At 48.5% G+C, this 57,671-nt stretch carries 52 protein-coding genes (2 of these 52 cut by a window edge); 19 read left to right on the top strand and 33 right to left on the bottom strand.

Features of this window, described 5'->3' with window-relative positions; translation table 11 throughout:
* From HWI92_RS22465 to HWI92_RS22445, 5 genes are all read right to left on the bottom strand, one after another.
* Nucleotides 1-225, bottom strand: the beginning of a protein-coding gene (locus HWI92_RS22465; protein ID WP_229248485.1) for a sulfatase family protein. The gene continues 1,299 nt to the left of window position 1, outside the view; 225 of the gene's 1,524 nt are visible here — the first part of the coding sequence; the start codon lies at nt 223-225; its stop codon lies off the left edge, out of view.
* A 37-nt stretch (nt 226-262) separates the two neighbouring features.
* Nucleotides 263-1,429, bottom strand: a complete 1,167-nt coding sequence (locus HWI92_RS22460) for a cellulase family glycosylhydrolase (protein WP_204659482.1) — start codon at nt 1,427-1,429, stop codon at nt 263-265.
* Between the two features lie 153 nt (nt 1,430-1,582).
* On the bottom strand, nt 1,583-2,653 hold the full coding sequence (locus tag HWI92_RS22455) for an aminotransferase class V-fold PLP-dependent enzyme (RefSeq protein WP_204659480.1): 1,071 nt from the start codon (nt 2,651-2,653) through the stop codon (nt 1,583-1,585).
* A gap of 98 nt (nt 2,654-2,751) precedes the next feature.
* On the bottom strand, nt 2,752-4,659 hold the full coding sequence (serA, locus tag HWI92_RS22450) for a phosphoglycerate dehydrogenase (RefSeq protein WP_204659478.1): 1,908 nt from the start codon (nt 4,657-4,659) through the stop codon (nt 2,752-2,754).
* Between the two features lie 142 nt (nt 4,660-4,801).
* The gene (locus HWI92_RS22445; protein ID WP_204659476.1) at nt 4,802-5,779 is read right to left on the bottom strand and encodes a YheT family hydrolase; all 978 of its coding nucleotides are present in this window, start codon (nt 5,777-5,779) and stop codon (nt 4,802-4,804) included.
* Nucleotides 5,780-5,890: 111 nt separating this feature from the next.
* Here HWI92_RS22445 and HWI92_RS22440 point away from each other — a divergent pair, with 111 nt between their 5' ends.
* On the top strand, nt 5,891-6,082 hold the full coding sequence (locus HWI92_RS22440) for a cold-shock protein (RefSeq protein WP_204659474.1): 192 nt from the start codon (nt 5,891-5,893) through the stop codon (nt 6,080-6,082).
* Between the two features lie 52 nt (nt 6,083-6,134).
* Here HWI92_RS22440 and HWI92_RS22435 read toward each other — a convergent pair whose 3' ends face one another.
* The 11 genes from HWI92_RS22435 to HWI92_RS22385 form a co-directional block, all read right to left on the bottom strand.
* The gene (locus HWI92_RS22435) at nt 6,135-7,064 is read right to left on the bottom strand and encodes a polysaccharide deacetylase family protein (RefSeq protein ID WP_204659472.1); all 930 of its coding nucleotides are present in this window, start codon (nt 7,062-7,064) and stop codon (nt 6,135-6,137) included.
* A gap of 2 nt (nt 7,065-7,066) precedes the next feature.
* Nucleotides 7,067-8,089, bottom strand: coding sequence for an aldo/keto reductase (locus tag HWI92_RS22430; RefSeq protein ID WP_204659470.1), 1,023 nt, complete (start codon nt 8,087-8,089; stop codon nt 7,067-7,069).
* Between the two features lie 46 nt (nt 8,090-8,135).
* Nucleotides 8,136-8,516 (bottom strand): co-chaperone GroES, encoded by a 381-nt coding sequence (locus tag HWI92_RS22425; RefSeq protein ID WP_204659468.1) that lies wholly within the window; start codon nt 8,514-8,516, stop codon nt 8,136-8,138.
* Between the two features lie 97 nt (nt 8,517-8,613).
* On the bottom strand, nt 8,614-10,083 hold the full coding sequence (locus HWI92_RS22420; protein WP_204659466.1) for an MBOAT family O-acyltransferase: 1,470 nt from the start codon (nt 10,081-10,083) through the stop codon (nt 8,614-8,616).
* Nucleotides 10,073-11,032 (bottom strand): glycosyltransferase family 2 protein, encoded by a 960-nt coding sequence (locus tag HWI92_RS22415; protein WP_204659464.1) that lies wholly within the window; start codon nt 11,030-11,032, stop codon nt 10,073-10,075. The genes HWI92_RS22420 and HWI92_RS22415 overlap by 11 nt, the downstream gene beginning before the upstream one ends.
* A gap of 78 nt (nt 11,033-11,110) precedes the next feature.
* Nucleotides 11,111-12,802 carry a glycosyltransferase family protein gene (locus HWI92_RS22410; protein ID WP_229248483.1) on the bottom strand — a complete coding sequence of 564 codons (1,692 nt, stop codon included), beginning with the start codon at nt 12,800-12,802 and terminating at the stop codon, nt 11,111-11,113.
* Nucleotides 12,792-14,222 carry a DUF6056 family protein gene (locus HWI92_RS22405; RefSeq protein WP_204659462.1) on the bottom strand — a complete coding sequence of 477 codons (1,431 nt, stop codon included), beginning with the start codon at nt 14,220-14,222 and terminating at the stop codon, nt 12,792-12,794. Before HWI92_RS22405 ends, HWI92_RS22410 begins: the two co-directional genes overlap by 11 nt.
* Entirely contained in the window at nt 14,215-15,165 is a 951-nt protein-coding gene (locus HWI92_RS22400; RefSeq protein WP_204659460.1) for a glycosyltransferase family 2 protein, read from the bottom strand. The genes HWI92_RS22405 and HWI92_RS22400 overlap by 8 nt, the downstream gene beginning before the upstream one ends.
* Before the next feature lie 97 nt (nt 15,166-15,262).
* Nucleotides 15,263-16,183 carry a DMT family transporter gene (locus tag HWI92_RS22395; RefSeq protein ID WP_204659458.1) on the bottom strand — a complete coding sequence of 307 codons (921 nt, stop codon included), beginning with the start codon at nt 16,181-16,183 and terminating at the stop codon, nt 15,263-15,265.
* Between the two features lie 2 nt (nt 16,184-16,185).
* A complete protein-coding gene (locus HWI92_RS22390; protein ID WP_229248481.1) occupies nt 16,186-17,268 on the bottom strand; it encodes an LptF/LptG family permease in 1,083 nt (360 codons plus the stop codon).
* A 12-nt stretch (nt 17,269-17,280) separates the two neighbouring features.
* Complete coding sequence (locus HWI92_RS22385) at nt 17,281-17,943, bottom strand: metal-dependent transcriptional regulator (protein ID WP_204659456.1); 663 nt, start codon at nt 17,941-17,943, stop codon at nt 17,281-17,283.
* Between the two features lie 154 nt (nt 17,944-18,097).
* Here HWI92_RS22385 and HWI92_RS22380 point away from each other — a divergent pair, with 154 nt between their 5' ends.
* Nucleotides 18,098-19,444: an Nramp family divalent metal transporter gene (locus tag HWI92_RS22380; protein WP_204659454.1), complete on the top strand. Its 1,347-nt coding sequence runs from the start codon at nt 18,098-18,100 to the stop codon at nt 19,442-19,444.
* Between the two features lie 17 nt (nt 19,445-19,461).
* On the opposite strand, the gene HWI92_RS22375 is transcribed toward HWI92_RS22380, so the two are convergent.
* Nucleotides 19,462-21,282: a sialate O-acetylesterase gene (locus HWI92_RS22375; RefSeq protein ID WP_204659452.1), complete on the bottom strand. Its 1,821-nt coding sequence runs from the start codon at nt 21,280-21,282 to the stop codon at nt 19,462-19,464.
* A gap of 72 nt (nt 21,283-21,354) precedes the next feature.
* A complete protein-coding gene (locus tag HWI92_RS22370) occupies nt 21,355-22,794 on the bottom strand; it encodes an SGNH/GDSL hydrolase family protein (protein ID WP_204659450.1) in 1,440 nt (479 codons plus the stop codon).
* A gap of 390 nt (nt 22,795-23,184) precedes the next feature.
* On the opposite strand from HWI92_RS22370, the gene HWI92_RS22365 reads away from it, so the two are divergent.
* Entirely contained in the window at nt 23,185-25,131 is a 1,947-nt protein-coding gene (locus tag HWI92_RS22365) for a KUP/HAK/KT family potassium transporter (protein WP_204659448.1), read from the top strand.
* Between the two features lie 30 nt (nt 25,132-25,161).
* Here the strand turns inward: HWI92_RS22365 and HWI92_RS22360 are convergent, their stop codons facing one another.
* The 7 genes from HWI92_RS22360 to HWI92_RS22330 all read right to left on the bottom strand — a co-directional run bounded on the left by HWI92_RS22360 (nt 25,162) and on the right by HWI92_RS22330 (nt 31,899).
* The gene (locus tag HWI92_RS22360; RefSeq protein WP_229248479.1) at nt 25,162-25,677 is read right to left on the bottom strand and encodes a phosphoribosyltransferase family protein; all 516 of its coding nucleotides are present in this window, start codon (nt 25,675-25,677) and stop codon (nt 25,162-25,164) included.
* Nucleotides 25,678-25,724: 47 nt separating this feature from the next.
* Nucleotides 25,725-26,420, bottom strand: coding sequence for a glutamine amidotransferase-related protein (locus HWI92_RS22355; protein WP_204659446.1), 696 nt, complete (start codon nt 26,418-26,420; stop codon nt 25,725-25,727).
* A complete protein-coding gene (locus tag HWI92_RS22350; RefSeq protein ID WP_204659444.1) occupies nt 26,421-27,809 on the bottom strand; it encodes an aldehyde dehydrogenase family protein in 1,389 nt (462 codons plus the stop codon).
* 171 nt (nt 27,810-27,980) lie between these two features.
* A complete protein-coding gene (locus tag HWI92_RS22345) occupies nt 27,981-28,754 on the bottom strand; it encodes a glucose 1-dehydrogenase (protein WP_204659442.1) in 774 nt (257 codons plus the stop codon).
* 106 nt (nt 28,755-28,860) lie between these two features.
* Nucleotides 28,861-30,237, bottom strand: a complete 1,377-nt coding sequence (locus HWI92_RS22340; protein WP_204659440.1) for a glutamine synthetase family protein — start codon at nt 30,235-30,237, stop codon at nt 28,861-28,863.
* 22 nt (nt 30,238-30,259) lie between these two features.
* Nucleotides 30,260-30,886 carry a DUF4230 domain-containing protein gene (locus tag HWI92_RS22335; RefSeq protein WP_204659438.1) on the bottom strand — a complete coding sequence of 209 codons (627 nt, stop codon included), beginning with the start codon at nt 30,884-30,886 and terminating at the stop codon, nt 30,260-30,262.
* Nucleotides 30,883-31,899 (bottom strand): bile acid:sodium symporter family protein, encoded by a 1,017-nt coding sequence (locus HWI92_RS22330; RefSeq protein WP_204664778.1) that lies wholly within the window; start codon nt 31,897-31,899, stop codon nt 30,883-30,885. Before HWI92_RS22330 ends, HWI92_RS22335 begins: the two co-directional genes overlap by 4 nt.
* Before the next feature lie 166 nt (nt 31,900-32,065).
* Here HWI92_RS22330 and HWI92_RS22325 point away from each other — a divergent pair, with 166 nt between their 5' ends.
* Nucleotides 32,066-32,893: a glycoside hydrolase family 16 protein gene (locus HWI92_RS22325; protein WP_204659436.1), complete on the top strand. Its 828-nt coding sequence runs from the start codon at nt 32,066-32,068 to the stop codon at nt 32,891-32,893.
* Nucleotides 32,894-32,908: 15 nt separating this feature from the next.
* Here HWI92_RS22325 and can read toward each other — a convergent pair whose 3' ends face one another.
* Nucleotides 32,909-33,538, bottom strand: coding sequence for a carbonate dehydratase (gene can / locus HWI92_RS22320; RefSeq protein ID WP_204659434.1), 630 nt, complete (start codon nt 33,536-33,538; stop codon nt 32,909-32,911).
* Between the two features lie 213 nt (nt 33,539-33,751).
* Between can and ileS the strand changes: the two genes are divergently transcribed.
* Nucleotides 33,752-37,195 carry an isoleucine--tRNA ligase gene (gene ileS, locus HWI92_RS22315; protein ID WP_204659432.1) on the top strand — a complete coding sequence of 1,148 codons (3,444 nt, stop codon included), beginning with the start codon at nt 33,752-33,754 and terminating at the stop codon, nt 37,193-37,195.
* Nucleotides 37,196-37,262: 67 nt separating this feature from the next.
* Here ileS and HWI92_RS22310 read toward each other — a convergent pair whose 3' ends face one another.
* Nucleotides 37,263-38,012, bottom strand: a complete 750-nt coding sequence (locus HWI92_RS22310) for a DeoR/GlpR family DNA-binding transcription regulator (protein ID WP_204659430.1) — start codon at nt 38,010-38,012, stop codon at nt 37,263-37,265.
* A 105-nt stretch (nt 38,013-38,117) separates the two neighbouring features.
* Between HWI92_RS22310 and HWI92_RS22305 the strand changes: the two genes are divergently transcribed.
* From HWI92_RS22305 to HWI92_RS22295, 3 genes are all read left to right on the top strand, one after another.
* Nucleotides 38,118-38,678 (top strand): 5' nucleotidase, NT5C type, encoded by a 561-nt coding sequence (locus HWI92_RS22305; RefSeq protein ID WP_204659428.1) that lies wholly within the window; start codon nt 38,118-38,120, stop codon nt 38,676-38,678.
* Nucleotides 38,679-38,742: 64 nt separating this feature from the next.
* Nucleotides 38,743-38,931 carry a hypothetical protein gene (locus HWI92_RS22300; protein ID WP_204659426.1) on the top strand — a complete coding sequence of 63 codons (189 nt, stop codon included), beginning with the start codon at nt 38,743-38,745 and terminating at the stop codon, nt 38,929-38,931.
* On the top strand, nt 38,924-39,241 hold the full coding sequence (locus tag HWI92_RS22295; RefSeq protein WP_204659424.1) for a type II toxin-antitoxin system RelE/ParE family toxin: 318 nt from the start codon (nt 38,924-38,926) through the stop codon (nt 39,239-39,241). The genes HWI92_RS22300 and HWI92_RS22295 overlap by 8 nt, the downstream gene beginning before the upstream one ends.
* Before the next feature lies 1 nt (nt 39,242).
* On the opposite strand, the gene uvrB is transcribed toward HWI92_RS22295, so the two are convergent.
* Nucleotides 39,243-41,261 carry an excinuclease ABC subunit UvrB gene (gene uvrB, locus HWI92_RS22290; protein WP_204659422.1) on the bottom strand — a complete coding sequence of 673 codons (2,019 nt, stop codon included), beginning with the start codon at nt 41,259-41,261 and terminating at the stop codon, nt 39,243-39,245.
* A gap of 76 nt (nt 41,262-41,337) precedes the next feature.
* The gene (locus HWI92_RS22285) at nt 41,338-42,192 is read right to left on the bottom strand and encodes a cupin-like domain-containing protein (RefSeq protein WP_204659420.1); all 855 of its coding nucleotides are present in this window, start codon (nt 42,190-42,192) and stop codon (nt 41,338-41,340) included.
* A gap of 267 nt (nt 42,193-42,459) precedes the next feature.
* Between HWI92_RS22285 and HWI92_RS22280 the strand changes: the two genes are divergently transcribed.
* The 5 genes from HWI92_RS22280 to HWI92_RS22260 all read left to right on the top strand — a co-directional run bounded on the left by HWI92_RS22280 (nt 42,460) and on the right by HWI92_RS22260 (nt 46,525).
* Complete coding sequence (locus HWI92_RS22280) at nt 42,460-42,843, top strand: VOC family protein (protein ID WP_204659418.1); 384 nt, start codon at nt 42,460-42,462, stop codon at nt 42,841-42,843.
* A 12-nt stretch (nt 42,844-42,855) separates the two neighbouring features.
* Entirely contained in the window at nt 42,856-43,194 is a 339-nt protein-coding gene (locus tag HWI92_RS22275) for an avidin-fold protein (RefSeq protein ID WP_204659416.1), read from the top strand.
* A 4-nt stretch (nt 43,195-43,198) separates the two neighbouring features.
* Complete coding sequence (locus HWI92_RS22270) at nt 43,199-43,738, top strand: YceI family protein (RefSeq protein WP_229248477.1); 540 nt, start codon at nt 43,199-43,201, stop codon at nt 43,736-43,738.
* A gap of 94 nt (nt 43,739-43,832) precedes the next feature.
* Nucleotides 43,833-45,902 carry a TonB-dependent receptor plug domain-containing protein gene (locus tag HWI92_RS22265; RefSeq protein ID WP_204659414.1) on the top strand — a complete coding sequence of 690 codons (2,070 nt, stop codon included), beginning with the start codon at nt 43,833-43,835 and terminating at the stop codon, nt 45,900-45,902.
* A gap of 32 nt (nt 45,903-45,934) precedes the next feature.
* Nucleotides 45,935-46,525, top strand: coding sequence for an HmuY family protein (locus HWI92_RS22260; RefSeq protein WP_204659412.1), 591 nt, complete (start codon nt 45,935-45,937; stop codon nt 46,523-46,525).
* A 128-nt stretch (nt 46,526-46,653) separates the two neighbouring features.
* Here HWI92_RS22260 and HWI92_RS22255 read toward each other — a convergent pair whose 3' ends face one another.
* Complete coding sequence (locus HWI92_RS22255; RefSeq protein ID WP_204659410.1) at nt 46,654-47,694, bottom strand: GNAT family N-acetyltransferase; 1,041 nt, start codon at nt 47,692-47,694, stop codon at nt 46,654-46,656.
* A 396-nt stretch (nt 47,695-48,090) separates the two neighbouring features.
* Between HWI92_RS22255 and HWI92_RS22250 the strand changes: the two genes are divergently transcribed.
* From HWI92_RS22250 to HWI92_RS22235, 4 genes are all read left to right on the top strand, one after another.
* Nucleotides 48,091-48,474, top strand: a complete 384-nt coding sequence (locus HWI92_RS22250) for a hypothetical protein (protein ID WP_229248475.1) — start codon at nt 48,091-48,093, stop codon at nt 48,472-48,474.
* Between the two features lie 165 nt (nt 48,475-48,639).
* A complete protein-coding gene (locus HWI92_RS22245) occupies nt 48,640-49,791 on the top strand; it encodes an efflux RND transporter periplasmic adaptor subunit (protein ID WP_204659406.1) in 1,152 nt (383 codons plus the stop codon).
* A 29-nt stretch (nt 49,792-49,820) separates the two neighbouring features.
* Nucleotides 49,821-52,976 carry an efflux RND transporter permease subunit gene (locus HWI92_RS22240; protein WP_204659404.1) on the top strand — a complete coding sequence of 1,052 codons (3,156 nt, stop codon included), beginning with the start codon at nt 49,821-49,823 and terminating at the stop codon, nt 52,974-52,976.
* 51 nt (nt 52,977-53,027) lie between these two features.
* Nucleotides 53,028-54,470: an efflux transporter outer membrane subunit gene (locus HWI92_RS22235; RefSeq protein WP_204659402.1), complete on the top strand. Its 1,443-nt coding sequence runs from the start codon at nt 53,028-53,030 to the stop codon at nt 54,468-54,470.
* A 34-nt stretch (nt 54,471-54,504) separates the two neighbouring features.
* Here HWI92_RS22235 and HWI92_RS22230 read toward each other — a convergent pair whose 3' ends face one another.
* Complete coding sequence (locus HWI92_RS22230) at nt 54,505-55,485, bottom strand: thioredoxin domain-containing protein (protein WP_204659400.1); 981 nt, start codon at nt 55,483-55,485, stop codon at nt 54,505-54,507.
* A 21-nt stretch (nt 55,486-55,506) separates the two neighbouring features.
* Nucleotides 55,507-56,463 (bottom strand): hypothetical protein, encoded by a 957-nt coding sequence (locus HWI92_RS22225; RefSeq protein WP_204659398.1) that lies wholly within the window; start codon nt 56,461-56,463, stop codon nt 55,507-55,509.
* A 173-nt stretch (nt 56,464-56,636) separates the two neighbouring features.
* Between HWI92_RS22225 and HWI92_RS22220 the strand changes: the two genes are divergently transcribed.
* Both HWI92_RS22220 and HWI92_RS22215 read left to right on the top strand, forming a co-directional pair.
* The gene (locus HWI92_RS22220) at nt 56,637-56,876 is read left to right on the top strand and encodes a helix-turn-helix domain-containing protein (protein ID WP_204659396.1); all 240 of its coding nucleotides are present in this window, start codon (nt 56,637-56,639) and stop codon (nt 56,874-56,876) included.
* A gap of 308 nt (nt 56,877-57,184) precedes the next feature.
* A complete protein-coding gene (locus HWI92_RS22215; RefSeq protein WP_204659394.1) occupies nt 57,185-57,418 on the top strand; it encodes a hypothetical protein in 234 nt (77 codons plus the stop codon).
* A 46-nt stretch (nt 57,419-57,464) separates the two neighbouring features.
* On the opposite strand, the gene HWI92_RS22210 is transcribed toward HWI92_RS22215, so the two are convergent.
* Nucleotides 57,465-57,671, bottom strand: partial view of a carboxy terminal-processing peptidase gene (locus HWI92_RS22210; RefSeq protein ID WP_204659392.1) — the final stretch only. Its footprint extends 1,917 nt past the window's final position; 207 of the gene's 2,124 nt are visible here — the last part of the coding sequence; the start codon falls outside the window, past its right edge; the stop codon is at nt 57,465-57,467.

Below are 57,671 nucleotides of genomic sequence, written 5' to 3'. Positions count from 1 at the left end.
TGGCGTACAGGTAGCCGAGCTTGCATGCGCATTGGTAAACCGGATACCTTCTTTAGCAAGGCGGTCGAGATGCGGCGTCAGGACTTTTGTAGCCCCGTATACACTCAGGTCACCAAAGCCTACATCATCAGCATAAATGAAAATAACATTTGGCCTCTGAGGTTTGGAACGGAAGGAAAGGAATACCGTTGCAGCCAGCAAAAAGGCAATAGGCCATATCTTCAAACCCCTCATCGGTCAGCAAAATTTACCAAAACCAGAATCATTTGGAAGCCGTCAGGTTTTTGATCAGGTCTGTCTCTGCTTTCCGGTACGGTGTGCCGTCTTTACGGAAAATATCATGAAACCACAGTTCCGGCTCTTTGGTATATGTTTTTTTCCAGCTGTCCCAGGGATAGATCGTTTGTGACTTGCCACTCACAAGTCCCCAGTTAATTGCACCTACGTTGTATTTTTTAGCAACTGGAAGTGACCCTCCGAAAAAGCTTCCGTTTCCTCTGGACATATACTCCGTACAAATAATCGGGCGGCCGTATTGCTGCAGTTGTTTGATACACTTCTCAAACTTGTCGGCACTTTCGTAGTTGTGAAAGGTGATAATATCCGACTGGTCAACCATTACTTTCTCGATCGGCTTCAGAGTATTGTACGAAGTCCAGTCGCCAGCCCAGATTCCGGCGGTAAGCGGCTGCTCAGGGTTCTGGGTTCTTGCCCAGGCAAAGGCCTTGGTCATCAATGGAAGTACATAATCCACTTTATCGGGCAGCTCCACCTTACCATAGGAGCTGGTATTTGGGTTATCAGGCTCGTTCCAGATATCCCATGCAAGGATACGACCATCTTTGGCAAATGCTCCCACTGTACCTTTTACATATCTTTCCAGTCGCGGATGCTGCGTGCTGTCCTTTAATGCTTTCAGCCCCGGACTTTGTACCCAGCCCGAGTTATGCACGCCCGGCTTGGGATCGCGCTGTTTGCCCAGCTCGGGAAAGGGATCCCAGCAGGAGTCGAAAAGAACAAGTACGGGCTTGATATGGTGTTTTTCGGAGATTTTGAGAAATGTATCCAGCCGCTTTACAAAACCCGCTGAATCTTGCTGAAAAAGCAGGTCGTGGAGGTACACACGCATTGTATTCATGCCGATGTTCTCGGCCCATCCCAGCTCTTTATCAATGGTAGCAGTATCAAAAGATTCCGCCTGGAACATTTCAAGCTGGTTGATAGCGGTACTTGGCAGGAAATCCGCTCCTACCGGCCACTTCTGGCCCTCATACCATTTGTTGGCTTCTTCCTTTGTCCATATTTCCCGGCCCGTACCGGAAGCTGCAGTTTCTTCCTTTTTCTCTTCCCCACTTTCCTCCTTTTTGGCGCAACCCGTCCATAACATTCCGGCGAGCAGTGCCCATGCTGTTGTTTTTAGTAGCTTCATTGTAAATCAGATTAAACATGCGTATTCGCTTTAAAGCGGCAAACTGGACATTTCTATTGAAATTATGCACAAACGTCTGCCGGTTTATCACAAAAAAGACCAGGCTGACCTATCAGTCAACCTGGTTTTGCATTTGTATGAAAACAAAAAAATTTAAGCTTTAATCGCCGACAGCAATGCTTCTACCTGTTCACGGGATGTGGCAGGAAAGTTGGCGATACGAAGTTGTGAAGCTTTAAACTGCCCATACCCGCTCCCGATGACCATTCCGGCAGATTTAACTTTTTGGATGATATCAGCGGACGGGATTTCAGTATCAGCCACAACTACAGTCTGAGAGCGGTAAGGTTTTTCTTTTACAAAGGGAGAAAAACCGGGTGTTTTTTCAAGAAACTTATAAATCAGCGCAGCTTTCTGCTCCGTTTCTTTTCGGATATTCTGCACACCCAGTAGGTTGAATTCTTCTGCAATTTTTCCAAGCAGAAAAATTCCCATCACATTGGGTGTAGCTGGCGTTTCATTATTCTGCGCATTTTTCCAAAGAGTAGGCAGGTCATTGTGCGCACCGATCGAATACTGGTTCCGGATCTGCTCTGCCTTGACGAGGCATTTTTCATTAACAATCCAAACCCCCAGTCCCGCAGGCAGGCCGAATGCTTTCTGCACCGAGAAAAATGCGGTATCGATCAGGTTAAAATCAAGGTCGGGATATGGAGCCGAGGACACGATATCCACCGCAATAAACTTGTCGGGATACTTTTGTTTCAGCTTATGGATCTCTGCCACCGGCATCTGGACGCCCGAGCTTGTTTCATTGTGCGTAACACACATCAGCTCGGCATACTCCGGAACTTCAATCTCTGCTGCATTAAACCCCTGCCCCATCGGTTTTTCAAACTTGTGGGCATACTTGTTCAATGCATTGGAGTAGTCAAAAAACTTCTTTGAAAATGATCCGTTAACCAGGTGAAAGCTTTCCAGCTCCACGCAGCTGAACAAAATGCGCTCCCAGGCTTCGGAAGCCGAGCCAAGAAACAAGATTGCATGGGAGTCGGGTACATTGAGCAGTACACGTAGCTGATCAACCGTAAACTTGTGCAGATCGCGGTATTGCTGGCTCCGGTGCGAAAGAGACCCCAGCTGTCCGCTTACAAAGGTTTGTAAATGCTTTTCAAAACTTGGATACAGGTGGGCAGGGCCGGGGGTAAAATACGTTAATGGCATATTCGTATATTTTCAATTAGTGAATTAGTGAATGAGCGAATGAGTGAGTTTTTTGTCCTATTCACTCATTCACTAACTCACTAATTCACTCATTCATTTCAATAGAGCATTCTGAATCTGATTGTACCTTCCAGCTCCCTCACTTCCTGGATAAACTCTTCGGTATAACCTTTTGCAATGTCCACGATCACGTAACCAATATGTTCATTGGTTTTCAGGTACTGACCGGTGATGTTAATGTTGTTTTTGCCAAATATATGGTTCAGCTTGGCTAGAACGCCGGGTACATTGGCATGGATGTGCAGCAGCCTGTGCGAATCTTTCAGTTTGGGCAGCTGTACCTCGGGAAAGTTGACACTTCCGTAAGAGCTTCCATTATTCATGAATTCGAGCAGCTTGGCCGGAACAAAGTGCCCGATATTTTCCTGCGCCTCCTCGGTACTTCCGCCAATGTGGGGCGTGAGGATTACATTGGGCAGGCCGCGCAGCTCGCTCTCAAACATTTCATCGTTTGTTTTGGGCTCTTTCGGGAATACATCCACACCCGCACCTGCTACCTTGCCGCTTTTCACAGCGTCGGCCAGTGCCTGGATGTCCACCACATGTCCCCGTGAAAGGTTCAGGAAAATAACGCCGTTTTTCATCAGGTCAAACTCACGCTTGCCGATCATATTGGTGTTTTCCTTGCGTCCGTCCACGTGCAGACTTACTACATCGGCAATCGCAAGCAACTCTTCGAGTGAGCTTACCTTGCGGGCATTTCCGATGGACAGTTTTTCCACTGCATCATAAAAATACACCTCCATACCCAATGCCTCAGCCACGACTGAAAGCTGGGTACCAATGCTTCCGTAGCCCACCATACCCAGCTTTTTGCCGCGTACTTCAAAGCTGCCGTTGGCCGATTTATCCCAGATACCCTGGTGCATGCTATTGCTTTTACCCACAATATTCCTGATCAGCAGGATCATCTCGCCTACAGCCAGCTCGACCACCGAGCGCGTATTGCTGTAAGGTGCATTGAACACCGCAATCCCGCGTTTGGCAGCCTCTTCCAGGTCGATCTGGTTGGTACCAATGCAGAATGCACCGATGGCCATCAGCCGGTTGGCACTTTCCAGGACCTTTTTGGTGATATTGGTTTTGGAACGGATACCGATGATCGACACATCCCGGATCCGCTCGCAGAGCTCGTCTTCATCGAGTGCACCTTTCACAAACTCCACATTGAAACCTTCATCTTCAAAGGCCCTCAGTGCAGCCGGGTGTACATTTTCAAGCAGCAGTACCTTAATCCTGCTTTTGGGATAGGACTGGCTTCTGCTGAATTTATTATCGAACAAAAAATCGTCGAATGATGTGGCTACATGGTCGGCAACTGCGATCACCCTCGGGCGCTCTACATTTTCTGTAAATGCATAAAACCGGTTGGCCAGGCCTGATGCCTTCAGTTCATAATCTGTATAACCATCCCCGATGGCATATACGTCCCCGGAAAGGTTCAGCTGGGAAAGCACCTTGATTTTACCGCCATCTGTAGAGAGCGCATTCGTTTCGTCAATGCCGGTGATGTTGCCTTCGTCATCAAAAACAAATTCATTGGCATAAACATGATCCGCACGAATGCCCAGCTCTGTTGCCACAGGCACAATAAATTCCTTGAAACCGCTGGAAACAATGTAGATGTAATCCGAGTTTTCGGTAAGGAAAGCCCTGTTTCTTTTGAAAGAATCGGAAATCTTGGTGCGCAGCACCTGTACCAGCTCCTCAATGTGGGAGCGGCTGGCTTTGAGCAGCGCGATACGCTGGCGCAATCCGTCTGCAAACGACATTTCCCCGTTCATCCCCTTGTTCGTCAGATCCGAAATCTTCCCTACCACCGAGTCGCGCTCAGGGTGGCCTTTGAGGGCGATAGCCGCCAGTTCATCCAGCCCTTCCACCTTGGTGAAGGTGCTGTCAAAATCAATGATAATAAATGGTGGTGGATTGAGAGTTAAAGTGGACATTGAAGCAGGGAATAACTGAATAATAACCAGATTGACAGGCTTTGTAACTTGCCCTTTGTTTTGCAACAAGGCACAAAATTACAAATCCGTTTAGATATGACACTAACAAAATAACACCGGGATCAGTTTTGTTGTCATACAGCTAGGTGCCATGCTGCAGGAACTGCAGTGCCCGCTTTTCCGACCAGTAAAACGCATCATCCATCCTGGCCGGCCTGAAACCGCAATGTCCGCCGTCGCGGGTGGCAAGCATCTGAACCTTCGTGTGACTTCGGATCACATCCAGCGGGAGACTTTCAAAAGGTACAATCGGATCATTTTTTGCATTGATAATCATCGTAGGAACAGAAATAGGTTCCAGGAAATGCATGGAGCTGCACTGCTCGTAATAATCGTCTGCGCTGTCGAAGCCGTGAATGGGAGCCGTATAAATATGGTCGAAATCATAGAGCGTTTTCACCAGCTTGTGTGCCTTCACATCTATTTGTTCAGGAAAATGTGCGGCTTTGCTCAGCACCTTCGGTTTGAGTGACTGTAAAAACCGATGCATGTAAATCTGGTTCCGGGGCGCTATGATCGCCAAGCTGCATGCCCTCAGGTCCATGGGTACACTGAAAACAAGCGCACTTTTAATGCGGCGATCAATGCCGCTGCCGGCTTCACCCAGGTATTTGAGGGTAAGATTTCCCCCCAGACTGAATCCCATGAGATGAATGTGCCTGTAACCCTTGCCCAGGGCACAGGCGATCACAGCCGCCAGGTCGTGCGTAGCACCGCTGTGGTAAAAACCGGCGGTCTGGTTCATCTCTCCGCCGCAGCTCCGGAAGTTCCAGGCCAGGCAATCGAAGCCGTGCGCGTGGAGCAGCTTGACCATACCCAGTATATATTGCCGGTCGCTGCTTCCTTCGAGTCCGTGGGACAGAATTACCAGGGGCTTGTCGCCCGGGCTACCTGTATTAGTCCAATCCAGGTTCAGGAAATCACCGTCAGCGGTTACAATTTTTTCACGGTTGTAACTTACGCCCTCTACTTTTCTGAACAATGCAGGGTAAATACTTTGAAAATGCCCATTGGGCAACCAGAAAGGCGATATGCGCTCTTTTAAAAACGTTAAAGACATGGCGCGGCGGTCATGAAAAATGAGGCGAAAAATTTTAACAGTTGCAATTTTACTTTTGGAAATATGCTTTTTCTATCTACATTTGGTTTCTAAAATATAAGATCAATACTAATGGCAGAAGGTACAGTTAAGTTTTTCAATGATTCCAAAGGATTTGGTTTCATTCAACCATCCACTGGTGAGAAGGACATTTTCGTTCACGTTTCGGGTCTTCAGGACGACATCCGTGAAAATGACAAAGTGTCGTACGATGTAGAAAATGGAAGAAAAGGCCCAAACGCAGTTAACGTTCGAGTTATCTAAGTTAAGTCATAAAACATTTCGGAAAGCATGCCCAAAAGCATGCTTTCTTTTTTTATCTCAACTTACCCATTGCTTCAAAAGCCCTCTGCGTTTCCGCATCCTCCGGCTCAGCACGCAATAATCTTTTCCGCTCGGAAGGATCCTGTACCCAGCGGTAAATCCACGAAAATCCCGCATTTCCCGCATAATAGTCGACGGACTTATACAGCGGGTCTTCCAATGCCTCTTCCAGACTAATCATTTTGTATTGCTGCTGTTTCAGTTTCTGCACGATCACAGCGAGATAATCCGTGTTCAGCCTGTTGTCATGACAAAGGTAAATCTGCCTTACCGGGCGGCCATGCAGCACGGTACTCAGACTATCAAAGTAGGCAAATGCTTTCAGGGTCCGGTTTACATACCGTTCAGCCACCTGTCTGGCCTCGGCAGGTTTACCGTTTTTTAATGCATGTTCATAGAGCTGTGTATAAAGCCAGTCTTCACTTTCGACGGTAAACGGCGTGGAGATATACCCGTGTTTCTGCAGGAACTGCTCCATATGCACATGAGCCGCACTGTCTTTACCCAAAGCATTGAATGGAAACCTGAAGTACCGCATCGCCTTTCCGGTTTTTGCCAGCATCTTACCCGTCAGCCCGGCACCTTTCAACACATCTTTTTCGAATACATCCGCTCCTACCTCCCCGTAATTGAAATGTGAGTAACTATGGTTGCCCACTGTGGTATATGGCTTTAAAATCCAGCTTTTCAGGAGCTGGATATTGCCTTTTTCATCACCGGTCTGTTTTAGATTGACCTCATTGATGAATATACCGACAGGTACCTGCAGGCTGTCTAGCCGCCGCTGCAGAACAGAAACATTTCCATCCTCTTTGTACAAATGCACATTGGGCACATCGTCAATGGTGATGGAAACGCTCCGCTGCTGGGCGGTGGCATTTGAAAGGAAAAGAACAGACAGTATAAAAACCAGCTTTCTCATGATCAGCCGGGAATACGGTCTCTGCCCTGGCGTTCAAACATCCAGGCCGGGTACTCCGCTTTCAGGGCGCTTACTTCATTCAGCTTTGCAAGTTCTTCGGCCGTAAGCACCACGTTTGTCGCCGCAATGTTCTCGTGCAGCTGGTCAGGTTTTTTGGCACCGATAATCACACTGGTAACACTTTGCTGATGCAGGAGCCAGGCCAGTGCAACCTGCGCCACGGATACGCCATGGGCAGCAGCGATGGGCTGGATCACATCAATGATATCATATGCTTTTTCCTTGTCAATGGGCGGAAAGTCAAAGTTGTCTCGGCGGTTATCTCCTGCGGGCTGGTTGTCACGGGCGTATTTTCCTGACAAAAAGCCACCTGCCAGCGGGCTCCACGGCATCAATGCGAGGTTCTGGTCCTGCATCATCGGTATGAGCTCCCGCTCAATATCCCGGCCGGCTACAGTATAGTAATGCTGGCAGGCTACAAACCTGGACCAACCGTGCCGCTCCGCAATTCCGTTAGCCTTCATGATCTGCCAGGCTGAATGGTTGCTTACACCCAGGTACCTCACCTTGCCCGAGCGGACAATATCTTCCAGCCCACGCATGGTTTCTTCCAATGCAGTTTCGGCATCCACGCCATGTACATAGTACAGGTCAATGTGATCGGTACCCAGCCTTTGCAGACTTTCATTTACAGAGTCCATGATATGGAGGCGCGACAACCCTATCTGGTTTGGGCCGGGTGCCATGCGACCGCGCACTTTGGTGGCAATAACCACTTCACTGCGCCGGATACCCAGGTCACGGAAAGCCTGGCCCAGTATTTCCTCCGATTTTCCATAGGAGTAAACATTCGCCGTATCAAAGAAGTTGATACCGCTGTCCAGTGCGGTTTTAACAAGCCCGGTACCTTCTTCCTGCTGCAGTTTCCCGATTGCACCCCAGTAGCCGTCGCCGCCGAAGGTCATGGTACCAAAGCAAAGTTCGGAAACCAGTACGCCTGTGTTGCTTAGAAATTTGTACTTCATGCCGGGATCAATTTTGAATGACTGAATAATTGAGTTTTGAAGGGTTTTACTCGAATAAGTCCTCGGACCTTTCCAGCATCAGAATGGAGGATTGCGGCACGATCACGTACTTTTGCCCGTCGTATTCCAGATCAATAGCATTACGCTGTAGGTAAATAGCGAGGTCTCCTTCCTTGGACTGCAGAGGCATGTACTTTACTTTTTCCTCGGTTTCTTTCCACGGCTCGTCCTCGGCTGCTACGGGAATGGGATAACCGGGACCTACCTTAATCACATAGCCGGTCTGCACCTGCTCTCTTTCCGTTACAGTTGCCGGCAGGTACAAACCGCTGTTGGTGCGGTCACTCGGACTCTTGGGCTGGATCAAAACCCTGTCACCCACTACGATCAAACTTTTCAACCGGTTGTCAGATGTTACTTCGTACATTTTTATTTAAAATCTTTAATCAAATGCAAAGAAAAATGGTGTGGCACCAGACTGGCTAACAAAATTTGCCACCCAAATGTTTTCACAAAATCCGTCTTTAAAACTGGAAATAAATGAACTGGTTTTCGGTAACAACGCCCAGAAAGTAGGTCAGGAATGCAATGACCGGAAACAAAATGAAGAACAGCCGGGTGTTTGCCGTGGGAATGCGCTTATAAAAACGTTCTTTGACCAGTAAAAACGCAATCAGGAATACACAGAACCACATTTCAACTGCATTAAAGGGTGTACGCAGCGGGTCGGTCCAGGAGAGGTGAAATATCTTGTTCAAAATAACAAACGACCGCATGACCGGCGCTTCCTTGTTCCTGAAAAACACCCAGGCGATCGTCACCAGAACAAAGGTGAAAAAGATGTTTAATGCTTTGGTAAATGCATTCTGCGGGATTTCAACCCCTGCTTTTTTCAGCCACTTATCACGCAAAGAGGCAGTGACCTGGTAGGTGCCGTGCAGGCCGCCCCAGATCACGTAGTTCCAGCTGGCTCCATGCCACAATCCGCTGACGAGAAACACAATAAACTGGTTGACATATTTCCGGAACTCCCCCTTCCGGTTACCACCCAGCGGGATGTAGAGATAGTCTTTAAACCAGGACGAAAGCGAAATGTGCCACCTGCCCCAAAACTCAGAAACCGACGACGATGCATAGGGTGAACGGAAGTTGTCCATCAATGTAAAACCCATCACCCGCGCGGCTCCGATCGCAATGTCGGAGTAGCCCGAAAAATCACAGTAAATCTGGAATGCAAAAAATACCGTCGCAACAAGCAGTGAAAGTCCGTTATTACCGGCAACATCGGCATAGGCATAATCCACCACCTCAGCCAGCCGGTCGGCAATCACGATTTTTTTAAACATACCAAAGGCCATTTGCATCAGCCCCTGCTTCACCTGCTCAAAGTCGTATTTGAAATAGGCATGGTACTGCCACAGCATGTTCTGCGGGCGCTCGATAGGGCCGGCAACAAGCTGGGGGTAAAACATGACATACAGTGCATAAATCCCGAAATGGCGCTCAGCCTGCTGATTTCCGCGGTACACCTCAATGGTGTAGCTCATGGCCTGGAAGGTATGGAACGAAAGTCCGATCGGCAGCAGCACCCGGCCCTCGCCCGTCACCATCCACTCCGCAATGTTGCCCGGAATGAGGCCCGTGAGGGGTGGCACATATGGCCGCAAATGTGCGCCCTGCAGAAGTGTATTGACGGAATCCTGTAAAAAGTCGTAGTATTTGAAAAAAGCAAGTATGCCAATGTTAGAGATGAGGCTGAGTACCAGCAGCATTTTTCTCTGGTTCCTGCCCTGCGATTGTTCGATCCAGATACCGGCATAGTAATCGATTACGATCGTCCCGAAAAGGATCAGGATGAACACCGGCTTGAAAACCATGTAAAAGTAGCAGCTCGTCAGCAGCAGCAGTATCCAGCGTCCGCGCCACGACAGGCTGAAATACGCCAGTGTGACAACGATAAAGAAAATAACAAACTGGATGGAGTTAAACAGCATCGGTCGACTTGTACTCTCGGTTGACTATTTCCTCTTTGATGATGAACAGGGGGCGGTTTTTGGATTGAAAAAAGATGCGAAGGACGTACTCGCCAATAATTCCAAGCGCAAGCAGCTGCACCCCGCTGAAAAGGATGATGACAAATAAGAGAGACGTAAAACCTTCAATCACGTGGGCAAAAAACATTTTTTTGATCACCACCACCAGGAAGTAAACCAGTGAAATCAAAATCGCCAGCACGCCCATGCGGCTCATGAACTTCACCGGAAACTCACTGAAATTGAAAATACCATTGTAAGCCAGTCCGAAAAGCTGCTTGAAAGAATACTTGGACTCCCCGGCTACACGTGCATCCCGCTCATATTCAAAACCCACCTGCCTGAAACCGATCCAGGAACGCATGCCGCGAAGGTAGCGGCTTTCTTCCGGCATTTTGTTGAGCACATCGACTACCCGACGGCTGATCAGCGCAAAGTCGCCGCTGTCGAGCGGAATCTCGACGTAGGATATGGATCGTAAAATACGGTAAAACAAGTGGTATCCGGTACGCTTCACCAATCCCTCTTTCCGCTTCTTGCGCACTGCGTACACCACGTCATTACCCTCCTGAAGCAGCTTGTAAAACTCCGGCAGCAGCTCGGGCGGATCCTGAAGGTCGCCGTCAATCACAAACAATGCCTCTGTTCCGCGCGCCGCTGCAATGCCTGCCGTAAGTGCCAGCTGATGCCCGTGGTTTCGCGACAGGAAAACCCCGTGGTACCGGCCGTCGGTCAGTGCAAGCTGGCGAATCCGCAATGCAGTATCGTCCCGGCTTCCATCGTCAATCAGTACCACCTCTATCGCAAGCGGACTTGCATCCATTAATGCATTAATTCGCTGAACAAGCAGGGGAAAGGACTCGGATTCGTTGTAGAGCGGGGCAACAATGGAAATCTGAGGGGTTTTCAAGAGACTGGCGTTTTTTTAGCGATGTGAGTGATGCCGGCAAAAATACATGTTTCAGGCTATTATCGAAACTTTGGTTGGTCAGGGAACCTGTATGCTCCGAACGATTCCGCCCGAACTCCGGCCGTTTTCAAGACGGAGCATACCGAGCTCGTACGTGCCGGCCTGCATGATAGAAAGTGGAATTTCAACAGTAAATCCCCGGTCGTACTGCCTGAGGAAGTTGCGCCCGGCATACAGGCGGGGATTCATTTTAAAAAAATACACTTTGCCGTCCGCACGCAGGAATGCAATTTGCCCGGTTTGGCGCGAAATGGAAACGCTGCCCGCAGGTTCGTCCATGACAATGGTACTATCCCGCACAATCACCTGCACATCGGCTAAAGGGGGAGTTCCTGCCTGCCTTAATGCAAGCCTTCCCAACTCATTACCTGCTTTCGGATACTGGTAAATGCCGCCTGCGACCATGTCCTTCATGAGCGCATCTACATACCTGGCTCCTGCTGAGTGCGGCACATGCCCCAGCCCGAAACCGTGATGCTCCTGGTTGTACGCATTGATGGTCAGGTACCGGCTTCTTTCGGCGATGACGGGCAGGTAGTTGAGGGCGCTCATCAGCCAGATGCCGGCAGCGATCACCAAGGTGCCCCGGAAAATGGTTTGTTTTCTGTTTTTGCTAAAAAAAAGCAGGGACAGGTATGCGACAATGAGGAACAGTGCCGGGTACATCTTGTAATTGCTCACAATCATCACAAAGAATCCGAAACGTGGGCGTAACAAGGCGATAATGAAAGCATTAACCAGCAGAAAAATAAGAACGCCCAGCAGGAAACCGGATGATGGCGAAAGGTTACCATTCCGGTTTTTAACCTGACTTTCTTTATTTTTTTTAACAAAAACCGATAAAAACCAGGGACGTACCAGGCCAAACAGCCATATGCTGATCCAGATCATAACTGCAAACCCCATGATCACAGGCAAAACGGAACGGGAAAAGACAGGTTTTTCGGGAAAGAAGTCGAACAGTCCACCCAGAAAAGCGAAAAAACCAAGAACCGACAAATGCGGGTATTGGGCGAAGTAAGCGAAGCTGGACTCGTTACCCATGGTTGTGAGGCCATGAAAGTAGCACGCAACCGCTACTGCCCCGGCAGCAAGCCAGACAAGAAGCCACCTGTACGATGCCTGTAAGGTGAGGACAGCTGCTCCCGCCACCCACACGAAAATGCCATTGCTCATGGCAAAGGTTGCACAGAGCGCCGCAGCCAATGCACCCGAAAAACGATTTTTCGAAAGCAGGTACATGGAAAGACAAACAAAAAAGATCACGGGCTGATGCTGCAGGCTGCATATCGCCCAAAGAAAAACAAGGTGGTACTGTACCTGAAAGAGCAACAGTACTACCGGCAGGAAGTACCACCAGGGCAGATCGTGACGGCGGAAAACTTTGGCTACCAGCGCCAGTGTCCCCAATGTGAAACCAGCCCCCGCCAGGTGCAGGAAAGTAAAATTAAGATGTCCTGTGAGCGCATAGCAGGCAAGGGTCACCAGCTTGCCTACTACCATCCGGTGCTCGTTATTGGGCTGAAAAAGCAGGTAAAGATGTTCCTGTACTCCCCGCGCATGAATCCATTTTCTCAGGAAGTCAGGGAACGGGTCAAAATCGTCGTACCAGGGAGCATTGACCGAATAGTAGCAAATCACGCCGATCCATAGCAATATGGGAACCGACAGGATCAGGGTCGCCGGGATTGTCCTTTTATTACTGAGCACTTCGGGTATCTTTCATGATGATGGCACGCTTGCCGAAATATCCCGCCATGCACTTGTTCCACCAGTGATTGGGATCCGTTTTAATGTCGTCATCGTAAAAAATGGACATTGGTTTGGAATAAATGGGCGGCAGGTACATCACTTCGTCCCGGGAGGTGCGGAGCGCGGCGTAGCGGTTGTTCATTTCATGGTCAAATGCCGCTGCCTTACCCCGCAGCAGGTCTGTATATACCATCCGAATGTTGGCACTTTTATAAAATGACAAGCCGATGGACAACAGCAAAACTGCATATACAAGCTCGAAGCGCGGAACAGAGACTTGCAAAAAACTCATTTTGCGCTGTTTCAGATCATGGAAAATGACCCCCAGCACGTAAAACCATCCTATCAGAAAGAAAAAGTAGACGCAGTTGATCACGCGGGGTGTAGGCTCGATGCCAACTCCGTAGTAGGAGGGAAATAGCTGGGCCGACAGGATACCGATAAACAGCAGTACTGCATACCATACCGGGATAGAAAAGTAAGTACGCGCACCTACCGACAGCCGTGAAAGTACCATGAGCCAGATCACCGAAAAGAATGCAAGCGGCGTGAGGAAAACCCACTGATATGCCAGCGAGCCAAGCTTGGTAAACGAGGAAATAACCGAAAAAGGAATGTTACCGCCCATCGGGTTGCCTCCGATGCGGGCCTGATTGCCCGGCGAACTGAAATAAAAATAGCAGGAAATGAACGTCACCAGGAGCGTAGCGATCATAAACCCATCTGCCTTGCGGTGAAAAAGCAGGCGGTATACCCACCAGGCACCGACCAGCAGTACCATCACCAGCAGGTTGGTTTCGCTGCTGCCAATTACTGCAAAAACCAGAAATGCAGACAATGCTCCCAGGATTGAGCGCCTGGGCTGGGTGTCCTGACGGTACCACCGCAGTACCAGTACAATCCAGAGCAGCGTAAGAATATTGGGAACGGTATAGGTAACAAATGCCGCCATCCAGTAGAATGCCTCCGAAATGCTGCCCATTTTCAGGATGTACAAAAAGAAAATGACGCCTGCAAAACCCAGATGCGCCATACGCGACAATGTAGGAGTAAGATGGCGTACCAGACTGTACAGCGCAAAAATCGTTGCAGCCAGCAGCACGACCGGCAGCACCTTGAACCCATTGATCCAGTGAAATGCAAGCGGATTGGAATGGTTGAGAAAAATACCGAAGTACCGCCCTGTCCAGCCTGAATAATAGTAGTTCATGGCTTCCAGCCAACCGTACTTGAAAACGGTATCAATGTAGCAGAAGTCGTCGGCCGGGGAAGGATGATTGTAGTAGGACAATGCAACCAGGGGTACCAGTACCGTGATCATCAGCAGAATGTTAATCCAGTTTCCGACAGTCCGGTATTTACGATAAAATTTATTCATTGATCGTTTTTTCAATAATGTAACGCGGGCGGCCTTTCACTTCTTCGTAAATTTTGCCGATGTACTCACCGATGAGCCCGAGAGCCATCATATTGGAGCCGCTGAAAAATGTAAGTGGCAGCATGGTGGAGGTCCAGCCCGGTACGGTAAACCCGAACAGGTACGAAAACAGGATGTACACCACGATGCCCATAGCGATTATAAAATTGAACACCCCGAAATAAAGCACCAGCCGCATGGGAAACGTCGAAAAGGACGTAATTCCATTCCAGGCAAAAAGCAGCATTTTGCTGAGCGGGTACTTGGTTTCACCGGCTTCCCGCTCCAACCGGTTGTAATAAACCTTTTCATTCCGGAAGCCGATAAGCGGAATAATGCCCCGGAGAAAAAGATTAATTTCTTTAAAATTACCAAGCTCCTGCAATACCCGCCGGTCGACCAGCCTGAAATCGGCATGATTAAAAATAACGGGTACTCCCATTTTTTGCATTAAAACGTAAAAACCCTCAGCCGTAGAGCGCTTGAACCAGCTGTCGCTGCTGCGGTCACTCCGGACCCCATATACGACCTTGGCGCCTTCCCGGTGTTTTTCAATCATGGAGGCAATCGCCTGGATATCGTCCTGCAAGTCGGCATCAATGGTGATAAAGCAATCGAACTGGTCCACATGCTGTTCGAGCCCGGCCATAATGGCACTCTGGTGCCCGAAGTTCCTCGACAGGCTAACGCCCGTGACAGCCGGGTCCTTGCCGCAAAGCTCTTCGATGATCATCCAGGTTTTATCGCGGCTGCCGTCATTGACAAAGCAGATACGACTATCGGGTGCAATGCTGCTTTCCTGTTTAAGCTGATTTACAAGTACGTTTAACCGGGAGTACGTGAGCCGCAGGATCGCTTCCTCATTGTAACAGGGTACTACCAGAAGTAAACGCGCTGGATTCATGTAAAATCGGTTAGTGTCGGCAAAAATAGCAGAAATGTTGGGCAGTCGGCTTTTGACTGCCGGCTTTCGGCTTTTGGCGGCCAGCCCGGGCAGGTACCTATTCAGGAGTGTGCCGGCTGGTTTTTCTTTTCAGGAACGGAGCGTTGAGCAGCAGCGGATAGAGCAGTACGGCCAGCAGGATCAGCAAAGTACCGAGGTAAAACTCGCGTGTCATTTTTTCTTTTGAACCAAAAAAGAAAAACGCCAGTGTAATGCCATAAACCGGTTCCAGATTAATGGTCAGGTTAACCAGATAAGCAGAAAACTGCCGCATCAGCTGCGTAGCCATGGTGCTAGCATATACCGTGCAGATGAGTGCCAGGAACAGGATCCATACCCAATCCGTACTTTGCGGGATGTACTTCTCACCGCCGGACCAGCCCGTAGATTCATATACAACCAGCGCAACGAATGAAAAAACCGTAGCACCTGCCATTTCATAAAACGTGATCACATACGCATCCAGCCGCTGAACCAGGCGGCTGTTGGCGACTGTAAATGACGCAGCCAGTATCGCCGAAAGCAACGCCAGCCCCAGCCCCAGCGCATGGTCAAACTCAAATCTGAAGACTACATACAAACCTGCAAATGCAAGTACGCCCAGGCCCACTTCGAGCGGACTAACCCTGCGTTTATTGGCCAGCGGCTCGATCAGGCTCGTCCATAATGACGTAGTAGCCATCCCGGCCAGGCATACCGAAGCCGTAGAAACCCGGGCAGAGGCAAAAAACAAGGTCCAGTGAAGCGAGAGGATCACTCCTACCCCAAACATCCGGACAATATCACGCGTCCCGGCCTGCAGGTTTTTGTTTTTGAAGTAAATCAGCAGGCCCAGACCTGCGGCCGCAAAAAGGGTCCTGTACAATACCAGTGCTACCGGCGATATACTGACGAGCAGTCCGACAATGGCCGTAAATCCCCAGATCATCACCAGGAAATGCAAATGCAGGTAGGACTTCAGTGAATCGGATGTGATCATAATTACCGGGGCAATGTCTTATAGAGCAGGAGCCCGATGAAGGAGAATACGATATTGGGCAGCCACACCGCAAACAGGGTATTGATCGTGCCCGCCTCGGCCACGCCTTTTGACAAAAGAAAAAAGAGGATGTAAATAAATGCCAGCATAAAGCCCAGTGCGATCTGCCAGCCTACCCCGCGCCGGCTTTTGCGGGCCGAGACAATCACACCGATAGCCGTCAGGATCAATATGGCAAAGGGCTGGGTGAAGCGGGTGTATTTTTCAATCAGGTACACTTCAAGGCCGTCGGCCCCGCGGCTTTTGAGCAGGTCAATGTAGTCATTCAGCTCGGGCAGCGTGAAGGTTTCAAACAGGTGATAGTCACTTTCAAAATCCTTGGGATACAGGTTAATCGTGGTGTCGATCTCCATGCCGCTGCTAAGCTTTTCACCCAGGCTGTCGAGTGTCCGGATCTGGTAGTTCTGCAAGGTCCATTTGCCTTTTTTGGGCTGCCAGACGATCTTATCCGCATAAAACTTTTGCAGAAGCTGGTTTCCACGGATGGTTTCCATGGTAAATTTATTGCCTGTTTTGGAAGCGGTATTATAACTTTCGAGATAGGCGTAAACGTCCGGCGCAATGGTAATATGGACATTGTGCCCGCTGAAATAGAACTCCTGCTTGACATACGTTTTCTCAAAAACGTTGCGGATTTTGTTGGCTTTGGGCAGTATCCAGCCCACCTGAAGAAAGGTCACAATACCCAGGATCACAGCGCCTACCATGTAGGGCAGCAGCATTCGTCCGAAGCTGATCCCGCTGCTCAGAATGGCAATGATCTCCGTGCGGGCCGCAATCCGCGACGTGAAAAATACCGTCGCAATGAACACCATCAGCGGGCTGATGTAGTTGATCCAGTAAGGGATCAGGTTCAGGTAATAATCGACGATGATTTCCTTTAAAGGTGCTTTTTTGTCCAGAAAATCGTCCACCTTTTCGGTATAGTCGATCATGCAGATGATCAGCACGATCACGAATGCAACAAAAACGTAGGTGACCAGGAAGTTTTTGATCAGGTAGCGATCCAGTATTTTGATTTTCATGGGCTAGAAATCTCAGACGCGCTGCACAAGCAGGTTTTTGGAAACGTCGAGACTGATGAACAACGTCTGACCGTCGTTGATTTGTACAGACGACGATTTATCATATTCATTGACCTCCAACACTTCGAGCACACTTCCCAGCGTAATGCCGGTTTTATCCAGATGCTGCAGAAATGCCGGTGCATGATCGAGGACGCCCATCATGAGCACTTTCTCGCCGCAATGTACGTCGGCCAGGATGCGGTAGTCGGGCTCGGTCAGGTTGCCTTTAGAGTCGGGTATCGGGTCACCGTGCGGGTCAAAACGCGGGTGGCCCAGGAATGTATCGAGCTTTTCGACCAGGATTTCGGACGGTATATGTTCCAGCTCTTCAGCAATATCATGTACTTCATCCCAGCCAAATCCAAGCTTTTCTACGAGAAAAACTTCCCATAGCCGGTGCTTGCGGATGACTTTAATCGCTACCCGCTCCCCTTCGTCGGTGAGGCGCACACCCTGGTACTTTTTGTAATGTATCAGCCCTTTTTCGGCCAGCTTGCGCAGCATGTCCGTCACGGAGGCAGCGCGCGTGGCCGTACTTTCAGCCAGTGCATTCGTGCTGACTTCCTGCCCGTCGCGACCAGAAAGTGAGTGGATGATTTTCAGATAATTTTCTTCTGTGAAGGAATTCTGCATTTCGGAGAAAAGCCGGTTGCGTTTTTTTATTAAAAACAAAAATACGACTTACCAACTGGAATATAAAAAATTTAGACTAACCTAAAAATTGTTTTTAGTTTTATACTTATCTTTGTTTTTACTCATCTGAATTGTTTATTAGAGTTTAGTTAAAATGGTAGACAGTTTCAAAATCAACGAATCATTGCAGCCAGGCAGTCCCGAAAACCCGCAATCCAACTCTTTACCGGAGGTACATTCTTCCATCCAGATTCCCGAAAATGCAGGGTTCTGGAAAAAACTGGCGGCATTTACAGGACCAGGACTGATGGTCGCAGTGGGGTATATCGACCCCGGAAACTGGGCGACAGACATTGAAGGAGGTTCGAGGTTCGGCTATGCGCTGCTGAGCGTAATTTTGATTTCGAATCTTTTTGCCATGCTGCTGCAGCATTTATCGCTGAAACTGGGCATTGCCACCAACCGTGACCTTGCGCAGGCCTGCCGCGACTACTATTCCCGCCCGGTCTCATTTGTACTTTGGATCCTTTCCGAGATCGCGATTGCCGCTACTGACCTGGCCGAGGTGATCGGCTCTGCCATCGCACTGAACCTGCTTTTCGGACTGCCGCTGCCGGTAGGTATTCTTTTCACCGCTCTGGACGTGCTGGTGGTTTTGTATTTTCAGCAAAAAGGCTTCCGCATTATTGAGAGCATTGTAGCAGGGCTTATGAGCATTATCCTGCTGAGCTTCTTATATGAAATGATCGTTTCGCAGCCTTCCATGGCCGGAATTGTGGAAGGTCTTATGCCCAAAAAACAAATTATAACCGATCCGGGCATGCTGTACATCGCCATCGGGATCCTGGGGGCAACTGTGATGCCGCATAACCTGTACCTGCATTCCAGCATTGTACAAACCAGGGCTTACAAGCGTACGGACGAGGGCAAAAAACATGCAATCCGCTTTGCTACGATTGATTCTACAGTGTCGCTGGCGCTGGCGTTTTTTATTAATGGCTCCATCCTGATCCTGGCAGCCAGCGCGTTTCATGCCAATGGTCATTTTGAGATTGCCGACATTACTGATGCCTATCATTTGCTGGATCCGGTATTAGGGGTAAGTATGGCGGGAATATTCTTTGCGCTCGCACTGCTGGCGTCGGGGCAAAGCTCTACGCTGACGGGCACGCTGGCCGGACAAATTGTGATGGAAGGATTTCTGAACATCCGTCTGAAACCCTGGCTTAGGCGCCTGATCACCCGGGGGATCGCGATTGTTCCGGCACTGGTTGTCTCCATTATGTTTGGAGAAAGAGGCACTGCCGAGTTGCTGGTACTTAGTCAGGTGATTTTGTCCCTGCAATTAAGCTTTGCAGTGGTTCCACTGGTATTTTTTACTTCAAATCCGAAGATCATGGGCCGCTTTGCCAATGCGGTACCCGTAACAATACTGAGCTGGGTCATCGCCGCCATCATCATCGGACTGAATGGATTTCTATTGTGGAAGACATTTGTTTGATATCTTCCAAGACGTGCTTACTCGGCCTTGACGAGCTTTTTCACGGTATAAAGATTGTTGACCTTCAACCGACAGAGAACCTGTTGTACTCCGGCCTCCATTTTGCCAGAATAGTACTTCCATTTGCCACGGGCATGCGGATTGCTGACAATGGTTTTGAGTATGCGGCCTTCCACATCGACCAGCTCTAACTGCACATCGCTGCCGTCTTCGCTTACATTGAATTCAATCAGAAACTCCTCTTGGTACGGGTTGGGATACGTTGTAAAGTTTAGCGCCGGCTCGTCAGTAACATTTTTTTCAACTTCACCTCCACCAGCTACGATATTAGATGTGTAACAATGAACCCAGGTGGCTGCCGACACGTGCCAGTTGCCTTTGGCATCTTTCAGGAAGCATTTGATTTCCGGATAGCAAGTCTCAGTTGTAAAGACATTTGTGGTGGCCCCGGCAATCGGGGAGTTAATGCTATATCCCCAGCGATATTCCAAGTACCCTGCCGGCGCAGTCAAAATACGTTTACTACCGTTTACAGCATAGGAAAGCTGCGGTACGAAGCCGGCTGGTATTCTGTTACCATTATTGCCGATTGCATCGAACCACTTACCGGCGAGCCAGGTGAGTGCATTGTTTTTAGATTCTTCAAAGTGAGTACTATCTCTCCGATGCGTGATTGCAGTAGTAGTCCCTACACTACCCACAGCATAGTCAGTATCTGGCCCAACTTTATTCAAAGCATTTACAACATTGCCTTGTCCAGTTCTGATCGTATTATTGAGAGGTCCGAATTTGCTAATAGTTGCTTTTGAAATAATCCAGGTCAGGATATTAGGATTGACATTCGCCCCAAAATCAGTCCGGGATTTGTCTATGACAAATTGAAGCTTATTCTGATAATCAGCTGATGAAGTAGCTTTATAGTTTGCTGGAATAGTATTGTCTGAATCTGCTTCCCCCTGATGCCACAATATCGCCCCAACCCCGAAAATTGATGCATAATAATTAAGCCCAAATTTCAGTGGTGTATATGGTTGACCATAATAGTCAGTGGGATTTGGCGAAGCTCCGGGGTAACCAATACAAAACTGCTGCCCACCTGTGTATGGATTTGCAGTTGGCAACCCCTGTGCTCCATTGTACCATTGCGTAACCGTACTACCGCCAGATGCCGTATTAAAAAATGCTACCGGCATTCCACCATTCGCATCAGAAATCTTTTTCCCAAGTACAGCATAGCACCAAACGTTGTTTCCAGTGGGACCCAGGGAGTTGTATTGACTTCCTGGATCTGTTAAAGAATACATACCATTGATCGTTTCGGGAAGACCCCGATAACAGTTTTGGTTAGCATTAAGACCTGTAATCCATTCTGGAAAACCTGTGGTATTGGGAAGTAGCCACGGCTTTCCCGGATTGCTCACAACTCCCTGCGCATTTGATTGTCCGGCTATTAGAAATACGTCCCCAACTCCAACTTTTGATGACGCGTAGACAGCGCCATTTAACATGACCTCGACCAGATACCATCCTTTTGAAAGGTTTACCGTGGTATAAAACATCCCATTCGATTCCAGAGTAAGGTTTACAATAGCACCCTGGATGTTAGGGTTAACGTTAAGTGTCTTTATCTTATAAGAAACATTAGTTCCCGGCACTATCGAACCATTCGGTCCAGTGCCCCAAACAAGCTGACCCGCAATAGTGACTGTCGCAATACTATTGTTGTCTCGCTGTATTACAGAGTTGTATTTTGGATATGACAAGCTCAAATATTGGGCGTCAGCAACACTAAACACAAAGAGAAAAAAAGTGATCGCTATCGTAAGAAGTATTTTCATAGTGTGAAAAGATTTAAAAATGAGAACCCGGCCAGACTTCCCGACCGGGTTTAATGATGCAAGTTGAAAAACCTATTTTACTCCGACTTTCTCGGCAAATTCGGTCACATTGATCAGCGGGATTTTCGAGTCATATTTCAGGTTTACCGCCTTTATTACTTCATTTGCAATTACTGCTTGCCCAATCGGCGTGGGATAGATACCGTCGGAAGAAAAGAAATTGCCGCGCATTGATCCGTCGATTTTGAGTCCATCATCTGTCACGTATGTGCCATTATGGATCCTTTCATAAATCTTGTAAAGATCAACCAACGCGAGATTTCGCTGAGTTGCCAGTTTTTGTAGATCCCTATTATAAATTTTGCTGGGATCCATGATATCCTCCTCGGAATCATCAATGACATCCAGGTCAACCAACTTAACTTCCAATTTCTTGTTTACATCTGCTTGCCAAAACAGATCTTCAACGACAGGGGTCGGTTTCAAGAAAAAAGGCTTTGAACCATTGATAGTCTTCTCTCCATATGGAGTCAGGTATACGAGAGACAGAGATGAAACCTTCTTCTTCAGCTCCTCCGCTTTATACCAGTTCATAAAGCCAAGATGCTTAAAATGAGGGATGTTGAATATTACACCTTTCTGACCCTTATTTACCGCCGCCTCAATCGTGTAAGGATTAATCCGATATTCATTCCAGACGGGTATACCTGTCGCTTTTTCATCAAGTCGGGCTATATTGATGAGATTTGAGGTCAAATCATCGAAATATTCTTCAATGATCACAAAATCATAATTGTGCTTTGCCTGTATATCTCCCAGCAAATAAGAGGGAGGCTGGATATTGTAATTACTAAATCTTGCAGGATAAACCTGATTTTTCCAGTTTGGTGAATAATATACCGCACCTTCTGTCCCTCCGTTAGGATAAGCAAAATTGTGCACTACTCCCTCATAAGGAGTCATCTTAACCGGCTCGCCTGCTTCCAGCTTGGCCAGGTTGTTTTTTACCTCTTTCCAGCGCGGATACTCGGCTTTGGGATCTTCGTATAAGAAAATGCCTGTTCCGTTTGCTTCGGCTTCGCTTAAAAGAGGCGTCTTAAAGTCGGCAATGCCCATCTGATGCGCTACCAGGTTCGGATAGGCAAACTGCTGTGCTTCCCGGTTCAGGCCGCCATTACTTACGCCGGCAGTGAGCCCTCCGCCGAATGCGACCATCACCGGAACCTTGCCCGGTGCCGCAATGCTGCCGAGCGAAGGCTTTTCCAGTGGGCGGGAGAACCATGCTTCGGGTTTCAGTTTTGAAACATACTCTGTTTCACCTGTGATGAACATAGGGTAGGCAATTGTCGGGAGCAGGGAAGGCAGCAACCTTTCCGGGGTACCAGCGGGCGGCGTTTCTTCTGTTTGAGGTGATTGAACCGGCGTCTGCACAGGTTCGGGAGATGCCTTGGGACTGCAACTGGACGTCAGCACAGCCAGGCTGGCCAAGCCTAGAAATACGTAGTTCTTCATTTGAAGAATTGTTAAAATGGAATATTTAACGAGAAGAACGGAACGTAAGTACGCCGGCAATTTAGCAAAATCACACCGTATTCAAAATAGTTTTATCCTATACGCAGATTAGTAAGAATTACTTTGCATTTACAGATTTCCTGCTTGCAGTTGAGAGCCAAACGGTACAAGCTTGGGAGGCCTTTAAACCACCTATTTTTGCAAGGCATTTTATTAAAAATGTCCGTTTAATGAAGTAGTACGGAACATGGGTTTCGGCGGCAGTGTACTAAAAACCCATTTGATATAACTATACCTGCAAATACCGCATCAGCTGTAAAAATAAATCCGGCAGATGTGCTTGTCCACACACCTTGTTTCCTAACTTTCGCCGTTTTTTCAACAGATGGAATGGAATCCAAGCATAAAATAGACAAGCTGACGGCTGCGGGGTTACTGGTTGCGTTTGGTATCATTTACGGGGACATCGGAACTTCCCCGCTCTATGTAATGCAGGCGATTATCCTGCATGAAGTCATTACCGAGGAGATCATCTATGGTGCGATCTCCTGCATCTTCTGGACACTTACTCTTCAGACCACAATCAAATACGTGATCCTGATCCTCCGGGCCGACAACCGGGGTGAGGGCGGGATATTTGCCCTGTACGCACTTGTGCGGAAACATGCCAAGTGGCTTACCGTGCCGGCCATCATTGGGGGCAGTACCCTGCTGGCCGACGGGATTATTACCCCGCCCATCTCCGTGTCGTCGGCGGTGGAAGGTTTACAACTTTTATATCCCAACATCCAGACGATCCCGATCGTAATCAGCATTCTGACGGGTATTTTCGTGATCCAGGCGTTCGGTACCAAGGTGGTGGGCCGTGCTTTCGGGCCTATTATGGTAATGTGGTTCGGGATGCTCGGCATATTGGGGCTAAACCAGATCTTAAAGCATCCCGAGATCCTCAAAGCCCTCAATCCTTCTTTCGGTATTGACCTGATTACCAAGCATCCCGGCGGTTTCTGGATACTGGGCGCTGTTTTCCTTTGTACCACGGGGGCCGAGGCGCTGTACTCGGACCTGGGACATTGTGGCAGAAAAAACATCCGGGTAAGCTGGATTGCGGTAAAAATCTGTTTGCTGCTCAACTACTTCGGTCAGGGTGCCTGGCTGATTTCTGAAATGGGCCAGCTGCTCAATGCACGCAAGCCTTTTTACGAAATCATGCCCGAATGGTTTCTGCTGCCAGGCATTGTTATCGCTACGCTGGCCGCCATTATCGCCAGCCAGGCTGTGATCACAGGCTCATTTACCCTGATTTCGGAAGCAATACGCCTCAATTTCTGGCCAAAGGTACGACTCGTCTACCCAAGTGATCAGAAAGGACAGTTGTATGTGCCAAGCATCAACTGGCTGCTCTGGATGGGCTGTATCGGTGTGGTACTTTATTTCAGGCAATCATCAAATATGGAGGCTGCTTATGGTTTGGCAATCACCCTGACGATGATCATGACTACAATCCTGTTCTCCTATTACTTGTATATCAAGCGGGTAAACCTCTGGATCGTCATTGCATTCATGCTGTTCTACCTGTTTATCGAAGGTCTTTTCCTGGGTGCCAACCTGCTCAAATTTACACATGGAGGCTGGTTTACGATTTTTGTAGGTGTAGTGGTAGCAGGATTGATGACCGTCTGGCTCAAAGCATTTTACATCAAACTCCGCCTGACGGAATATACCAAGCTTGAAAAATACCTGCCTGCCCTGCACGAGCTGAGCCGCGACATCAGTATTCCCAAATACACGACACACCTCGTGTTTATGACCAATGCCTCGCGGGCCAATGAAATCGAGACCAAGGTGATCTACTCCATTTTCCAGAAACGGCCGAAACGTGCGGATGTTTACTGGTTTATCCACGTGGACATAACGGATGACCCTTATACGATGGAATATAAGGTACTTTCCGATGACGATAATAATGACAATGTGATCAAGATCAACTTCCGGCTGGGCTTCCGGGTGGATCAGCGCATCAACATGTTTTTCAGGAAAGTGGTGGAGGATATGGTGATGAACAAGGAGGTAGATATTACCAGCCGGTACGAATCGCTGAGCCGGCAGAACATCACGGGCGATTTTCGTTTCGTCGTGCTGGAACGCTTCCTGTCATTTGAAAATGACCTGCCGGTTATCGAGCAGCTCGTTATGAAAGCTTACTTTTTTGTAAAAGATTTTACAACCCCGGAAGACAAGTGGTTTGGGCTGGACAGTAGTTCTGTAAAAACCGAGAAAGTCCCGCTTATCATCAGACCGGTGGAAAATATCAAGCTGAGACGCGTATTCTCCTGACAGTCAGCCAGGAGAATACGGCCTGCCTTTTTATTCAAGATAAACTCCCTCTTCCCCGCTACCATTCAGTACGACCTCGACGTGCTCGGTGAGCGTGGTACTGAGCGAATAGCCCACAAAGTCGGCATGTACGGGGAATTTATGATGGCTCCGGTCCACGATCACAGCTACCTGTACTTTCTTCATCTGTACTTTCAGGAACGGTTCCAGCGCGAAGGCAAGCGTGCGGCCCGTATTCAGTACGTCGTCCGTAACCACCACTACCTGATTTTCCACATCCACATCCCGGTCGAAAAGAATGGGGCTCTGATGATGAATATGCTTGTCAAACCGGAGCTCGATCAATTGTACATTCAGCGGAGCAATCTGCTGTAACTCAGCTGTGAGCAGCCTTGCAAAGGTGTAACCTTCACCCGCTATCCCGGCAATGATGATGCCGGTTTCCTCAAAATTCTGTTCGTATATCTCAAATGCAATGCGCCGGATCTTCTGCCTGGTTTGCTGCGAAGTAAGAATTTGCCGGCGTGAAATCATGCTGTCTGCCATGGTATGTATTCATTAAGGTCGTAAAAGTAAGCATACATCCGGCTACTTCATAACGATATGAAGCGCCCGATCCACTCAGCAATAACCTTGCTATGCATTGACTTTTGCAGGCTGGCTATGCCATTTTCAACCTTTTCCTGCCCAATGCGCTCTACCCTGAGCTCCATCAGTGCCTGATCATAAGCCTTTGTAAATTCCGGGTGCGCCTGAATGCCCAGCATTCTTTCACCCACCCTGAACATGCCCGTCGGACATGCTGGCGTAGTAGCAAGCAGCGTCGAGCCGGCGGGAAGTTCTGTAACCTGATCCTGGCACATCATAAGCAGGTTGAGCTCACTTTGCCAGGGTTCCATCCAGTTTTCTCTCCGGACTATTTCAAAGGAATGCATTCCCACGCACCAGCCCAGCGCTGACTTTTCAACTTTTCCGCCCAGCGCCTCACCCAGCATCTGGTGCCCGAAACAAACGCCTATGTAAAATGAATCGGAATGATAAACCTCGTTTACAAAGTCTTTCAGTCTCAGTATCCAATCCTCTGTATCATACACAGAATATTTGGAGCCTGTACAAAGATATACATCGCATGCGGCGGCATTTTCGGGAAAATGCCCGTTACATACGTCATAAAATTGAAACGTCCAGCCTGCCGCCGAGAACAATGCCGGGAACATCTCGCGATAATCCCCGGCGATATCCAGCAGTTCGGGCCGTACATGGTCACATTCCAGCAATCCTACCCGCATCTATTCTTTAATTTTCAAATGAAAAGATTTGGGGCGGGTCAGCGACTCATACCCGAGAGACGACAAAGTACACCCTCTGCCTGAATTTTTAACGCCAGTCCACGCGAGGGCCGGATCGAGGTAGTCGCAGCGGTTCATAAACCAGGTACCGGTCTCTACCTGTTCCCCGATTTTCAGGGCGGCATCCAGGTCGGAGGTCCAAATTGAGGCAGTTAATCCGTATTGACTGTCATTCATCAGCCTGATAGCTTCCTCATCGCTGCTCACAGGCATAATGCCCACCACCGGTGCAAAGGTTTCTTCGGTCATTACCCGCATATCGTGGTTTACATCCACAAGCACCTGAGGCGCCATGTAAGGAGTACCTTGCTGATCTGCGGAAAAAAGATGCGGGTCAATCAAGGTCTTTGCACCTGCGGCAACCGCTTCTGCTACCTGCTCACGGGCAAAGTCTGCCGCGGCAGTACGTACCATAGGGCCGAGGGTAGTATCCGCCTGGGTTGGATCTCCCAGCGCGTAGGTCTTTGTCAGTTTTTCAAATTCACTTACAAATTGCTCATATACTTCCTGGTGAACATAAATCCGCTCAATGCCGCAACACGATTGTCCCGAGTTGAAGAAAGATCCGTCCACCAGGTTCTCCACGGCATCAGCCAGGTCGGCATCCGCACGAACATAGGCCGGGTCTTTGCCTCCGAGTTCGAGACCACCAACAATAAAGCGATCGTTAATAGCCTTCTGCACGGCATGTCCCCCTTCTACAGAACCTGTAAATGCCACATAGCCAATGCGCTCATCCCCAATTACCGAGGCTACCTGTGCATGGCTGAGATGTAAAAACTGGAAAACACCGTTGGGTAATCCCGCATACTCAAATGCAGCTGCATACCGCTCGGCACAAAGCGGCGTTTGCTGCGCGTGCTTTAATATCACCGAGTTACCTGCCATAATAGCCGGTATCACAGAGTTTACGGATGTCAGATAGGGATAATTCCAGGGTGCAACCACAAACACCACACCAAGCGGCTCCCGCCTGATAAACCTTTTAAAGCCCGTAATCTGCTCAACTTCCACATCCGCCAGCGCCTTTCCGGCTATTGAAATCATATAATTGGCACGCTCCTGAAATCCTTTCCTGATTTCATTGGCGGTATAGCGCACCGGCCGGCCCATCTGCCAGGTGAGTTCGAGGCCGATTTCATCAGCGTTATCAAGAAAATATTCCAATGCTTTCCGGCAAATAGCTTCCCGTTCCGCAATGCTGGTGTTGCGCCAGGCTTTTTGTGCTGCCACGCCTTTTTCAAGCGCAGCCGCCACCGCCGCATCATCGGCCAGCGTCCGCTCCACATATACCGACCCATCGATCGGGCTGATTGTTTTTTGTATCATTTTTTTAAAAAGGATGAAAGGAGAAAGGGAGGAAAGGAGGAGGGAGGAAGGTGTAGGGAGGAAGGTGGAGGGAGGAAAGGAGGATGCTAGTAAGCATCAAGGAGCTCTTCCTTACTCCTTATTCCTTTCCTCCTTACTCCCTTCCTCCTTTGATCCCTTCCTCCTTCCTCCTTAAACCGGAGTTACATAGGCCGAAGTGATCCCACCATCGACCAGGAAGTCGGTGCCGGTAACGAAAGATGACTCATCGGAGGCGAGGAACAATGCGGCGTAGGCCATTTCTCTGGCTTCACCGAAACGGCCCATAGGAATATGCACCAGCCGGCGCTGCTTTTTCTCTTCTGTATTCAGGAATTTCATCAGCAGCTCGGTACGCAGCGGCCCGGGGCACAATGCATTGACCCGGATGTTTTCGCGCGCATGAATCACCGCAAGCTCGCGTGTCAGTGCCAGCACGGCACCTTTACTGGCTGTATAGGCTACCTGCGGAGTGGCTGCACCCAGTATGGCTACAAAGGAAGCTGTATTAATAATAGAGCCGCCGCCCGCCCTCTGAAGTGCAGGAATGCCATATTTGCAACCCAGGAAAACCCCTTTTGCATTGATGTTCATTGTAAGATCCCAGATCGCCTCTTCGGTAGTAACCGCATTGTCGTCGTCGCTGTGCATGATGCCTGCATTGTTGAAAATGATGTTCAGCTTCCCGAACTGCTCTTCGGCAAATGTTACCGCAGCTTCACAGTCAGCAGCTTTGGAAACATCGGAATGCAGGAAGTATGCTTCGCCTCCGTTGCGGACAATCTCGTCGGCAGTTTCCTGTCCTGCTGTGTCATTGACATCAGTCACAACGACTTTTGCACCTTCTTGGGCAAACAGCAATGCAGTTTCGCGGCCGATTCCGCCACTGCCGCCGGTAATCAGGGCAACCTTGTTTTCTAAACGCATGGAGTGAAGTTTAATGGGTGAGTTTTGAATGAGTGAATTTTGAATGATTGAATGACTGAATGATTGAATAAGAAATCCTAATAGCTAACAGCTAATTGCTACGCAATCAAATCTGTTCAAAATACCTTTTTCTTTCCCAGTCGGTGACAGAAGTGTTGTAGGCTTGTTGTTCGGTTTTGAAGAAGTGGGTATAGTGGGCTACTACTTCGGTACCGAAGGTTTCTTTTGCAAAATCACTGTTTTCGAACAAGGTTGTTGCCTCTGCCAGCGTATAAGGTACCCTCGGTAAATGTGCAGCAGCATAAATGTCGCCCACAAAGCATTCAGGTGGCTCAATCCTGCTGCGGATACCTTCCAGCCCTGAGGCCAGTGAGGCCGCAAATGCAAGATAAGGGTTGCAGTCCGCACCCGGAATGCGGCACTCAATCCGCAGGCTGGGCCCACTGCCTACCACCCGGAAACCCGCGGTTCGGTTGTCGTAGCTCCACGCCAGGCGCGTGGGGGCCCAGGAACCGTCCACATACCGCTTATAGGAATTGACTGTAGGTGCGTAAAACGGCATTACATCCGGCACGTGCCTGATCCAGCCACCCAGGAACCAGCGGAACAGATCAGATCCTTTTACCGGCCCGAACTCCTGGTCTCCGGCAAATGCATTCTGCCCGTCTTTCCACAAACTCATATGGATGTGACTGCTGGAACCTGCCTGCCCCGTCGCGAATTTGGCCATGAACGTAACCGAAAGTCCCATGGCATCAGCCACTTCTTTCATGCATTGCTTGTACACCACATGGTTGTCAGCCATCGGGAGTACTTCGGCGTATTTTACATTCAGCTCATGCTGACCAAGGCCCCACTCTCCTTTTGAAGTTTCGATCTGCAAGCCTGAATTTTTGAGATGACGGCGGACTGTCGAAGTAAACTTTTCATTGCGGGTACCCTGCATGATATGGTAGTCTTCCAGGTAATAACCCGCTGGTGAGAGGTTCTGGTAATTTTGTTCAAATGCCTGCCGGTAGCTGTTTTCCAGCAGATAATATTCTAATTCAGAAGCGGCAAAGCATTGCATCCCGTCACTTTCCAGCTGGCTGACCTGCTTTTTGAGGATCGAGCGCGGGGCAATGTTTTCGGCGTTGTGTGTTTTCTCGTTTTTTACATCACAAATAACCAGTGCTGTCTTTTCCAGCCAGTCGGCCACGCGCAGGGTAGCCAGGTCGGGAACCAGGTGGAAGTCGCCATAACCGAGTTCCCAGTTGGCGTAAGTATAGCCGGGCACCGGCTCCATCGCCATATCGGTAGTCAGCAGGTAATTACACCCGTGCGTACCCGATTTGAGGACATCATCCAGAAAGTACTCCGCATCCACACGCTTGCCCATCAGGCGGCCATAATGGTCGGTAAAACCTACGATTACGGTTTCGATCAGCCCCGCTGCCACTTTCTCTTCCAGTTCATTTTGTGTCAGAAATCCTTTGGTACTCATGGGTTCAGGTCAGTTTATGTCGCTAGCGCAATTTATCAATGACAGCATTCGGAGAAAACCGGATCAGTACTTTTTTGCCCGACGCTTTTTCCAGCACAGGCGTGAGGATCTTACGGGCATTTTCCCGGGTTTGGTCCAGGATACCCATATCAAGGGCCGATTTCTGGATCTGTTTTTCAGCCTGCCTGTAAGCTTCCTGCACCAGCTTGGCCTCCTCGGTAAAAGCGTACTCGGTATGGTATACCTTGGACTTACTATGGTCAATCTTGAAAACGCAGAGCTCCGGGTCGGGCATGTTGACAACCAGTGTCTGATCGTCCGAAGTAATATCCCCGATCACAATTTTGGTAAGATCCACGCAGCCGATCGCCTCACCCTGAACAATGAGGACGGCTTTGGCATTGGGTAAAAAAGTTTTGACAACTTCCTGCTCCACCACATCCTTGAAATTATACTTCACCAGTTCCAGCTTGCCCATAGCACTCACTTCCTGCAATACGAGGGTATGCATGGTTTGTACATCATCATTTTTATTGCCCAGCCAGCCCGGCAGCCAGTTCCCGCTGCGATAGCCCGCCCAGATGGACTGCAACCCCGCCAGCAGCAGAACCAGCACAATCAGCCGGACAAGCCATGAAAGTATTTTCATAAAATCCTGTTTTGTTGTGCCACCTGCTCTTGCGCCTCCCGCCCGATGCGCTGGGCAATAATGCTGGCGGCAATCAGCTGTAATGCATGATATATCATGATCGGGAGCAGCATAATTCCAGCCTGAGCGCCCGAAAAAAGTACTTTGGACATCACCGCTCCCTGTACCAGCGACTTTTTAGATCCGCAAAACACGGCTGTCACACGGTCTTCATCGCTGAAATGCAGCAGGTTGGCTATAAATGTCAGCAAAAAGTAAATACCGAAGAATAAACCCAGCATTCCTGCACCCAAAAACAGCAGATCTTTCAGGTCCAGAGCGCTGAAAAGATGCTCGCCGAAGGATTCACAAAATGAGGTATATACGATCAGAAGTATGGAAAACTGGTCAAAATAGCGGATATACTTCTTGTAAGTTTCTGCAAAATGCCCCCACCTTCCATTGAGCAGGATACCGGCAAATACCGGTAACAATACTTGCAATGCCAGCTTTCCGACTACTGACCAGAGATCAAATGCGCCCGGTGTGGCGTCCATAACCAGCCCCATCCACAGCGGGGTTGCAAAAACCCCGATCAGGCTTGAAATACTTGCATTGAAAATGGCAGCCGGAATGTTGCCGCGCGCTATGGAAACCATGACAACCGACGAAGATACCGTGGAAGGCAGGGCTGTAAGAAAGAAAACGGCCAGCCAGAGTGACTGTGCTTCATTACCGGTAAAAAATGACCTGGCCGTCAGTGCCAGCACCGGAAAGAGCACAAAAGTGGAAAGGTGGACCATGATATGCAGCTTCCAGTTAACCAATCCTGCCCTGAGCTTTTCAGGACTGAGCCTCAGTCCGTAGAAGAAAAATATAACCGAAACTGCATAGGTCGAGATTTCGGAGAGTGGCAGCGGGCTGTCCCGCATGCCGGGTTCCGGCCACAGCCATGCCAGCAGGATCACGCCGAGCAGTGCCAGCATAAACTCGTCCAGACCGGCTTTTTTTGCTGTTTGAAAAATTTTACTCATCATCATAAAGCCCTGCTTTGCAATGCAGGCTTACTTGCAAATACGGATAAAAGAACCGCATTTAAAACCTGTGGCGTTGTACCGGACGAAAAATTGGACTCTCCGAGGCTGGTTAGAATGCCGCACAGCATTCCTTTGTCATTGCATTCAATATTCCCGCTAAAACATGCATACGCTTTTTAAAACCCTACTGATCGCCCTGCTGGCCGGATTTTCAGCTCCGGGCTTTGCGCAATGGAAGCTGGTATGGGCCGACGAGTTTACCCAAGAAGGCGCACCCGACGCCCAAACCTGGAACTTCGAGCAGGGCTTTGTGCGAAATCATGAGGCACAATGGTACCAGCCCGCGAATGCGACCTGTAAGGACGGTTTTCTGATTATTGAAGCCCGCAAGGAGCGCGTCAGCAACCCGGCCTATAAGCCCGGCAGCGAAAACTGGAAGGAAAAGCAGGAATTTGCCGAGTACACCTCCGCCAGTATAACCACCCGGAACAAAAAGACCTGGCAGTACGGCCGTTTTGAAATGCGTGCGCGCATTAACACGCAGCCGGGCATGTGGCCGGCTTTCTGGACACTGGGCGAAAAGGGCGAATGGCCCGACAACGGCGAAATTGATATTATGGAATATTACCGGGGTGACCTGCTTGCAAACCTGGCCTGGGGGTCCGGCGAACGCTTTAAGCCCATCTGGAATTCAGTGAAAAAGCCTGTCAAAGAATTTGATGACCCGCAATGGGCGGACAAGTTCCACATCTGGCGTATGGACTGGGATGAACAGTTTGTCCGGCTGTATGTGGACGATCAGCTGCTGACTTCGCAGGAGATTGACAAAGCGGCGAATGTGAAAAACAAATCCGTGCAGCCTTTCCGGCAGCCGCACTATATGGTGCTTAATCTGGCAATCGGAGGCGATAACGGGGGCGACCCGGCCGGAACACAGTTCCCGGCACGGTTTGAAGTGGACTATGTCCGGGTATATGAAAAAGCCAGGTAGCCTGCCTGTTTTTACCTAAAAATCAAACTTGAAAATACCCTTGATTCCGTTCTGTGGATCCATCAGGATGAGTGGCTTGATGAGTCCATCGTGCAGCCCGAATACCCAGCCGTGCAGGCGTACTTCATTGCCTTCGTGCCAGGCTTTCTGAACAATGCTTGTTTTGGCAAGATTGTGAACCTGCTCCTGCACATTGAGCTCCACCAGGCGGTCAAACCGCTGCTTTTCCTCAGCGATATTTTCCAGTTCGTCGGAATGCCTGTCATACACGTCCTTGATGTTGCGCAGCCAGTTATCAATCAGTCCAAGGTCGCTGTGCATCATAGAGGCACGCACGCCCCCGCACTGGTAGTGACCTACCACCAGGATATGCTTGACTTTCAATACTTCTACGGCATATTGCAGCACTGCCAGCATGTTCATATCCGTATGCACCACCATGTTGGCGACGTTTCTGTGCACAAACATTTCACCTGGTCTTGAACCGGTCAGGTTTTCAGCGGGAACGCGGCTGTCGGAGCAGCCTATCCACAGAAAATCGGGTTTTTGATCCAGCGACAGGTTGTTAAAATAATTTTCGTCCACATTCAGCTGCTCGGCAGCCCAGGCTTTGTTCGCCGTCAGCAGTCGTTTGTATTGCTCCATCGGTTTAATTGAATAATGAGGTCCCGGCGGCCAATATACCGGAATTTTGCTCGGGAACAATGCGTTGTATTACACATTCATGCGTCGCCAGGACGCCTTTTGGCAGAAAAAAATGAGTAATTTTGCACTCTTAAAATTCACCAGGAGTTTACCATATATATTGCCCATTATCTTACCGGCGCTGCCTGAAAAAGGATGCTCCAATAGTCAAATATGAAATACAAGGAATATAAAAACCTGAGTTATCCGCAGATCGGAGACGAAGTACTTAAATTTTGGAAAGACCAGAAGATATTTGAGGCGTCTGTTGAGACCCGGGAAGGCGCGCCCAACTTTACGTTTTTTGAAGGCCCTCCCTCCGCCAACGGCACACCCGGCATCCACCATGTGATGGCGCGTGCGATCAAGGATATTTTCTGCCGGTATAAAACTTTGCAGGGCTTCCAGGTGAAGCGGAAAGGCGGCTGGGATACCCACGGTCTGCCTGTTGAGTTACAGGTTGAGAAAGAGCTTGGCATTACCAAGGACGATATCGGAAAAACCATTTCCGTAGAAGATTACAATGAGAAATGCCGGCAGACGGTCATGAAATTCACAGATCAGTGGAATGACCTGACGGAGAAAATGGGATACTGGGTTGACCTCGACGATCCTTATATTACTTACAAAAGTGAATACATTGAAAGCCTCTGGAACCTGCTGAAAAAGCTGTATGACAAGGGCTTGTTGTATAAAGGATATACCATACAGCCGTACTCGCCGGCAGCAGGCACCGGACTGTCGTCTCACGAGCTGAACATGCCCGGTACCTACAAAGACGTAAAGGATACCACCATCGTGGCGATGTTCAAGGTCAGATTTACAGCGGCAGCCCGGGTGTTTGAAGGTTTGGAAGACAATGATATCCGCATTCTGGCATGGACTACCACTCCCTGGACGCTCCCGGCAAACTCGGCATTGACGGTGGGTGCAGGTATCAGTTATGTTTTAATAAAAACATTTAATCCCTACACGCATGAGCCCGTTTCAGTGGTGCTGGCGAAGGACCTTATAGGTAAATACTTTTCCGAAAAAGGTCAGGAGGGTGACTTTGAAGGTTATGCATCCGGTGATAAAAAAGTGCTTCCATGGACCATTATGAAAGAATTCAAAGGTCAGGAATTGGAAGGCATCGAGTATGAACAACTGCTGCCATACGTTCAGCCCACCCTCGGCCCGGCTGACAAACCTGCATTCCGGGTCATTCTGGGCGACTTTGTAACTACCGAAGATGGTACCGGCGTGGTACATACCTCTCCTACTTTCGGGGCGGACGACTTCCGGGTGGCACAGGCTAATGGAATTCCGGCCATTATGGTCAGGGACGAAAACGGAAAAGAAGTTCCGATTGTGGATAAGCGCGGACGTTTTGTAAAAGAGATCACGGATTATGCCGGCCGGTTTGTAAAGCCTGAATACTATACCGAAGAAGAACAAAATGATCCCGAGTTCAGGCCGACGGATGTACTGATTGCGATCAGGCTGAAAGAAGAAGGCAAGGCATTCAGGGTTGAAAAATACGAACACCCTTACCCGCATTGCTGGCGGACAGACAAGCCTGTGCTCTATTACCCGCTCGACAGCTGGTTTATCCGGACCACTGCAGTGAAAGACAGACTGGTAGAGCTTAATAAAAGCATTAACTGGAAACCGGAAAGTACCGGAACCGGACGCTTCGGCAACTGGCTCGAAAACCTGGTAGACTGGAATTTGTCGCGGTCAAGGTATTGGGGTACGCCCCTGCCGATCTGGCGCAATGATTACGGGGATGAAGTTTGTGTCGGGTCTATTGACGAGCTGAAAGACTTGCTCGAAGAAGCTACCATTTCGGGACATTTAACCAAGGAACAAGCGTGGCATAACTCCGAGTATCTGCTTAAACTAGAACACGGAGAGGCTGACCTGCACCGGCCGTATGTGGATAATGTGGTGCTTGTTTCAAAACAGGGCCACACCATGCACCGCGAGCCGGACCTGATCGACGTTTGGTTTGACTCAGGCGCCATGCCTTATGCCCAATGGCATTACCCGTTTGAAAATCAGGAAATATTTGAAAAAAGCTACCCGGCCGACTTCATTTCGGAAGGTGTTGACCAGACCCGCGGCTGGTTTTTCACCCTGCACGCGATTGCCGGAATGCTGTTTGATTCCGTAGCATTCAAGAATGTAGTATCTACCGGTTTGGTGCTGGATAAAAATGGCAATAAAATGTCCAAACGCCTGGGCAATGCTGTGGATCCATTCTCGACACTTGCGCAGTATGGTCCCGATGCAACGCGCTGGTACATGATCACCAATGCCGAGCCCTGGGATAATCTGAAATTCAATATTGATGGTATCGGTGAAGTACAGCGGAAGTTCTTCGGAACACTGGTAAATACTTACAACTTCTTTGCATTGTACGCCAACCTGGACGGATATGAGTTTCACGACGCCAGCTCTGTACCTGTTGAAAAACGTACCGAGCTCGACCGCTGGATTTTATCAAAACTGAATACGCTCATTCAGGAAGTTGGCGAACAGTTTGACGATTACAACCCTACCAAGGCAGGGCGTCTGGTGCAGGACTTTGTGACCGACCAGCTTTCAAACTGGTATATCCGCCTCAACCGCCGCCGCTTCTGGAATCCTTCTCAGGAGCAGGCCGAAGGCTTGACGGATGACAAAAGGGCTGCTTACGAAACTTTGCAGCACTGCCTTGTAACAGTGGCTCAGCTGATGTCGCCGATAGCTCCGTTCTTTGGGGAGTGGCTCTACAAAAATCTGACGGACGGCGACCGCAGCGCTGCACAGGAGCACAATGCTGCATTCAAATATGACTCGGTGCACCTTACCTACTGGCCAAAAGCCGATACTTCAGTGATCAGTGAAAACCTGGAAGCGTCGATGGATCTGGCGCAGCGGATCAGTTCGCTGGTGCATTCCATCCGAAAAGGCAACAAGCTGAAAGTACGTCAGCCGCTTTCGAAAATTCTGATCCCTGTATTGAGCGACAATATAAAACGCCAGATCGAGCAGGTCACACCTATTATCCTGACCGAAGTCAATGTGAAAACCATTGAGTTTGTACATGATGAGAGCGGGATTTTGAAAAAGAAAATCAAACCCAACTTTAAAGCATTGGGGCCTAAGTTCGGGCCTAAGATGAAAGAAGTAGCCGCGGCTATTTCGGGCATGAGCGAGTCGCAGATCAAGGAAATCGAGCAAAACAGTACTATCAATCTTGTCGCCGCTTCCGGTCCGATCGACATTGCCGTGAGTGATGTTGAAATTATTGCGGAGGATGTGCCGGGCTGGCTGGTAGCGAGTGAAGGCGGACTGACAGTAGCGCTGGATATTACCGTGACCGAAAGCCTGCGGCTTGAAGGTATTGCGCGCGATTTCGTCAACCGCGTTCAGAATCTGCGGAAAGACAGCGGGTTTGAAGTTACGGACAAAATCAGGATTACCCTGCAAAACAACGATGGTCTGCTAGCCAGCGCGGTTACTGCCAACAAAGATTACATCTGCCAGGAAGTTCAGGCTCTGGATCTCAATCTCGTCTCCGACCTGAACGGCGAAGCAACCGAGATCGAAATGGATGAGTTTGTGCTGAAAGTGAAGATTGAGGTGGTGTAGATGGATTATCGGGACTAAGAAAAACGGGCAGCACCTGCATAGGCGTTGTCCGTTTTTTTGTGCCTCACTAAACCATGCGTATGCCCAGATCCCTGTATACATCAAAAACTTCGTTGTCAGGTGATTGGTCCGTTACAATGGCGGCGAGCCTGTCTGTGGGACATACGTAATGCGATTCTGCGGTGCCCAGCTTTTCCAGGGTCGCCAGTGCAATCACGTCGGCAGATACGCCCACCATGGTCCTTTTGACCTCACTTTCCTCAAAGTGCGGACCAGTAACACCCAGATCCTTATGAATACTGCAGATGCCCAGGAAACACACGTCTGCCCTGAATTTGCGAAAAAAACCGATGGCGTCGGTACCGATTGTTACAAATGAATTCTTCAGCAATCTGCCACCGGCAAAAAGAACTTCTACATGCTCATGCTCTTCAAGAATTGATGCGATCGGAAAGCTGTTGGTTACCACTGTAAGCCGCAGGTCACGGGGCAGCAGCTGTGCAATCAGCATGGCAGAGGTTCCTCCGTCGAATATCACCAGCTGGTCATCTTTCAAAAACTCCAATGCTTTGCCGGCAATTACCCGCTTTTGCTCGGTATCATAAGAAAGCCGGTCACGGAAATGCATTGGCCCCGGCGCATGCGGTACAGCTCCTCCCCTGACTGATTTAAGCAGTCCCTGATCTGCCAGGTCGCGGATATCCCTCCGGATTGTATCTTCCGAAACATTCAGCAGGCTGCTTAGCCCGGAAAGATAAACTTTCTTGTCCTGCTCTAATTTGTCAAGGATAATCTGAAATCTTTCTTCTTTTAACATGGATGTTCAACTTTTTGCAAAGTTAAAGAATATTAAAACTTTTTCTTGCAATGTTTTGCAACATTGATTTACATTTGAAGCATGAAACCGCATTAAACTGAATATATGAAGAAGTCGATTGCCATTGATATGGATAATGTCATCGTAGACATTGAGGCCAACTGGATCAGCTGGTACGAGCGTGAGTTTGGAGTTACGGTTGCCAGGGAGGCCATGCATGGTATACCTGAAGATCAGGCTTTCCCGGATCCGCTGGCTGCCAGAAGCTTACTTTACAAGCCTGGTTTTTTCCGGTATGCGCCGCTGATAGCAGGTTCGCAGGAAGCACTCTTAAAATTGCAGGAGCACTTTGAAGTGTATATTGTGTCGGCCGCTATGGAGTTTCCGAATTCACTTCCTGAAAAGTACGACTGGTTAGCCGAGCATTTTCCGTTTATTCACTGGAAGAACATCGTATTTTGTGGCGACAAGAAAGTGATCGATACCGACTTCCTCATAGACGATCATCTCAAAAACCTGGATTTTTGCAAAGGAACACCGATTCTCTTTACCGCCGGGCACAATATAAATGTCACCAGGCACCAGCGGGTGAATAACTGGGAGGAAGCCATTAGCTTTTTCAAACCGCACATCGAGGGTTTAAGTATCGTCTCTGAGCTAAAATGAGTAAATTAGCATAACAGACTCAACATCATTTAAACGAACTCTTATGCTACCTGCCAACATTTCAATGGAGCAACTTCTCGATGTTATTAACGGACTCAATGAGTTAGAAAAAATTCAGGTTAAGTCTGTCCTTGAAGCAGATATCACTGTTTCTGATGAGGCCCTGGTTGAATTGAGTCGCAGGAAAGAGCAGTTTGGTGAAGGAAATATTACTGCTCGCTCCTGGGCAGAAATACGCCACAAGTATGACTGAGTACAAAGTTTACCTGTTAAATGTAGCCGAAATTGAGCTGGATGAAGCTTACGAATGGTACAATCAGCAAAAGGCCGGACTTGGTTACCAACTGGTGGGAGAGGTTTCCCGATATCTTAAAATGATATCGGAAAACCCATTTATTTTTGCTGTCAGGTATCAAAATGATTTTCGCTTTGCTGCATTGAAAGTCTTTCCTTATCTGATCGCCTACTGGATTGAAGAAAAATCACAAAGTGTCTACGTAGCCTCCATTTTCCATACCAGCAGAAATCCACTGCAATTTGAAACGTTACTTCCATTAAGATAAGTCAAACCTTCTCCTTCGAGCGCTCTTTGAGCTGCATAAGCTCGTCCCGCAACCTGGCAGCTTCGAGGAAGTCGAGGTTTTTGGCGGCGGCTTCCATTTTTCGCTGAGTTTCTGAAATCAGTTTCTGCAGGTCGTTTTTACCCATATACTGAACCACCGGATCTGCGGCAATCCGTATTTCCTCGGGTTCAACGTAAATTTTCCGTGCTTTGGAATCTGCAACTGATGTTTGCTCCATAATCGCTTCCCTCGATTTCCGGATCGTCTTCGGTGTAATGCCGTTGGCCTCATTGTACTCCATCTGAATGCTTCGCCGGCGGTTTGTTTCGTCGATAGCCTGCTGCATGGAGCCTGTCATCGTATCCGCATACATAATCACCTTACCCCTGTCATTCCGTGCAGCACGTCCGATGGTCTGGATCATAGACCGGTTATCGCGCAGGAAGCCTTCTTTGTCGGCATCCATAATGGCTACCAGGGAAACCTCCGGCAAGTCGAGACCTTCCCGCAATAAGTTGACCCCAACCAGCACATCGAAGACGCCGAGCCGAAGCTCGCGCAGAATCTCTACCCGATCCAGTGTTTTAACCTCCGAGTGGATGTAGCGGCATTTGATCCCTACCCGATCAAGGTACTTGCTAAGCTCTTCGGCCATCCTTTTGGTCAAAGTGGTAATCAGCACCCGGTCACCCATTTTGATACGCTCCGTAATTTCTTCCAAAAGATCGTCGATCTGGTTCAGGCTCGGGCGGATTTCGATAAGCGGATCCAGCAGCCCCGTGGGACGGATAATCTGCTCCACTACAATACCCTCCGATTTGCGCAGCTCGTAATCTGCGGGCGTGGCACTGACGAAAATGGTCTGTGGAGTCATATCCTCAAACTCCTGGAACGTCAGCGGACGGTTGTCCAATGCCGAGGGAAGCCGGAAACCATATTCTACCAGCGACTCCTTTCTTGAACGGTCACCGCCCCACATGGCGCGAATCTGCGGCATGGTCACGTGGCTCTCGTCCACGACGAGCAGAAAGTCCGACGGGAAATAGTCGAGCAAACAAAACGGCCGTTGTCCCGGCAATCGCCGGTCGAAGTAGCGGGAGTAGTTTTCAATACCCGAACAGTATCCGAGCTCCCGCATCATTTCCATATCAAATTCGGTACGCTCCTTCACGCGCTCAGCCTCGGCCAGACGTCCTTCCTTGATAAAGAAGTTGATTTGCGAGGTGAGATCATCCTGGATTTCGCGCATGGACTGGGTAAGTACATCACGACCGGTTACAAAAAGGTTGGCAGGAAAAATGGCGATTGCCTTGTCATTTGAAAGCTTCTTGCCTGTATCAGGCTCTATCCGCTGAATTTCCTCAATTTCGTCCCCGAAGAAAATAATGCGGTAGGCGAAGTCGGCATAGCCTGGGAAAACATCCACCGTATCACCCTTCACACGGAAAGTACCCCGCACAAAATCAGCCTCGGTACGGCTGTACAGGATCTCCACCAGCCTGAATAAAAACTGGTTGCGACTGACGATATCGCCTACTTTGGCACTTACAATGCTTTTTTTATACTCATTGGGATTACCTGCACCATAAATACAGGACACAGATGCCACCACTACCACATCACGCCGCCCGCTCATCAGGGATGATACGGTATGCAGGCGCAGCTTTTCAATCTCTTGATTGATCTGCAAATCTTTTTCTATGTAGGTATTGGTAGTGGAAATAAATGCCTCGGGCTGGTAATAATCGTAGTAGCTGATAAAGTACTCGACGGCATTATTGGGGAAAAACTGCTTGAACTCTCCATAAAGCTGGGCAGCCAGCGTTTTGTTATGACTGAGTACCAGTGTAGGCTTATTGACCTTGGAAATTACATTGGCCACAGTAAAAGTCTTTCCGGAACCGGTAACCCCCAGCAATGTCTGCGCCGGATCGCCGGACTGGATTCCAAGAACTAATTGGTCAATTGCAGCGGGCTGATCGCCGGTAGGCAGGTATTGGGAAGTGAGTTCGAAGTCCATATTTAGTTGTGAAGCCGTATGGGATAACGCATTTCAAAGGCAGATTAGTTTCTTTGAAATGCGTCCCCGATATGTCCTACACAGCTTCTTCGAGCACTGTTTTCGCATTCTCAACGGCTTTCTTTTCTTTCCAGTGCTGCCAGTCCAGTCCGAGCAGCTTGGTCATGCTTTTGTCCACAAACGTATGGCGCACCAGGTTCATTCCACCGCGTACTGCTGTGAAAATGGAATTATTGGCTCTGAGTGCCAGGCTGAATCCACCGTCTACATAGCGGATGTAATGCCACCAGAGTGACGGAATAAAAATCGTTTCGCCATGGTTCAGGATGGTCTCGTGCCCCACGGCGCCTTTCAATGCCGGGAAGCGCTCGTAGTCTGGCTTCAACGGATCAACCTTGCTCATTACCGTGAATGGGTGATGGTACAGCCTTTTGCTTTCTTCCGGTGAAAACAGGATTACCTGCTTGCGCGTCTGAAACTGCGTCAGGAACACGTTGGAGCAATCCATATCATAATGCAGACTGGTAATGGAACCTTCTCCGCCAAAAAAAACGAACTTATAGGATTTAAGAAAACCATCCATAATCGTCGGAAAACGAATATCATTGGCCAGCTCAGGTGCTTTTTTAAAGATATCAAAAAGAAAAATCCTGAGGTCCGTAGGCCCCTGCTCGATCAGCGACAGGTACTCACCAAACTTCATGGTCTTTGCAATCTGGAAGTATTTGTCGGCGTCGTGCATGTGATTGTCCACGAGAGGCACATCCAGGTTGCCGTGATTTTCACGGAGCCAGTCAAAGGTCCACTTCTGTACCGCAGGCCAGTCCTTCGCCAGGTCCGTAAAAACGACTGGCCGGCTGGGTTTCAAATAATTTTCTATAAATTCCTCGCGGGTAAGTCCGCTTCGTTTTTCAATAGGCATCAACTTCATAACAGGAACCGAATAAATGTGGTAATCGATTAAAGTATATTACTGTTAAAACTAACGCTAACAGAGTGAGGAATGTTCTTGTCAACACGTCATCATCTGGTCAAATGTATTAAAGAGAATTTGAAAATATAAATTTCATCTTCAATAAAAATAAAAGATCAATAATATATATAGAGTTAATAGAATATGCTGATTATCTACATGTAAACACCACAGTCTTTCCTTTCAATTACTTCATTTTCCAAACCTTTCATACAGATCCTTCTTATGGATAATGTTAAAATTCCAGTCGGGCACCAGCAGGTAATGCCTTACCTGATAATAGATGGTGCCGCGGCTTTTCTCGACTTTATCACCGTCGTATTTACTGCCGAAACCCTCTCCATCCACCATCAGGATGATGCTGTGCTGATCAGGCATGCAGAAGTACGCATCGGGGAAAGCTGCATCATGTTTGCCGATAAAAATGAGACCTGGCCCGCACAAACCGGCAGCCTCTTCATTTATGTAAAGAATGCGGATGATACTTACCAGCTTGCGCTGGAAAACGGAGCAACCAGCGTGATGGAGCCCGCCGACCAAAGTTACGGACGCAGCTGCGGGATAACCGATCCTGCCGGAAATACATGGTGGATTACCTCGGTGCTATAAACTTTACCTGCAATGATCAATTACCACGACAAAATATTTGTACCGCTGCATAATTCTGAAAACGGCGAGGTGGACCTGGAAATGAAATTCCATTATCAGCAGCAGGGTAACATTGTGACCTGTACTTACTCCGGCGCCAATATCCGCAGCGGGCACCTGATAGCGCTTGTTGACGACTTTGGCGTGCTGGACATGCGTTATCACCAGATTAACCTGAAAGGTGAAATTACAACCGGAAAGTGCCGCTCCGTGCCCGAGCAACTTCCGGACGGAAAAGTTCGTATGCATGAAAAATGGCAGTGGACCTCGGGCGATTTTTCCGCAGGAGAGTCTTTGCTGCAGGAAATCTGACTATATGAACATGCTTACCCGCAATGCACTGATTATTTTTCTACTCCTTTTCAATGCAGCACTGGCCAGCGCACAAACCAGCCGCATTGTTTCGGGCAGTACGGAATTCAGCGTAAAATTCATACTTGGAACGTGCCACGGAACATTCGGTGCGCCCAAAGGGAAAGCTGTATTTTCCGAGAAAAACCCCGAAGCTTCCACATTTGACATGACGGTGGATGCCGCCAGCTTCAAGACCAATAGTGACTCCCGCGACCGGGACATGAAGAGTGAAAAATACTTTTATGTAGACAAGTTCCCTCAGATCCGGTTCAGATCCAGTAAGGTAGAACAGGTTGGCAAGCAGTACAATGCTACCGGTACGCTCACCATCCGCGATGTTTCCAGAACAGTTACGCTTCCATTTACAGCCGTAAAAAATGCTGACGGCCCCATGAAGCTTGCAAGTACCTTCGAGCTCAACCGCCTGGACTATCACATCGGTGAGAAAGACTGGAAATTGAAAGACATCGTCACGGTAACCCTCACCGCAGTGCTCCGCTGAAATACAGGCTTCCAGATATTTAAACTACATCCTTGTTTGAAATTAGTCTAAATAATCTTTTCTTTGCTCATCTATTTAAAATTAAACTAAATAAATGAAGCACCATTTATTAGTTCTCCTGCTTACTTCCGCTGTAAATACTTCCCTGGCCCAAGATGCCCGGGAAGATTCTGTCCGGACCAGTGAGCTCAAAGAAGTGGTAGTGACGGCCACCCGTACAGAAAAAATGCTGTCGCAGCTACCGGTACCGGTTATGCAGATTACTTCTTCGGAGATTAAAAACCGGGGAATGGTGCGTCTGAACGAGATTTTAGCAGAACAAACCGGTCTGGCGATCGTGACTGACCATGGTAAAGGAATTCAGATGCAGGGTTTTTCGCCAGAGTATACCATGATTCTGATCGACGGAGAGCCGGTGATTGGCCGCACCTCGGGCACGCTCGAACTTTCGCGTATAACCACTACGAACATTGAAAGGATCGAAATTGTAAAAGGCCCGTCGTCCTCATTGTACGGGAGCGAGGCGATGGCAGGCGTGATTAATATCATTACACAAAAACCCCATGACGGATTCAAAACCGCATTATCAGCCCGGTATGGCACCAATAACAGCACCGATCTGTCGGTAGAAAGCAGTTTCAGGAAAAACAGGTTTGATATCGGCGGGTTTGTCAACCACAACAGCAGCTCGGGTTACGCACTGCGACCAGAAACGGGTACCCACACGGTTTCTCCTTTTGCCGCCTGTACATTCCAGGTGCGGTCGGGCTTCAAGGTGAATTCCAGGTCAGACATCCGGTTTTCGGGCCGGTACTTTGAGAGCGGGCAGGATGACCGCTACGTTACTGAAAACAGGTATGCGGGCGGAAGAGGACACGAACAAAATCTCAGCCTGGCGCCTTCGTACCACGTGCGGTTCTCGGACAAGCTGAATGCCTCTGCGCGGTTTTACCATTCGTTTTATAAAACAAAAGCAGCCTACCATTACGAAGACGATCATTCACTTTTCGATCAGTCGTATTTTGATCAAACCTTTACACGCATCGAATTACAAACCGACTATACACCCGTCAAAAATGTGAAGGTAACACTGGGCGGCGGGGCCGTACACGAGACGGTAGAAGCCACCCGGTATGAACATTTACAGGCATTTAACTCAGGCTATGGATACTTCCAGGCCGACTGGATGCCTGTGGATCGTATGAGCATCATTGGTGGCGGGCGATTTGACGCGCACAGCCAGTACAAGTCGCAGTTCAGTCCCAAGCTGGCTGCAAGCTACCGGCTGACCGACCGGCTCATGGTACTGGCCTCGGCAGGAAAAGGCTACAAAGCGCCGGACTTCCGCCAGCTTTATCTCAATTTCAGCAATGCAGCGGTCGGGTACAGCGTGTTCGGCTACATCGGACTGGCCGAGCGGCTCGCTGAATTACAGCGCAGCGGACAGATCGAGAAAGTACTGATCGATCCCGCCAGCCTTGCAGAGCTGAACGCAGAAAGCTCCACTTCTTTCAATGCAGGAATGCGGTATAGTCCCTGGTCAGACTTCCATATTACCATTAATTTTTTCAGAAATAATATCAAAAACCTGATCAACACGCAGGCAATTGCACTTAAAACAAATGGTTTGTTTGTGTACTCCTACTTCAATCTCAACAGTGTAATCACGCAGGGAGCTGAAACCGAAGTCTCCTGGTCGCTCGGGCGGCACTTCGAGGTAGCTACGGGATTTCAGCTTCTTGATGCATTTGATGAGGCCGAGCGCGACAAGGTCAAAGCAGGGAAGGTGTATACCAAAGATGAGCAAAACCACACGAGGCTTGTGAAGCCGGGAGAGTATGGCGGGCTGTACAACCGGTCGAGGTATATGGCCAATGCACGAATGTCTTACAACAACCCTGAAAAAGGCATTACGATATCTGTCAGAAGCATTTACAGGGGCAAATACGGTATCAGTGATACAGATGGAAATGGTATCCTGAATGCGGCGAACGAATATGTGAAGGGCTATAACCTGCTCAATGCATCAGCCTCCAAAAGCCTGCTGAAAAACCGGCTGCGCATACAGGCGACTGCCGAAAACCTCCTCGGTTACACAGACAAAGCCTCGGTCAGCAACCTGCCGGGCCGCCTGCTGTACGGCGGCGTGAGCTACAATTTCTGAAACTTAACAATCAATTCATATCTACAACCGCAATGAAAAATCTACGTCTCCAATCCATTTGTATCCTTGCCGCGTTTGTTCTGATGTTTTCTGCATGCAGCGACGATGACAGCGACGGGCCGGCTGTTACGCCCGAGCTGACCATCCACGAAGTGAAGGACCTGGACGGTTCGGCCGAGTCCAGGAAAGACAGTGTATTTTTCAGTTTTTCACAAAACAAAGAGGTAAGTGCGACGGAAAACTGGGACCTTAAATTTAAGTCCACCACGATCTCAACCAGCGGTACTGCCCAGGTAGTAGCTTTAACCGACGGCACTTTGTTTGACTCTTATACGACTGCACCCGCAGCAGGGTACACCGCCAACGCCATTGCAGGCAGCGGGTCGTGGTACAACTACACCGCTGAAACTGAGCCCCAGCATGCAATCCTGCCGGTACCGGGCAAGATCATTGTTGTAAAAACAAAAGATGGTAAATATGCGAAAATGGAGATGATCAGCTACTATAAAGGGAATCCAGGTACTAATTCGGAAACTTTCAAGGATCTTACCAGAAGGCCGGCCGGTAAAACATATACTTTCCGGTATGCATTTCAGGCCGACGGGTCCACAAACCTCAAATAGTATTTCCAACCGTAAGGCTTACAGGCTTGTGTGAAAAAAGAGCCAGCAACGTTTCAGGCGTTGCTGGCTCTTTTTACTTATATATTCAAAACCCGAGCGCATTCAGGGTAACCTAGCAGGTATGCCGCTTATTTTTCGAGAATGGTTTTCAGGTTCTTCAGTCCTGCCTCAAAATCCTTCCCGACCATCTTATCCAGATCGATAAAAGGCAGCATAACGTTCATGGGTATAGGCATTGCTCCGGTGAACCCCCAGCGGACCCGGGTCGAGGCCGAGTCGGTTGCTTCTGTGATCATGTACGCATTGCTGGTGCTTTTAAAAGGCTCGATAAACCGTAGTTCCGTATCAATGCGTTTGCCTTCTTCCACATGCTTGATCTCCTGCTCACCTTTGCCTACCTCTTTGTTGCCACGCCAGGTCGTCACAAAGCCGGGCTCTCCGTCAATACCGATATACTCCTTTACGATATTCGGATCACGCTGCATCCATACGCTCCACTGATCCTGATTTTTAAGGGATCTAAGGTACTCAAACACCTTTCCTTTCGGTCTGTGAATGACAATATCCCGCTCTACGGCATAACTTTTCGGCATGATCACGGCTATAATCAGGAACACTGCAATGATCCCCGTGACGACGTAAATGGCTTTTTTCATGTTTTGATGGCTATGAGGTGAATAAATGTACTTGTACTTTACTTCATCAATATCCTCGATCACACCCACCCGCTTCATCCCTGCTTTTTCCAACACCCGTACCGAGGCTGTATTATCGACATTTACATAGGCTGCTACCGTCCTGGCTTTCAGCTGCGTCAATGCAAACCGGATCAGGGCCGATGCGACTTCTGTGGCAATGCCCTTGCCCCAGTGCTCTTCCATGACGCGGTAGCCGATTTCAATATCAAAGCCCGACCAGTCCAGCTTGGCCATGCCAATCAGCTCTCCCGATTGCCGGTCCTCAATCAAGTACCTGCCTAAGTGTGAATCCGGGCCATATTCAATAAGAAAACTTCTCAGCATTTCGTCCGATTCCTTCCGGGAAAGCGCGTAGCCGGTGACAAACTTCATCACTTTTGCATTGTTGCTCAGCCGGTAATACTTATCGCCATCGTCAGAGGTGATTTTATGCAGCGCGAGGCGGTCAGTAATGATGGGTGTCACTGCCATTCCCCATTCTTTTTTTTACAGAAAATACCATTGCCCGATTTTACCGGCAATACGCTGGTCTTGCTACATTGAGCAGGTGAGTCTTTATCAATAAATATAGATTTTCCCCGGTAAAGTTTCATTCATCATCTGTTTAATCTTACAAAATTTTTCAGAAAAGCGCAGTTGCACAGAGATTGAGTACTCTAAAATTGTTTTGTTAACACTCATTAACAAGAAACGAAATTTGGTTTAAACATTCGAATTGTTACATTTGGATTATTGCGGTTTTCTATTGCGATTCCGTTTCAATAGTCCCAGTTAATCTTGAATTCATTATAAAAGTATGAATTTTTAGTGTTCTGATTTTCCATCAGCATCATGATAAAAAAGGCTTTTGTATTGTTTTTTTGCTTTATGCAACTTCTTGCTTTACCCCTCACGGCGGCAAAGCACGGGGCTACATGCAACCTGGAAATTGGGACTTCCGGCTTTTCACCTTTTTCAGTCAGAGCCGCCGACAAAATCCATTCTCCCATAATCGTTGACGACAGTATCTGCACGGAGGAAACGATCGTGCGGGCCGACGAATCTGAATGGAAAGATAACCTGTCGGAATTGCTGGGCTACCGGCATTCCACCTACCGTTTTCTCAGTCTGATTGTACATGCAGCCCCGTCATTTTACTTGTCCGGGGTTACAAAAGCAATACGCGAAAGCCTTATTTTAAGTCCGGCAGGCAAAGGCCTCGTACCTCTTCCCGATTACTACTCATTTCTGCACCGGCTCTGCCCCTTCTGAGCACCGCGCCCTGACGGGCTATTGACTTCAAAACTTTGCTGTTACATAGGCTTGATGCGCACGTACTGCTGCCTAAGTCTGCCCATTCATTATTTCCGATTTGCAATGCACGTCCCTGCGGAGGCATTGCGGCACCCTGTATTTGCTAATTTATAACTACTCATCATGAAAAATTTTCATTGGCCGGTGCTATGCATCCTGGGCCTGCTGTCGTATGGCTGTGCTTCCAAAAAACAAAGTGAAGCCGGCAGCAAAGACAGTATTATGACCATCCCCGTCACCGAGTTGAAGCCGCAGAAAACACAGCTGCATCGTGAATATGTCGGCAATATTCACGCCGTCAGAAATGTAGAAATATACGCCCGAGTTAAAGGTTACCTGGAAGAAGTGTATGTGGACGAAGGAAAGGATGTAAAAAAAGGACAGCTTCTTTTCCGTATTAACAATGAAGAATATGCTACGCAGCTCGCCAAAGCCAAAGCCAATCTTCAAAGCGCCGTAGCCGAGGCTAAAGGTGCTGAGCTGGAACTCCGCAGGATAAAGCTGCTGGCCGATAAAAATGTAATTTCCAAAACAGAGGTTGATGTAGCGGATGCCAAACTTGCTGCTGCCAATGCACGCATTGAAGAGGCCCGCTCCGAGAAATCCAATGCCGCTCTGCAACTGGCGCAAACAGAAATCCGTGCACCCTTCGACGGTGTGATCGACCGCCTTCCCCACAAAATGGGAAGCCTGATCACTGAAGGTACCCTGCTTACAACCTTGTCTGATACAAAAACCGTATTTGCCTATTTCAATGTTTCCGAAAACGAGTACCTGGAATATGTGAAGTCAAGAGGGAAAAACGAGCATGGCAAGGCAGTAGTGCAGTTGGAACTGGCCGATGGTTCGTTCTTCAGGCATAAAGGAACCATCGAAACTATGGAGGGTGCATTCGACGAAGGTACCGGCTCTATCGCATTCCGTGCACGGTTCAGTAATCCTGAAAAACTCCTCAAACACGGTTCCACGGGTACTATCCGGCTCACGAATACGGTAGAAAATGCGATCCTGATTCCTCAGAAGGCAGCTTTTGAAATCCAGGACAAAAACTTCGTGTATGTATTGGGGAAAGATAATAAGATCAAGACACGAAGCTTCGTGCCGCACTCCCGTCTGTCTACTTTCTATGTAGTCAAATCAGGATTACAATCGGGCGAAACCATTGTATATGAGGGCCTGCAGTCGCTGCGGGATGGGGCAACCATCAATCCCAAGACGGTTTCCCTGGACACGGCTGAGGTATCAACCGAAAAAATTGCAATCAGCGCCAGATAAGCGCCCTTCCTTCACCTGAACAGCAGATTATGTTTCAAAAATTCATCGAGCGACCGGTGCTGTCGCTGGTTATCTCCATATTTATAACCCTGCTTGGAATCCTCGCAGTGCTGGAACTGCCCGTTTCCCAGTTTCCTGATATCGTTCCGCCCTCTGTAGTCGTAACTGCCACATATACCGGTGCCAATGCCGAGGTGTGCGTCGATGCGGTGGCCGTACCCCTTGAAAAAGCCATTAATGGCGTACCCGGCATGACTTACATGACCAGCGTGTCCGGCAATGATGGTGTGACAACGATCAATATTTCTTTTAACGTCGGTGTGGATCCCGACCTGGCGGCCGTAAACGTGCAAAACCGCGTGCAAACGGTGATTGATGAACTTCCTGAAGAAGTGATCAAGGCCGGGGTGACCACCGAAAAGGAAGTAAACAGTATGCTCATGTACCTGGATATTATGAGCTCCGACACTGCCGTAGGCGAGGATTTCGTCTACAATTTTGCGGACATCAACATCCTGAAAGAGCTGAAAAGGATTGATGGTGTCGGGCGTGCACAGATCATGGGCAGCAAGGATTACTCTATGCGCGTATGGCTGCAACCCGACCGCATGAACAGTTATAATGTGTCGTCGGATGAAGTAATCCAGGCCATCCGCGATCAGAACGTAGTAGCAGCCCCCGGTAAAACAGGAGTAAGCTCCGGACGTGAAAAGAATGTATTGCAGTACGTTTTGAAGTATACGGGAAAACTATTTGAACCCGCTCAATATGAGAACATCGTACTGCGCTCCAATCCCGATGGCTCTATCCTGAAACTGAAAGATGTAGCCAAGATCGAATTCGGCACGCTTGAATATGATATGGCCTCCAAGTCCAACGGGCGACCATCCGCTTCGATCATGATCAAACAGCGCCCAGGATCCAATGCGCAGGAGGTTATCCAGAATATCAAAAATAAGGTAGCCGAGCTGAAAGCGACCACCTTTCCGCCCGGAATGGACTACTTTGTATCGTATGATGTTTCCCGCTTTCTGGATGCATCCATTCACGAGGTAATCCGCACACTCATTGAGGCTTTTGTGCTGGTAATCCTGATCGTTTACCTGTTTTTGCAGGATTTCCGCTCCACGCTCATCCCGGCCCTAGCCGTACCCGTGGCGCTCGTCGGGACATTTGCATTCATGCAGCTTTTTGGATTTTCCATCAACCTGCTGACGCTTTTCGCGCTCGTACTGGCCATCGGTATTGTGGTGGATAATGCGATTGTGGTCGTGGAGGCTGTCCATGCCAAGATGGCCGAAAAACACCTTGACGCAAAAACCGCCACCATCGAATCCATGAAAGAAATGAGCGGTGCCATCATAGCAATCACCCTGGTGATGTCGGCCGTATTTGTGCCGGTGGCATTCATGTCGGGTCCAGTGGGTATTTTTTACCGGCAATTCTCCATAACCCTCGCCATTTCTATTGTCATATCGGGTATCAATGCATTGACGCTCACGCCTGCTTTATGTGCATTGATGTTGAAAAATACGCATGGGCAACCTGTAAAAAACAATTTGCTCACCAGGTTTTTCAATGGGTTTAATAAAGGGTATGATGGTGTACAAAGTGGCTATCGCAGACTTTTGACCACTATCGTAAGCCGCCGGGTCATTACCATTGGCTTACTGCTGGCCTTCTGTGTGGCTACTTACGGGATCAACACCATTCTGCCCAGCGGGTTTATCCCTACGGAAGACCAGGGAGTGATCAATGTGAATGTTACTACCCCGGTGGCTGCCACCGTGGAAAGAACAGAGGCAGTTCTCGATGAAATCCAGAAAGTTGCCGAAAGCCTTGAACCCGTTGAATCCGTTTCGTCCTTGTCCGGATACAGCCTTCTTACCGAGTCGGCGGGCTCTTCGTACGGTATGGCGATGATCAACCTCAAACCCTGGGACCAGCGAGAGGCTTCTGTTCAGGATATTATTGCGGAAATGGAAGCAAAAACCAGGCACATCAAGGATGCGGAAATCCAGTACTTTCCTCCGCCTACGGTTCCGGGATTCGGTAATTCCAGCGGCTTTGAGCTCAGGGTGCAGGACAGGTCGGGTAATGAAGATTTGCAGAAAACGGCTGAGGTTACCAATCAGTTTGTCAAAGATCTTATGGCGACTCCGGAAATCTCGGCAGCATTCAGCAGCTTCGATGCCAGCTTTCCGCAATATATGATTCACGTGGATAATGATATTGCGGCGAAAAAAGGTGTTTCGGTTGACGTGGCAATGAGTACTCTTCAAACCATGATCGGCAGCTACTATGCTTCCAACTTTATCAGGTTTGGCCAGATGTACAAGGTCATGGTGCAGGCCGATGCGAGTTATCGTAAAAACCCGGAAGACCTTTTAAAGCTGTATGTCAAAAATAACCGGGGTGAAATGGTACCATTTTCCACTTTTATTACGCTGGAAAGGGTATACGGCCCCGAACTGCTCACCCGGTACAACATGTTTACATCCGCCATGATCAATGGCGATGCTGCCCCGGGCTATTCAAGCGGTGATGCCATCAAGGCTGTGGAGCGTGTGGCGGAAGAGAAGCTGCCGCGTGGTTTTACGTACGAATGGTCGGGGATGACGCGTGAAGAAATCCTTTCCGGCAATCAGGCTGTTTTCATTTTCGCGATCTGCCTTGTGTTTGTATACCTGCTGCTTGCGGCCCAGTATGAGAGCTTCCTGCTGCCGCTGCCTGTCATTCTTTCCCTGCCTACCGGCGTCTTTGGTGCATTTCTCGCATTGAAGCTGCTCGGTTTGGAAAACAACATCTATGCACAGGTTTCCCTGGTGATGCTGATTGGTTTATTGGGTAAAAATGCGATCCTGATTGTAGAATATGCCATTATCCGCCAGAAGGAAGGACGGTCCGTTCTTGACGCTGCGCTGGAAGGTGCTACCGAGCGCCTCCGCCCTATCCTGATGACGTCGTTTGCCTTTATCGCCGGGCTTATACCGCTTTGTATTGCATCGGGCGCAGGTGCATTGGGTAACCGGTCTATTGGGACTGCGGCAGCAGGTGGTATGCTCATAGGTACCTTGTTTGGAGTGATTATCATTCCGGGGCTGTATGTACTATTTGCAGGCATGGCTACCCGCGGTAAAACGCGCAAGCCGGCACCTGTCAAAGAAGAAGCAGTCCTTGAATAATCTCATGCAGGCTGCCTGGTCAGCCTGCACTTTTACCTTGATTTTACACGAATGAAAACATATAAAAAATTCTATTGGCTGATCAGTGCGGGGCTGATTGCCATAGTATCAGGCTGTAAGCTTACAAAGCCCGTACAGCAACAAGCCCGTCTGAAAACCCCCGAAACATTTACAGGCCAGACAGACACTGCGAGTATTGCAGATATTCCCTGGAAAACGTTTTTTAAAGACGTGCGCCTGGTAGCATTGATAGACACGGCCCTTCACCACAACCTGGATTTAAAAATCGCAGCCCAACGTATAGAGATGGCACGTTCAGGCGTGTGGGCGGCTCATGGTGCAATGTTACCCGTGGTAGGTGCTGACATTTCCGGTGGCGGCAGGAAGTTCGGGGATTATACGATGGACGGGGTAGGAAATTACGACACCAATTTTTCGGAAAACTTGGATAATGACCGGCGCCTTCCCGCTCCATTCCTGCCCGACTATTTTGTAGGGCTCAGAAGTGGCTGGGAAGTGGATATATGGGGAAAACTAAAAACCCAGAAACGTGCTGCTTATAACAGGCTGCTCAGCACCGAAAAGGGACGTCAGGCGGTGATTACAGGACTTGTGGCCGAGATTGCCAACAGCTATTATGAGCTGACTGCATTGGATTCCGAACTTGAAATTATTCACCGGAACCTGGCTTTGCAGGACTCTGCCTCTCAAACCGTAAGAATACAGAAAGAGGCCGGGCGGGCTACGGAGCTGGCTGTTCGCCAGTTTGATGCTCAGCTGCTTAATACCCGAAGCATGGAAGTAGAGATACACCAGAAGATCATTGAAAATGAAAACAGGCTTAACTTAATGCTGGGGCGTTTTCCACAGGCTGTTGAAAGAACACCTATTCAAAACCTTGTTCTTCCGGATGGTATTCAGGCCGGGTTCCCGGCAGCGATGCTGCGAAGAAGACCTGATGTACAGGAAGCCCAGTGGAATCTGCAGGCAGCTTACTCGGAACAACAGGCAGCCCGCCTTGCTTTTCTTCCCTCGCTCAATATTACCGCGTTTATTGGTCTCAATGCATTTAAAAGCAATTTGTTGTTTAATCCGGGCTCTGTCGCGTACAGTGCACTGGGTGGTCTAACCGCTCCGCTGGTCAATCGAAGAGCATTGAAAGCAGGACAAAAACGTGCAGAAGCAGCCAGCCTGGAAGCATATTATGGTTATAATAAAACCGTATTGAATGCATTTCAGGAAATAAGTACCGGACTGAAAAAGCTGGAAAACAGCAGAAAGATCGGCAATTTTAAAACACAGGAAGTAGCCGTACTGCAGGGAGCCGTTTCGGTTTCCCGGGACCTTTTTATAGGAGGATATGCCAATTACCTGGAAGTAATTACCGCACAGCGCAGTGTTCTGGATGCAGAGCTGACCCTCACCAATGCCCGCCGCGATCAGTTTCTGGCATTGATCGAACTCTACCGTTCGCTGGGTGGTGGCTGGGAATAATTTGGTTACAGATGATTGTAAATCAGGTGCTTCATTAATCTTTCATGAAGCGCCTGATGGCTTCATCGTCCAGCGAGCCATAGTAAATGTGATCGTTAATGATAATAGTGGGAGTAGCATTGAGTCCCAATGCACGAAGCTTATTCATATTGTCTGTTATAGCTGATTTCACCTCACCGGATTTCAGACACAACAAGCAATCATCATTCAACCCCCATTGCCGGGAGCGTTCTATAAGATCCAGACTATCTGCAATGGCACTGTCATATAACAGATCATAGGTTTGCCAAAACTTGTTTTGTTTTGCTGCACATGTTGCAAGCAGTACCGGCAGAGTAACCGATGACGACAATAAGATAGTATTAAATCGAAATGAGTCTCTATAGCGTTCATATAGCATTTTGAAATCCGGTGCTTTGCGACGACAAACAGCACAATTAAAATTAGAAACTATTGTGATCGTATTTTTGCTGTTTACATTACCCCGGGTGTAAACTTGAATACCCCTTAAATCAACCTTCGGACTGACAGGTTTTTTCAGCAGAAACTTTACACCATGTTTATCCCTCAATGCTCCGAGAAACTGAATTTTTAAATGCTTTTCATAACTGTTTTTCAGTATTCTCTTGCCTTCGGTACTATGCAGCGGAAGTAGCACGAATGGATTTGCTTCATCCACTACACCAGCTTGTAATGAATTGTCTGCTATGTACTGTTTTAGAGTAGTTGTTTCTGCGAGCTTCCTTGTTTCGGCCGCTAGAAGGGAATCTACTGAAATGTTTCGCGCTTGGGCTTCAAGCTGAAGTAACTTCATATTAATAATTTCGTCAGCCGCGATTGCACGCGTTTCGTAAATAGCTGAGAGATATTCATGCAATGAATTACCTACCAGATTATCAACTTCATCAAGATAAACTTTCTGCCCACCTGCTTCTGCAACAATCTCTGCCGACCTTTTACAGCTTAGAAAAAATAGCTGAAATATTAAAACAAAGTTTATACAGGTACGCTTCATAATGGTATTTCAAGTATAATGCTATCGTACCCGTCTGATATTAAAAGTCGTATTACCTGGATCATTAGTCCTGTCCACGCCAAAACCTTGTACGTAACTTGCGTTTGTCACCGCATTGGTATTCCAGTCAACGGAATATAGTTGATTGGCATTATTGTTATTTTCATCATCTGTTTTCAATGTGCCGCTGCCACCTGCGATGACCGGAGCGGAGAATGTTCCAAAAACACCATAGCTGAAACCAAGATCCGGAAATTGCGCATCCTGGTTTGGCCCCGGCGTGGTATTTCCTGATATCGCCCAAAATTGCAAGTTTGTCCCTTTGCTGTTAATAAAGCTTGGACTCAAATCCCCCTCAGCCAAGGCATTCTTATTATTCTTGTCCTCATTGTCCATGTATACATTCCATACTCTTGGCTCCATGTAGAGGCTCTTATTATTTCCAAATCTCACCAACAGGTACTCGGTAGGCTTATTCAAAATCATAAATCTAAATACGCCGCCATATACGACACATAGTGTATGCCAGCTGTTACCATTCTGATCAACGGTCCAGGCACCTGTCCAGCCAGACCTTGAAGAACTTCCACCATCCTGATTATCCATAAAGAACTTAACCTTTTCTGTACCCGCAGGACAAGCGTCAACTGCCGGTATCACACCTACGGGGTATCCTTCAGACAAATTTCTGGTGACTTTATACCGGGTCTCAAAATTTTTCTGGTAAGCTTGTAATCGAGTTCGTACCTCGTTGATGACCTCGGCCGTAGCAAAGGTTTCAACCTCCTCATTACCGCCAACCTCTATTTTCTCCTGGCCGGCTACATACTCGGTTTCAATTTTACCGACTGCCTGGCTTATCAAACCAGTTTCCGGCGCCAGTACATCTTTTTGACAGCTCAGTACTGCAAGTATTATACAGGCCTGGACAAAACGAGTGGGGAAGACACTGCTAATCCCAAGAAAGTGCGTCATCATGTAGAAATAAATTAGTCAGTCCGATGACACAAAGAGACCTATTCCTGCATTCATCACAAAAAAATAACAGTTGTACTATACCCCTGAGGAGGTTGTATTTTACAACTTGGCTGTGGACTTGAATTATCATATTTTGCAGGCTAATACCCGCACACTTAACCGTATATAGCTGTATGTCAGGATTCAATGAAAAAATCAGGGCAATTAGAATGATGAAAGGAATCAAACAGATCGAGATTGCCCAGCTGCTGAATGTAAGACAACAATCCGTGAGTAAAATTGAGAATGGACAGATACAAATAGGTATTGATACAGCAGAGAGGATAGCCAATTATCTTGGCTTTGCCACATCATCCGAGTTGGAGACATTCTATGAAAAATACATAGACAAAAAAAGCAATGATCAGGAATGACTTTCAAACAGGCATCAATCACCTTCTGCTCATTCGTCTCCGGCGCCTGATCAATAGTGTGCTACCTATCTTAGCCTTTTTTAGATATTGGCATACTGTTCTCACCATTCATTTTCTGCTTAATAAAAATTCACACTATGCCATCAAAGCCACAAATAAGCCTTTTTGTGTGCCTCATTTTATTATTAGCAGCTTTGTTCATTATACGGGTCCCGGGTACTAAAAAGAGTTGTGTATCGACCGATGCGCGGAATGTAAAAAATCATATCAGGTTGAATATCTTATTTCATAACCTGCGACAGGAATGTATGTCCAATAATTACGATCAGGCCGGCAGTACTATGCTGGATATCCGGCAGGAATGGTCCTACATTGATCTGAATATGCACAAAGATGCGGCATACTTTCCCTCAGACAGCATTAAGACGCTTGACTCCCTGGTAGCACAATTATTCGTAAGGCAGCGGGATGCCGCACTGATGCGTTTGGTTTTAAAAGAAATAAAACGCGTAAACGAGAAACTGGATCAGGTAAATGAATAAAAAAAGGCCGCTTCTTCCGAAGCGGCCTTTGATAATGAACCTTGTCTTACTTTTTCTTGGCACCTGCCAGGCTTGGCTCTTTGGCGACTATGATGTAGTCAACCAGCATACGGCCTGTTTCTGTAAGGTAGATATCCTGTTTCTTCTTCACCTCTTTCGGCGTTTGCGAAGCAGTTGTTTCTTCCTCATCGTCTTCGCCGGTCACATTGTCTTCACCAATCTGCTTCATGGCAGCTCTTTTCTTTTCTGCCTC

Source organism: Dyadobacter sandarakinus (genome assembly GCF_016894445.1).
GTDB lineage: Bacteria > Bacteroidota > Bacteroidia > Cytophagales > Spirosomataceae > Dyadobacter > Dyadobacter sandarakinus.
The sequence above is the reverse complement of the archived record's forward strand: the minus strand, read 5'-3'. Positions and strand labels throughout refer to the sequence as shown.

Excerpts from the sequence above, each read along its gene's own strand:
- HWI92_RS22455 (WP_204659480.1), bottom strand. The coding sequence starts at position 2,653 with ATGCCATTAACGTATTTTACCCCCGGCCCTGCCCACCTGTATCCAAGT.
- HWI92_RS22300 (WP_204659426.1), top strand. The coding sequence starts at position 38,743 with ATGGAGCAACTTCTCGATGTTATTAACGGACTCAATGAGTTAGAAAAA.
- HWI92_RS22225 (WP_204659398.1), bottom strand. The coding sequence starts at position 56,463 with ATGATGACGCACTTTCTTGGGATTAGCAGTGTCTTCCCCACTCGTTTT.
- HWI92_RS22255 (WP_204659410.1), bottom strand. The coding sequence starts at position 47,694 with ATGGCAGTGACACCCATCATTACTGACCGCCTCGCGCTGCATAAAATC.
- HWI92_RS22340 (WP_204659440.1), bottom strand. The coding sequence starts at position 30,237 with ATGAGTACCAAAGGATTTCTGACACAAAATGAACTGGAAGAGAAAGTG.
- HWI92_RS22405 (WP_204659462.1), bottom strand. The coding sequence starts at position 14,222 with ATGAATAAATTTTATCGTAAATACCGGACTGTCGGAAACTGGATTAAC.
- HWI92_RS22240 (WP_204659404.1), top strand. The coding sequence starts at position 49,821 with ATGTTTCAAAAATTCATCGAGCGACCGGTGCTGTCGCTGGTTATCTCC.
- HWI92_RS22425 (WP_204659468.1), bottom strand. The coding sequence starts at position 8,516 with ATGTACGAAGTAACATCTGACAACCGGTTGAAAAGTTTGATCGTAGTG.
- HWI92_RS22280 (WP_204659418.1), top strand. The coding sequence starts at position 42,460 with ATGGATAATGTTAAAATTCCAGTCGGGCACCAGCAGGTAATGCCTTAC.
- HWI92_RS22305 (WP_204659428.1), top strand. The coding sequence starts at position 38,118 with ATGAAGAAGTCGATTGCCATTGATATGGATAATGTCATCGTAGACATT.
- ileS (WP_204659432.1), top strand. The coding sequence starts at position 33,752 with ATGAAATACAAGGAATATAAAAACCTGAGTTATCCGCAGATCGGAGAC.
- serA (WP_204659478.1), bottom strand. The coding sequence starts at position 4,659 with ATGTCCACTTTAACTCTCAATCCACCACCATTTATTATCATTGATTTT.
- HWI92_RS22330 (WP_204664778.1), bottom strand. The coding sequence starts at position 31,899 with ATGAGTAAAATTTTTCAAACAGCAAAAAAAGCCGGTCTGGACGAGTTT.
- HWI92_RS22355 (WP_204659446.1), bottom strand. The coding sequence starts at position 26,420 with ATGCGGGTAGGATTGCTGGAATGTGACCATGTACGGCCCGAACTGCTG.
- HWI92_RS22390 (WP_229248481.1), bottom strand. The coding sequence starts at position 17,268 with ATGAAAATCAAAATACTGGATCGCTACCTGATCAAAAACTTCCTGGTC.
- HWI92_RS22215 (WP_204659394.1), top strand. The coding sequence starts at position 57,185 with ATGTCCAATAATTACGATCAGGCCGGCAGTACTATGCTGGATATCCGG.
- HWI92_RS22380 (WP_204659454.1), top strand. The coding sequence starts at position 18,098 with ATGGTAGACAGTTTCAAAATCAACGAATCATTGCAGCCAGGCAGTCCC.
- HWI92_RS22445 (WP_204659476.1), bottom strand. The coding sequence starts at position 5,779 with ATGTCTTTAACGTTTTTAAAAGAGCGCATATCGCCTTTCTGGTTGCCC.
- HWI92_RS22350 (WP_204659444.1), bottom strand. The coding sequence starts at position 27,809 with ATGATACAAAAAACAATCAGCCCGATCGATGGGTCGGTATATGTGGAG.
- HWI92_RS22230 (WP_204659400.1), bottom strand. The coding sequence starts at position 55,485 with ATGAAGCGTACCTGTATAAACTTTGTTTTAATATTTCAGCTATTTTTT.
- HWI92_RS22460 (WP_204659482.1), bottom strand. The coding sequence starts at position 1,429 with ATGAAGCTACTAAAAACAACAGCATGGGCACTGCTCGCCGGAATGTTA.
- HWI92_RS22395 (WP_204659458.1), bottom strand. The coding sequence starts at position 16,183 with ATGATCACATCCGATTCACTGAAGTCCTACCTGCATTTGCATTTCCTG.
- HWI92_RS22400 (WP_204659460.1), bottom strand. The coding sequence starts at position 15,165 with ATGAATCCAGCGCGTTTACTTCTGGTAGTACCCTGTTACAATGAGGAA.
- HWI92_RS22295 (WP_204659424.1), top strand. The coding sequence starts at position 38,924 with ATGACTGAGTACAAAGTTTACCTGTTAAATGTAGCCGAAATTGAGCTG.
- HWI92_RS22335 (WP_204659438.1), bottom strand. The coding sequence starts at position 30,886 with ATGAAAATACTTTCATGGCTTGTCCGGCTGATTGTGCTGGTTCTGCTG.
- HWI92_RS22250 (WP_229248475.1), top strand. The coding sequence starts at position 48,091 with ATGCAACTTCTTGCTTTACCCCTCACGGCGGCAAAGCACGGGGCTACA.
- HWI92_RS22235 (WP_204659402.1), top strand. The coding sequence starts at position 53,028 with ATGAAAACATATAAAAAATTCTATTGGCTGATCAGTGCGGGGCTGATT.
- HWI92_RS22370 (WP_204659450.1), bottom strand. The coding sequence starts at position 22,794 with ATGAAGAACTACGTATTTCTAGGCTTGGCCAGCCTGGCTGTGCTGACG.
- HWI92_RS22325 (WP_204659436.1), top strand. The coding sequence starts at position 32,066 with ATGCATACGCTTTTTAAAACCCTACTGATCGCCCTGCTGGCCGGATTT.
- HWI92_RS22345 (WP_204659442.1), bottom strand. The coding sequence starts at position 28,754 with ATGCGTTTAGAAAACAAGGTTGCCCTGATTACCGGCGGCAGTGGCGGA.
- HWI92_RS22365 (WP_204659448.1), top strand. The coding sequence starts at position 23,185 with ATGGAATCCAAGCATAAAATAGACAAGCTGACGGCTGCGGGGTTACTG.
- HWI92_RS22385 (WP_204659456.1), bottom strand. The coding sequence starts at position 17,943 with ATGCAGAATTCCTTCACAGAAGAAAATTATCTGAAAATCATCCACTCA.
- HWI92_RS22375 (WP_204659452.1), bottom strand. The coding sequence starts at position 21,282 with ATGAAAATACTTCTTACGATAGCGATCACTTTTTTTCTCTTTGTGTTT.
- HWI92_RS22440 (WP_204659474.1), top strand. The coding sequence starts at position 5,891 with ATGGCAGAAGGTACAGTTAAGTTTTTCAATGATTCCAAAGGATTTGGT.
- HWI92_RS22420 (WP_204659466.1), bottom strand. The coding sequence starts at position 10,083 with ATGCTGTTTAACTCCATCCAGTTTGTTATTTTCTTTATCGTTGTCACA.
- can (WP_204659434.1), bottom strand. The coding sequence starts at position 33,538 with ATGGAGCAATACAAACGACTGCTGACGGCGAACAAAGCCTGGGCTGCC.
- HWI92_RS22220 (WP_204659396.1), top strand. The coding sequence starts at position 56,637 with ATGTCAGGATTCAATGAAAAAATCAGGGCAATTAGAATGATGAAAGGA.
- uvrB (WP_204659422.1), bottom strand. The coding sequence starts at position 41,261 with ATGGACTTCGAACTCACTTCCCAATACCTGCCTACCGGCGATCAGCCC.
- HWI92_RS22435 (WP_204659472.1), bottom strand. The coding sequence starts at position 7,064 with ATGAGAAAGCTGGTTTTTATACTGTCTGTTCTTTTCCTTTCAAATGCC.
- HWI92_RS22245 (WP_204659406.1), top strand. The coding sequence starts at position 48,640 with ATGAAAAATTTTCATTGGCCGGTGCTATGCATCCTGGGCCTGCTGTCG.
- HWI92_RS22285 (WP_204659420.1), bottom strand. The coding sequence starts at position 42,192 with ATGAAGTTGATGCCTATTGAAAAACGAAGCGGACTTACCCGCGAGGAA.
- HWI92_RS22430 (WP_204659470.1), bottom strand. The coding sequence starts at position 8,089 with ATGAAGTACAAATTTCTAAGCAACACAGGCGTACTGGTTTCCGAACTT.
- HWI92_RS22275 (WP_204659416.1), top strand. The coding sequence starts at position 42,856 with ATGATCAATTACCACGACAAAATATTTGTACCGCTGCATAATTCTGAA.
- HWI92_RS22260 (WP_204659412.1), top strand. The coding sequence starts at position 45,935 with ATGAAAAATCTACGTCTCCAATCCATTTGTATCCTTGCCGCGTTTGTT.
- HWI92_RS22265 (WP_204659414.1), top strand. The coding sequence starts at position 43,833 with ATGAAGCACCATTTATTAGTTCTCCTGCTTACTTCCGCTGTAAATACT.
- HWI92_RS22270 (WP_229248477.1), top strand. The coding sequence starts at position 43,199 with ATGAACATGCTTACCCGCAATGCACTGATTATTTTTCTACTCCTTTTC.
- HWI92_RS22360 (WP_229248479.1), bottom strand. The coding sequence starts at position 25,677 with ATGGCAGACAGCATGATTTCACGCCGGCAAATTCTTACTTCGCAGCAA.
- HWI92_RS22310 (WP_204659430.1), bottom strand. The coding sequence starts at position 38,012 with ATGTTAAAAGAAGAAAGATTTCAGATTATCCTTGACAAATTAGAGCAG.